Consider the following 57,671-nt stretch of genomic DNA (forward strand, 5'->3'; position numbering starts at 1 on the left):
TGGCGAAACGCTCGGGGTGCTTGAGGTCCTGCACACGCAGGGCACGGCGGGCGATCTTGTCTTCGTACGAGGGGCCGATGCCTTTGCCCGTGGTGCCGATCTTCTGCGCACCGCCTTGTTCGCGGGCCGCTTCACGGGCCACGTCCAGTGCCTGGTGGAAAGGCAGGATCAGCGGGCAGGCTTCCGACACGCGCAGGCGCTCACGCACTTGCACGCCGGCCTTTTCCAGGCCTTCGATTTCTTCAAACAGCTTGCCGACCGACAGCACCACACCGTTGCCGATGTAGCACTTCACGCCGGGGCGCATGATGCCGCTGGGAATGAGGTGCAGCGCTGTCTTCTTGCCGTTGATCACCAGGGTGTGACCGGCGTTGTGACCGCCTTGGAAGCGGACCACGCCTTGGGCACTTTCGGTCAGCCAATCGACCAGCTTGCCCTTGCCTTCGTCACCCCACTGGGTGCCGACTACGACGACGTTGCGACCTTTGCTTGCTTTCATGTCTAAATCCGTTGAAATGGAAAAATGCCTCAGAAGGCTTGTACGACCCATTGCCCGGCACGCAGCACAAGCTCCCGATCGCAGTGGAATTCATCAACCTCGCTCTCGTGCCCAGGCAGCACGCAGACCACGGTTTCCCCTTGGGCGCGCAGTGCGGCAATCGCCTGCGCCAAACTGGCATCGCTGGCCCCCCAGGGCGCACGCACCGCCGCCTTGAGCGGCCGCGCAGGCACCACCGCCACCAGCTGCTTGATGTCCAGCGAGAAGCCGGCGGCAGGCCGGTTGCGGCCGTACACGGCACCCACTTCGTCGTAGCGGCCACCACGCACCAGCGCATCGCTGGCGCCCGGGGCATACACCGCATAGCGGGTGCCGCTGTAGTAGGCGTAGCCGCGCAGGTCGGCCAGGTCCACGGTCACCTTCACATCGGAAGGCAGCTGGGCGGCAAACCACTTCAGGTGGGCGATCACATGCTGGGCACCGGGCACGCGGGCCAGTGCCTTTTCGGCCTCGTCCAGCACCTGCACGTCACCGTACAGCTGCAGCAGGGCTTGCAGGCCCTCACGCGAAGCCTGGGGGAAATTCCGGGTCAGCTCAGCCAGGCCGGTGGCGTCCTTGGCGGCCAGCGCCGAGTGCACGCGCTGCAGCACGCTGGTGTCGACCATCACGCCCGCCAGCAGGCTGCGCACGATGCGCACATCGGCCAGGTCCACGCTGTAGTTGCTGACCTGGGCGCCCTTCAGGCAGGCCAGGGCCAGCTGCAGCGCTTCCAGATCGGCTTCCGGGCCGGCATGGCCGTAGATTTCAGCGCCGAACTGCAGCGGCTCGCGGGTGGCGCGGGGACGGTCCGGCGTGGTGTGCAGCACCGGGCCGCAGTAGCACAGGCGCGCGACGCCGTCGCGGTTGAGCAGGTGGGCATCGATGCGCGCGACCTGCTGCGTCATGTCGGCACGCAAGCCCAGCGTGCGACCGGACAGCTGGTCCACCAGTGTGAAGGTTTGGAGATGGAGCGCTTCGCCAGAACCCGTCAGCAGAGACTCCAGGTACTCCAGCAACGGTGGCATGACCAGCTCGTACCCGTAGCTGCGGGCGGTATCGAGCAGTCCTCGACGCAATTCCTCGATGTGCCGTGCCTCGGAAGGCAAAACATCGGCGATGTGATCCGGCAGGACCCAAGCAGACATGGAAAAAGGGAGAGGCTGTTAAAAACGTGATTCTACCGGCTATCACTGCGCGCACCCAAAACCGGCCGCCGCAAGGCCCAGCCCGTACGCACGTTATTGCAACAACAGCAGCAGCAGCAGGCCAACTGCGATACCCAGCAGACCGATGAAACGCAGCTGGCCTTCACGCAGGGCCAGCATCTGGGAGAACGCCCGACGCCAGGCGCCAGGAAAAAGAAAAGGGCCTAAGCCCTCGATGACCAGCACCAGCGCCAGCGCCATGCCCAGGTGGTTCCAGAACTCCATGGGATGGCGTGGCGGTGGCTGGCGGAATGTCAGCGTGCGGAGCTGCCGCCGCTGCTGCGCATGGCCTTGAAGAAGTCGGTGGACGATGGATCGACCACCACCACATCGCTCTTCTTGTTGAAGCTGGCCTTGTAGGCTTCCAGGCTGCGATAGAACTGTGCGAACTGCGGATCGCGGCCAAAGGCCTCGCCGTAGACGCGCGCGGCTTCGGCATCGCCCTGGCCCTTGATGATCTGGGCGTCGCGGTAGGCATTGGCGATGGTGATGTCGCGCTGGCGGTCGGCCTCGGCACGGATCTTTTCGCCTTCGGCCCCACCGGTGGAGCGCAGCTCGTTGGCCACGCGCTTGCGCTCGGCCTCCATGCGGCGGTAGACCGATTCGGTGATGGTTTCGGCGTAATCCACGCGGGTGATGCGCACGTCCACAATGTCCACGCCCCAGGGCTTGGCACCGCTGACGGACTCCGCCACTTCACGCTTCACATCGGCCATCAGCGCTTCGCGCTTGGAAGACAGCAACTCGCGCACGGTGCGGCGGTTGATTTCTTCCTGGAAGGCATTGCGCACCACACGGTTGAGCTGCATGGCACCAGCGGATTCATCCAGACCCACGTTGCGGATGTACTCCGAGGGGTTGGAGATGCGCCAGCGCACATACCAGTCGATCACCACGCGCTGCTTTTCGGCCGTCAGCACGGGCTCGGTGTCCGTGCTGTCGAGCGTCAGCAGACGCTTGTCGATGTAGCGCACGTTCTGGAACGGAGGCGGCATCTTCCAGTTGAGACCAGGCTCGGTGATCACTTCCTTGATCTGACCCAGGGCGTAGACCACGCCGAACTGGCGCTGGTCCACGACAAAGAGCATGGAACTGAGCAACGCCACGACGACGAGCAAAGAGGAAACAAAAAATCCAACGCGGTTCACGTATTACTCCTCTTAGCGGGAATCTCGCTCGCGCGAGCGATTGGCATCGCGGGCACGGGGATCGATGGTATGGACCTGGGGCACGGCGGCCGGCGCTGCGGCGGCGGTGCCGGAAGCAGCTTCGGTGCCGGCCGCGGCATTCGACTGCTGCGAAACGCTCTGCATGATCTTGTCCAGCGGCAGGTACAGCAGGTTGGAGCCCTGGCGGGAATCCACCATGACCTTGGTCACGTTGCTGTAGACCTGCTGCATGGTCTCGGTGTAGAGGCGGTCACGCGTGACCTGCGGCTCTTTCTTGTACTCCGCCAGCAGCGAGCTGAAGCGCTGTGCATCACCTTGTGCCTGGGCGGTCAGGCGGGCCTTGTAGGCTTCCGCTTCTTCCTTCAGGCGCGAGGCGGTACCACCGGCACGCGGAATCACGTCGTTGGCATAGGCCTGGGCTTCGTTCTTGGCGCGCTCGCGCTCCTGACCGGCCTTGAGCACGTCGTCGAACGAGGCCTGCACCTGCTCGGGCGGGCGCACGCCGCCCTGCTGCAGATTGATGCCCACCACTTCCACGCCCACCTTGTAGCGGTCCAGGATGGTCTGCATCAGCTCGCGCACCCGCGGGGCGATCTGGTCGCGCTCTTCCGCCAGCGCGGAGTCCATGCGCATCTTGCCCACCACTTCGCGCACCGCGGTTTCGGCGGCCTGCACCACGGCTTCTGCCGGGTTCTTGCTCTCGAACAGCCAGGCACGCGCGTCACTCAGGCGGTATTGCACGGCGAACTTGATTTCGACGATGTTCTCGTCTTCGGTCAGCATGGCCGACTCGCGCAGGCCCGTGCTCTTGATGATGTTGTCACGCCCCACATCGGCCGAGCGGATCTGCGACACATACACCAGCTCGTGGTTCTGCACCGGGTACGGCAGGCGCCAGTTGAAGCCGGCACCCACGGTGGAGTGGTATTTGCCGAACTGGGTGATGACGGCCTGCTGGCCTTCCTGGACGATGAAGAAACCCGTTCCCAGCCAGATCAGCACGGCCACGCCGGCGATCAGGCCCACGCCCATGCCGGCATTGCGCATGTCCGGCGGGGTGCCGCCGCTGCGGCCGCCGGTGTTGCCACCCGATGGCGGTTTGCCACCGAACAGGCCCGAGAGCTTGCGGTTGAAGTCTTTCCAGATCTCGTCCAGATCCGGTGGCTGCGAGCCATTGGAACCGTCGCGACCCCGTGGCGGTTGTGGAGGCGGTGTGGGACGGTCCTGCTCCGGACGCGGGTTGTTGGCGTCTTCGGGACGGTCATCCCCTCCACGCCCCCAGCGGGGATCGTTCAGATTGAACATGCCCCGCAGTCGTTCCGGCAACACCGCCCAACGTGGGGCGCGATTCAAGAAATTCATGCGAAAAGTCTCAATTTTTGAAAAAGACACAGTTGCGCAACATTGTGCCCAATCCTGTCAGCCAGCCGTTTACAAATTGGCGTCGTCATCTGGGGTCATATCTGCAGCCCCTTCCTGGCGTGCCAGCAGAATATCTGCCAGCAACTGGCGCAACGCAGGCAAGCCCTCGCCCGATCGGGCACTGACAAACACCCGCGGCACGGCCACCCCGTCCACCTCGTAGCTGTCCTGCAACACCGCCGGACGCTGCCCGGGTTCCAGGGCATCCAGCTTGTTGAACACCAGCACCTGGGGAATGTCCTGGGCACCGATTTCCGCCAACACCTTGTGCACTTGATCCATTTGCTCCGGAAAGGTTGCATTGGATGCGTCGACCACGTGCAGCAGCAGATCGGCGTCCACGGCTTCCTGCAGCGTGGCCTGGAAGGCGTCCACCAGACCGTGCGGCAGGTCGCGGATAAAGCCCACGGTATCAGACAGCGAGACCGAAGCCCCCGCTTCTGTCAGATACAACTGGCGTGTGGTGGTGTCCAGCGTGGCAAACAGCTGATCGGCCGCATAGGCGCGGGCCTTGACCAGAGCATTGAACAACGTGGATTTGCCGGCATTGGTGTAGCCCACCAGCGAGATGTTGAATACATCCCGGCGCTCCCGCTGACGCCGCTGCGTGGCACGCTGCTTCTTGACCTTCTGCAGACGTTCCTTGGTGCGCTTGATGGCGTCGGCAATCATGCGGCGGTCCAGCTCGATCTGCTTTTCACCAGGGCCGCCACGGCCGCCGATACCGCCGGCCTGGCGTTCCAAGTGGGTCCAGCGTCGCACCAGGCGGGTGGCGACGTACTGCAGACGCGCCAGCTCGACCTGCAGCTTGCCTTCGTGGCTGCGGGCGCGTTGGGCAAAGATTTCGAGGATCAGCAGCGTGCGGTCGTTGACCGGCATTTCCAGCGCACGCTCGAGATTGCGCTGCTGCGCAGGACTGAGCGCCTGGTCGAACAGGACCTCTTTGGCGCCGTGCATCTGGGCCAGCATGCGGATCTCGTCCGCCTTGCCGCTGCCGACAAACAGTGCCGCGTCGGGCACTTTGCGTTTGCAGGTGATGCGCGCAACAGGGTTCAGGCCGGCAGTCTGTGCCAGCAAACCCAACTCTTCCAGCTCTTGGTCGAAATGGGGCAGACCGAAGTCCACACCCACCAGCACCACTGGGGCAGATGCCGTGGCAGAGCGCGAAGTATCAGTCATGGACACTCCGCAGCACCGACATCACACCCCCACCCTGTGGCTGGCACAGGGAGGGAAACATGAAAAACCTAATCAAGCGGCAGGGGCTTCGCTGGTATCGGCCGTCGAGAAATTCACGGCGCGGCCGGGGACGATGGTGGAGATGGCGTGCTTGTAAACCATCTGGGTGACCGTGTTGCGCAGCAGCACCACGTACTGGTCGAACGATTCGATCTGACCTTGCAGCTTGATGCCGTTGACCAGGTAAATCGACACCGGCACGTGTTCACGGCGCAGTGCGTTCAGGAAAGGATCTTGCAGAAGTTGGCCTTTGTTGCTCACGATATTCTCCGTGTTCGGAAATGTTGTTGTAAACGTACACCTTAACACAGCCCTGGTATTCCAGCCTTGCGCATGGCTGGGACCGGGCTGTGGACTGACGATTCCGGCCTCAATCCGAGTAAGGATTGTGGGAGGTCTTCATCTCGATGCGCAAGGGGGTTCCAACCAGATTGAACTCCTTGCGGAACCGCCCTTCCAGAAAGCGCTTGTACGCCTCCGTCACATGCTCCAGCGAATTGCCGTGGATCACGATCAGCGGCGGATTCATGCCGCCCTGGTGCGCGTAGCGCATCTTGGGCCGGTAGGAACCCACCTTCTTGGGGGTCTGGTACTGGATCGCTTCGAGCAACAGGCGCGTGAGCACCGGCGTCGGCATCTTGCAGGTGGCCGACTTGTGTGCCTGCACCAGCGACGCCCACAGCGGGCCCAGGCCCTGGCGCTTCTGTGCCGAGATGAAGTGCAGCGGCGCAAACTTCAGGAACGACAGACGCGTTTCGATCGAACGCTCCAGCATCTGGCGCTGGTAGTCATCCACCGCATCCCATTTGTTGACCGCCACCACCACGGCGCGGCCGCTCTCCAGCACATAGCCGGCGATGTGGGCGTCCTGGTCGGTCACGCCCTGTGTGGCGTCGATCAGCAGCAGCACCACGTTGGCGCCTTCGATGGCCTGCAGTGTCTTGACCACCGAGAACTTCTCGATGGCCTCGAACACCTTGCCCTTGCGGCGCAGGCCGGCGGTATCGATCAGCTCGAACTTCTGGCCATTGCGCTCGAACGGCACCGAGATGGCGTCGCGCGTGGTGCCCGGCATGTCGAACGCCACCAGGCGCTCTTCACCCAGCCAGGCATTGATCAGCGTGGACTTGCCCACATTGGGGCGGCCGGCCACGGCCAGACGGATGGGGGCTTTCTCCACATCGTCCAGCGTTTCCTCTTCGGGCTCGGGCAGGTTCAGCTGGCCCAGCGCCTGTTCCACCAGGCTGCGCACACCCTGGCCGTGGGCGGCCGACACGGCCACCACATCGCCCAGACCCAATTCATAGAATTCGGTCAGCTGTGCACCTTCGCGCATGCCTTCGGCCTTGTTGGCCACCAGCAGCGCGGGCTTGCCCAGGCGGCGCAGGTAATTGCCGATTTCATGGTCCTGGGCCGACAGGCCGGCGCGGGCGTCCACGATGAACAGCACCACATCGGCTTCTGCCACGGCCTGGCGGGTCTGCTTGGCCATCTCCTTGAAGATGCCCTTGGATGCATCGGGCTCGAAACCACCGGTGTCGATCACGATGTATTCGTGCTTTCCCTGCTTGCCCTGGCCGTAGTGGCGGTCACGCGTCAGGCCGGCGAAGTCGGCCACGATCGCATCCCGCGACTTGGTCATGCGGTTAAACAAGGTCGATTTGCCCACATTGGGCCGCCCTACGAGGGCAATTACTGGCTTCATTCCGAAGAAAATCTCATTCCGGCCGGAAGCCGTACACGCCACCATTGCGTGTCACGACCACCAGCGTATCGGCGGCAACCACGGGTGCAGCTGCCATGCCGGATCCATCTGTCTGCAGGCGGTTCAGGTGCGAACCATCCTGCTTGGAGAGCACGTGCACCAGGCCCGCATCGTCACCCATGATGACGGAGCGGCCCAGCAGCAACGGCGCCGTCAGGCGGCGGTGCTGGAAGCGTTCCACCGACCACAGCTTCTTGCCGTCGGCCCGGTCCCACGCCTGCACCACACCATTGCTTTCGGTGCCTGCCAGCAATTCTGCATCGCCGCCAACACCCACAGAGCCTCTGGCAGTTTGTGTCCACAGCACCTGGCCACGGGCAGCGTCCACGCAACCCACGCTGGCCTGGAAGGCGCGTGCGCACACCACATTGCCTTGCGTGAACGTGGGACCGACCAGATCCACCAGGCGCTCCACGTCGTTGGTGCCGCGCGGGCTGGCCAGCGGGGCCTCCCACAGCACGGCGCCGTTGTCGGGCTGCAGCGCCACCAGGCGACCGGCCATGCCCGTCACCAGGGTGTTGCCCACCGCCTGCAGCACGCCGGGCTGGCGCAGCACCAGCGGCTCGCCGGTGCGCGGCTGCGACCACAGGGCCTGGCCGGTGCGGGCGTCATAGGCTGCAATGGTGCGGTCTGCCGTCACCAGGAACACGCGGGCACCGGCCACCAGCGGCGCGGTGTAGGCACCGGCTTCCAGGCGCTTGCTCCACGCCTGCTTGCCGTCGATGATGCCGATCAGTTCATTGGACTTGGTCACCACGGCCGTGGTCACGCCGTCGCTGCCCACGCCGCTGGACAAGGGCTTGCCCACCGTGGTGCGCCACAGATCCTGGCCGTTGCGGGCATTGAGCGCCACCACCGTGCCGTCAGCAGCCGACACATAGACGGCGTCGCCCAGCACATGGGTGCTCAGGCTCACGTCCTTGATGGCGCCCACGCGGGCCGTCCAGGCCTGGCGAATGTCCAGCTTGACCACATTCGGGCCCAGATCCTGCGGCTTGGGCTTGCTGGTCCCGAACCAGGCACATCCGCCCAAGGCGGTCACAAGTGCGGCGCTGGCTGCCCAGCGGCCGACGGTCATCCATGTTGCTGCGCCCTCTGCGCGATGTGCCCGAATCTTCACTTTGCAGTCTCCGTGCCGCCAGAGGCAGCCATGGTTTGGGGTTGTACGCCCAGTGCGTTGAGCTTGAATTCCACCAGGCGGCGGTATTCGTTCTGTGGATCCAGCGCCTTATAGGCACGTTCGTAGGCCTGCACGGCCTCTTCGGCCTTGCCCTGCAGCTGCAGCAGATCGCCCTGGCGGTCGGCCTGCACGCCGGCGAATTCCGCCGGGAAGCTGCCGGACAGCACCTTGCTGGCGCCGTCCAGGTCTTTTTGCTGCATCAGCACTGCCGCCAGGCGCAGGCGGGCGACGGCCTTGTGACCGTCGTCTCCGGCCTTCTCGCTGACCCAGGTCAGCGTGGCCTTGGCCTCATCGAGCTTGCCGGCATCGGCCTGGGCCTTGGCGGCAGCCAGTGCGGCCAGTCCGGCTTGCTGGGTGCTGGCGTATTTTTCCTGGATGTCCTTGAGGCTCTGGGCCACGCGGCCGTCGTCCTTGGATTCGATGGCCACCTGCACGGCATCGGCCAGGGCCGCCGCCTGCACGGACTGGCGCTGCTGCCAGTACTGCCAGCCATTCCAGGCGGCGAAACCGCCGAAAGCCACGACCAGCACACCGGTGATGGGCGTGCCCCAACGGCTCCAGAAATGCTTGAGCTGGTCGATCTGTTCTTGTTCTTCGAGGTCGAGATGCGTTGCCATAGCGTGTGTCTGCAATCAGGTTAAGCGATCGATTGTAGGGTGGCAGCCCATTGGGCCACTTCGGCCAGGGCTTGCAGCTGCTGGCGGCCTTCGCCGTCACGCAGGGATTTGACGGTGACCTGGCCCTGGGCCAGTTCATCGCCGCCGAAGATCAGCGCATGGCGCGCGCCCGAGGCATCGGCCTTCTTGAACTGCGACTTCATCGAGCCCATGCCTTCGGCACCGGCGGTGTGCATCTGTGCACGCACACCGGCTTCGCGCAGCTGCTGCAGGGTGCGCAGCACCACGGGCATGGCGGCCGCGTCGGGCACGATGGCGTACACATCCAGCTGCGGTGCAGGGATGTCGGTGCCCAGTTCCTTGACCAGTTCCAGGACGCGCTCCACACCCAGCGCCCAGCCCACGGCGGGTGCCGGCTTGCCACCCACCTGCTCGATCAGGTAGTCGTAGCGGCCACCGGCGCAGATGGTGCCTTGCGAACCCAGCAGATCGGTCACGAACTCGAACACGCTGAGGTTGTAGTAGTCCAGGCCGCGCACCAGGCGGGGGTTGACCGTCCAGGGCACGCCATTGGCGTCCAGAATGGCCTTCAGGCCGTCGAAGTGGGCCAGCGAAGCTTCACCCAGGTAGTCCAGCAGCTTGGGCGCTGCGTTGACCATTTCCTGCATGGCCGGGTTCTTGGTGTCCAGCACGCGCAGCGGGTTGCTGTACATGCGGCGCTTGGCCTCTTCGTCCATGACCTCGGTGTGCTGCTCCAGGTAGGCAATCAACGCCTCGCGGTGGGCCTTGCGTTCTTCGGGCTGGCCCAGGCTGTTGATTTCCAGGCGCCACTGCGTCAGGCCCAGGCGCTTCCACAGCGACACGGCCAGCAGGATCAGTTCGGCATCTACATCGGGGCCGGCGAAGCCCAGGGCCTCGGCACCGATCTGGTGGAACTGGCGGTAGCGGCCACGCTGGGGGCGTTCGTGGCGAAACATGGGGCCGATGTACCACATGCGCTTGCCGCCGTCGTACAGCAGATTGTTTTCGATGGTGGCACGCACCAGACTGGCCGTGCCTTCGGGGCGCAGGGTCAGGCGTTCGCCGTTGAGCTTGTCTTCAAAGGAATACATCTCCTTTTCGACAATGTCCGTGACCTCACCGATGCCGCGCACAAACAGCTGCGTGTGCTCGACGATGGGGGTGCGCACATTGCGATAGGCAAAGCGCCCCATCAGATCGCGCACCTGCGCTTCCAGCCATTCCCAGCGTTCGGATTCGCCGGGAAGGATGTCGTTCATGCCTTTGACGGCGCTCAGTTTTTCGGTCTTTGCCACTTCAACGATCTCTTCAACAATTCGGATGTGTGCTCACAATTTCAGGAGCAACTTCTGCACTGACAACATGAATTTCAGGCTGAAACAAACCTGAAATTCATGTTGCACAAGCACAGGCAGCTATGGTTTTCTCAGGCGATTGTGCCAGCACGCTCAGCCGGGCTGGCCGTAGCGGCGCTCCACATAGGATTGCACCAGGGCCTGGAACTCCTGGGCGATGTGCTCGCCGCGCAGTGTCAAGGCCTTTTCACCATCGATGAACACGGGTGCTGCAGGCGCTTCGCCATTGCCCGGCAGGCTGATGCCGATGTCGGCATGCTTGCTCTCGCCCGGACCGTTGACGATGCAGCCCATCACGGCGACTTTCATCGCCTCCACGCCGGGGTACTTGGCGCGCCAGACGGGCATTTCGCCGCGCAGGAAGTCGTCGATCTGTTTGGCCAGTTCCTGGAACGTGGTGCTGGTGGTGCGGCCGCAGCCCGGGCAGGCCGTGACGCTGGGCACGAACACGCGCAGGCCCAGGGCCTGCAGGATCTCGGACGCCACCACCACCTCCTGCGTGCGCGCTTCGCCCGGCTGGGGCGTGAGCGAGACGCGGATGGTGTCGCCAATGCCTTCCTGCAGCAGCACCGACAGCGCTGCCGTGGATGCCACCGTGCCCTTGGTGGCCATGCCGGCTTCGGTCAGGCCCAGGTGCAGCGCATAGTCGCAGCGGCGTGCCAGTTCGCGGTAGACCGAGATCAGGTCCTGCACACCGCTGACCTTGCAGGACAGGATGATGTTGTCGGGGTTCAGGCCGATGTTGCGGGCCAGCTCGGCGGAGCTGATGGCCGAGGTGATCAGCGCCTCGTACATGACCTGGCGCGTTTCCCAGGGCCGGGCACGCCGGGAGTTCTGGTCCATCAGCTCGGCCATGATTTCCTGGTCCATCGAGCCCCAGTTCACGCCGATGCGCACCGCCTTGTCATACTTGGCGGCGATCTCGATCATCTGGCCGAACTGCTTGTCCTTTTTGTCGCCCTTGCCCACGTTGCCGGGGTTGATGCGGTACTTGGACAGCGCCTCGGCGCAGGCCGGATAGTCGGTCAGCAGACGGTGGCCGTTGTAGTGGAAGTCGCCCACCAGCGGCACATACTCGCCCATGCGGTCGAGCTGCTCGCGGATGTAGGGCACGGCCGCCGCCGCCTCCGGCGTGTTGACGGTGATGCGCACCATCTCCGAGCCGGCCTGGGCCAGCTGGCGCACCTGGATGGCCGTTTCCACGGCCTCCACGGTGTCGGTGTTGGTCATGGACTGCACGCGCACGGGCGCATCGCCCCCCACGGTGACCACGTTGTTGCGCCACACCACACGGGCCTGGCGCGATTTGCGCGGCAGCGGGCTGGCAATCGCGATCGGACTGCCGCCTGTCTGCTGCAAATTTTGCGAGTCTTGCACTTCTTACTTCACCTCAAATCGGGCGACGTTCTCGCGGGCCACAGCCCCCAGATCGAACGCTGCCCCACCCACCTGCACCTCGGCCGCATCGGCGCGGCCAATCACCACCGACAGCGGCTTGGGTGCCTGGGTTTCAAAAAATTCGCCCGCATTCAGGGTCTTCTGCTCCAGCACCTTGCCGCCGCCACGCACCTGGATCCAGGTCGCTGCACGGGCCTGGATGCGCAAGGTGGCATTGCCTGTGGCTGCGGCCACGGGCACCGCAGGGGCCACAGCAGCAGCCTCCGCAGGCGCTGCCACCGCCGGGGCCACGGCAGCCGGTGCCGCAGACGCGGCGGGCACTGCCGGGGCTTCCGCCACTGCAGCGGGCGCCGGGACGGCTGCCACCGCAGGCACGGCCGCTTCGGCGGCGGCCGGAGCCACCGGTTCCTGGGCGGCCACGGGTTCTGCCGCCGGGGCTTCCGGCGGCGCCACATCCACGGTATGCGCAGACTGTGACGTGCCCATGGCACGCTCGGAGCGCTCCTGCACCGAAGCCACCACCGCATCGCGCAGATCCTGCTTCTGGGCAAAGTACCACACCCCGCCGCCGGCACCCGCCAGCAGGGCCAAGGCCAGCCACTTCCAGGCGCCGCCCGGGTTGGGCGTGTCGTGCACGGAGCGCACGGCCTTGTCACGGAAAGGCTCGTTGATGCCCGGACCGGGCGCGGTGAACTTCTGTGTGGCGGCCGACTTGGGCAGCAAGGCCATGACCGGTGCCGCATCCACCTGCAAGGCCTTGCAGATGCTCAGCGCCACCGAGCGGGTGAACACCGCATCCGGCAGGGCCTGCCAGTCATCGGCTTCCAGCGCCTGCAGCTTGGCCACGGGCACCTTGAGCACATCGGCCAAGGAGGAAACATGCATGCCCGCCGCTTCACGGGCCTGGCGCAGCAGACTGCCTGCAGTCTGTTGTGCGGGTGGCGATTCGAGTTGTTCTGTCACTTCTGCTTCCTGGAGCTCAGCCATGGAAAGCCCCTTGCTCATAACGTTGCCATTCTGTGGAATCCGCTGACCGGCGCGGCAGCGGGCGAACCCGCTGTCGCGCGGCCGAGGTCGCATCCAATGCCCGCTCCACGCGGCTCCCCTCCCTCAGGGACTTGGCATTGGCGTACCCGCCATTGTTCAAACGACAGAAGGGAAAGCGCGCACGCCCTCCCCTTTGCCGCTCGAACAGCAAATCTGCCAGATGGTAGGCGATCACGCGATTGCCTGCATCTATCTCGTAAGCTTTTTCATAGGCCCCACCCGCAGCCACCGGAGCTTCGGACCGGCGCTGGCCGCTGCGCTCCCCGGGTGCCCCGGCCTGCCCACTGCCGTGCGCAGTGCGGTAAAGGGCGTGTTGCAACCCGGTCTGGTGCGACGGGACTGCTTGCAAGTCATATGCCATGCCGGTGCGGACATGGCAGGCTGCAATGTGCGGGACGCGGACCAAAGAGGTGCCGGCGCATCGCGCCACCGCAAATGCCCAAGTTGCTGCGCCGCTGGGGCTCATCGCCCTGCGCTGGCAACCTGTCTTGGCATTCCCGGAATGAAAGCACATCTGGAGGTCCCTTGTCGAATGGTGGTCTTGCCGCTCGCTCTGTGTGCTCTAACCTGCCGTCGGCTTGAGCATGATGGTGCGCTGCTTGGCCATGCGTTCTGCGGCGCGGGTGCGGTCTTTCACATCCCCCGCCAATTGTCCACATGCCGCGTCGATGTCGTCACCGCGCGTCTTGCGCACCGTGGTCACAATCCCGGCGTCGCTGAGTGCCTTGGCAAAGGCCGTCACCCGTTCATTGCTCGAGCGTAACAGGCCGGAGGCCGGGAACGGGTTGAACGGGATCAGGTTCAGCTTGCACCAGGGCCGGCCATTGCCATAGCTGCGGATCAGTTCCACCAGTTGCTTGGCATGCTCCGGCTGGTCGTTGACCCCGTCGAGCATGCAGTACTCGAAGGTGATGAAGTCGCGCGGGGCAAATTCCAGGTAGCGCTGGCAGGCCTGCAGCAGCTCGTCCAGCGGGTACTTCTTGTTCAGCGGCACCAGGTTGTCGCGCAGCGGGTCATTGGGCGCATGCAGCGACACGGCCAGCGCCACGGCGCAATCCTGGGACAGACGGTCCATCATCGGCACCACGCCGGAGGTGGACACGGTGACGCGGCGGCGCGACAGGCCGTAGCCATGGTCGTCCAGCATGGTACGCAGGGCGGGCACCAGCGCGCTGTAGTTCTGCAGCGGCTCACCCATGCCCATCATCACCACATTGGTGATCACGCGCTCATCGGTCTTCAGGTGGGCGCGCAGGAAATGCTCGGCAAACCACAGCTGGGCCAGGATTTCGCCCGTGCTCAGGTTGCGGCTGAAGCCCTGGTGGCCCGTGGAGCAGAAACGGCAGCCCACGGCGCAACCGGCCTGCGAGGACACACACAGCGTGCCACGGTCGTCTTCGGGAATGAATACGGATTCGACGGCATTGCCGTCACCCACATCGAACAGCCACTTGATGGTGCCGTCCTGGGATTCGTGCTGGGTGATCACCGGCAGTGGGCGGATTTCCGCCTCATGCTGCAGCTTTTCACGCAGCGACTTGGCCAGATCCGTCATCTGGCTGAAGTCCTTCGCACCACGCTGGTGGATCCAGCGGAACAACTGCGTGGCACGGAAACGCTTTTCCCCCAGTTGCTCGCAATAAGCAACCAGCCCCTGGAGGTCGAAATCAAGAAGATTGGTGGTCATATCTGCATGCCCAGACCACGGCATGGGCGGCACTCCCATGCAGGGGGTGCCGCCTTAGCAGCAGCCTCGGCCAGCATGGGAGTCATGGAATTAACGTGCGTAGACGTTCATGCCAGGGAAGAAGAAGGACACTTCGACAGCTGCGGTTTCAGCAGCGTCGGAGCCGTGCACGGCGTTGGCGTCGATGCTGTCAGCGAAGTCAGCGCGGATGGTGCCGGCTTCAGCCTTCTTGGGGTCGGTGGCGCCCATCAGTTCGCGGTTCTTCAGGATGGCGTTTTCGCCTTCCAGCACTTGGATCATCACGGGGCCGGAGATCATGAAGTCCACCAGGTCCTTGAAGAAAGGACGTGCGGCGTGCACAGCGTAGAACTGCTCGGCATCAGCGCGCGACAGGTGCACCAGCTTGGCAGCGGCGATCTTCAGGCCAGCGCCTTCGAAACGCGAGTAGATCTGGCCGATCACGTTCTTGGCAACTGCGTCGGGCTTGATGATGGAGAGGGTGCGTTCGATAGCCATTTGATTTTCCTAATCAGGTTTTAGTTCGTTTTTTGCCACACCGGCAAAACCCTTGATTCTACCGGGGTGGCACAAAGCCCTGGCAAGCAGGACCTATCCGCTCAGCGGCTACCGCCACGGCGGCCGCCGCCAGAGCCCTTCTTCTGCGTGGCACGGTAACGCTCCAGGCTGTCGCGGCCGATATAGCCAGCGGACGTCTTCAGTGGATCCGGCTGTGCGCTGCGCTTGGCACGGGCCGCACTGCTGCGGGCGGCGCCTTCGTCACCGAACAGCGCGCCGGAGCGTGCCGGACGGTCGCGTTCCGGCCCGCCGCCATCCTGGAAGCGGCGTGGCGCCTGCGGACGCGCGGCACCCGGGCCGCTGCGGCGGCCTGCGCCACGGTCGGCGCTGGGACGGCGCAGGCCGGCACCTTCGCGCGGCGCAGCCTTGGGGATGGCGGCACCGGCGGCCTGCATCAGGGCCTGGATGTCCTTGTCGTCCAGCTCCAGCCAGGCACCGCGCTTGAGCCCCTTGGGCAGCATCATGGCGCCGTAGCGGATACGGATCAGGCGGCTGACGGCATGGCCCACCGCCTCGAACATGCGGCGCACTTCGCGGTTGCGGCCTTCCGAAATGGTGACGCGGTACCAGCAGTTGGCGCCTTCGCCGCCGCCGTCCTCGATGGAGCCGAAGCTGGCTTCGCCGTCTTCGAGCTGCACGCCGTCGAGCAGGCGCTGCTTTTCTTCCTTGCTCAAGGCGCCCAGCACGCGCACCGCGTACTCACGCTCCAGACCGAAGCGCGGGTGCATCAGGTTGTTGGCCAGGGCGCCGGAATTGGTCAGCAGCAGCAGGCCTTCGGTGTTCAGGTCCAGACGGCCGACGGACTGCCACTTGCCGGTGTGCAGCTTGGGCAGCTTGCGGAACACCGTGGGGCGGTTTTGCGGGTCGTCGTGGGTCACCACTTCGCCCACGGGCTTGTGGTAGGCGATCACGCGGGCAGGCGGCGGTTCGATGCGGAAGTGGATCGGCTTGCCGTTGACCTTGATCTGGTCCCCGAACTGGACGCGCTGGCCCACGTGGGCCGGCTCGTTGTTGACCGAGATGCGGCCTTCCAGGATGAGCTTTTCCATCTCCAGGCGCGAACCCATGCCGGCCTGGGCCAGCACCTTGTGCAGCTTGGGCGATTCGGCCTGCGGTTGCAGCACGCGCTTGGCCGGCGCCAGGTCTTCGCGTGCTTCGTCGGCATCCAGGGCGCCCGACACCACGTCTTCGAAGGCATAGCCTTGCGCTTCGAGGGCGGTTTCCGGGGTTTCAGCGGCATCCACGGCTTCATTCACCTCGGCGGCGTCCACCACCTGGGGGGCTCGCGGTGTGGCCGCGCGCGGTTTGCGGGCGCCGGCAGCAGGTTTGGCGGCGCCACGGGGCGCCCGGTCTTTGGGGTTCATACGATCCATTCCCTGCGCCACCCGGGCGCAGTCTAGTGTCATTGCATGTGGCGAAGCCGGCGGGCTTTGCGCACTTAAAAGCGGTTCTTCCAGATCCAGCTCTGGTTTCCACCATCGTCTTCTGGCTGCTCTGGCTGCTCTGGCTGCTCTGGCTGCTCTGGCTGCTCTGGCTGCTCTGGCTGCTCTGGCTGCTCTGGCTGCTCTGGCTGCTCTGGCTGCTCTGGCTGCTCTGGCTGCTGGCTGGCTGCTCTGGCTGCTCTGGCTGCTCTGGCTGCTCTGGCTGCTCTGGCTGCTCTGGCTGCTCTGGCTGCTCTGGCTGCTCTGGCTGCTCTGGCTGCTCTGGCTGCTCTGGCTGCTCTGGCTGCTCTGGCTGCTCCGGCTGCTCCGGCTGCTCCGGCTGCTCCGGCTGCTCCGGCTGCTCCGGCTGCTCCGGCTGCTCCGGCTGCTCCGGCTGCTCCGGCTGCTCCGGCTGCTCCGGCTGCTCCGGCTGCTCCGGCTGCTCCGGCTGCTCCGGCTGCTCCGGCTGCTCCGGCTGCTCCGGCTGCTCCGGCTGCTCCGGCTGCTCCGGCTGCTCCGGCTGCTCCGGCTGCTCTACGGCAGCATCCTGCGTTTCGGGCGCTGCCGGCAGGTTTTCGCCATCGGCACCGTCGAGCTGGGCAAACAGATTGGCCTGCACCTCGGACGACTCCAGCATCGGCAACTGGTCCAGCGCCTGCAGGCCCAGATCGTCCAGGAACTGGCGCGTGGTGGCAAACAGTGCAGGACGGCCCACGGTTTCGCGGTGGCCGATCTCCTCGATCCAGCCCCGGTCTTCCAGCTGCTTGATGATCAGGCTGTTGACCGTCACGCCGCGGATGTCCTCGATGTCACCGCGCGTCACAGGCTGACGGTAGGCGATGATGGCCAGGGTTTCCAGCGTGGCGCGGGAGTAGCGGGGAGGCTTTTCCGGGTGCAGACGGTCCAGGTAGACGCGCATTTCCGGCTTGCTTTGAAAGCGCCAGCCCGAAGCCACCTGCACCAGCTCCACACCGCGCTGTGTCCAGTCGCGTTGCAAAGCCAGGAGCAAATCCTTCAGCGTGTCGGTACCCAAAGTGCCATCGAACAGAGCGCGCAGCTCTTTGAGCGTCACCGGCTGGTGCGCGCAGATCAAGGCAGTTTCGAGGACCCGTTTCGCATCTACCGTATTCATGAGCGGAGATTCCGGGGGAAGTCAGAGTGCGCCTTCACAGGCGTGCCATACAGCGTACGCAGGCAGGCAGCCCGCGCAGTGTCAATGGGGGGGATTGTAGCGCAGCCCCAAAAAGTCGATGGCCGCCATGAAATCGGCCGGCGGCGTGCTGCGCACCAGCACCTCCTGGCCGGTGATGGGGTGCACAAAGCCCAGGCGGTAGGCATGCAGCGCCTGGCGCTCCATCCCCGCCAGGGGCGTGCCGCCGTACAGGGCGTCGGCCAGCAGGGGGTGGCCCAGCCAGGCCATGTGCACACGGATCTGGTGGGTGCGCCCGGTGTGGAGCTTGCAATGCACCAGGCAGGCCTGCTCGGCCGAGTCCACCCCGGTGATGTCGGTCTGCGCCGGCTTGCCCGCCTGGCTGCCCAGGTCGACCACGGCCATGCGCAGGCGGTTGCGCGGGTCGCGGCCGATGGCCTGCCGGACTTCGCGCATGCCGCCGCGCCAGGCGCCGTGCGCCAGCGCCACGTACTGGCGCGAGACATCGCGGCGCGCGATCATGGCCACCAGCGCGTCCATTACATGGCGGCTCTTGGCCACCACCATCAGGCCGCTGGTGTCCTTGTCCAGGCGGTGCACGATGCCGGCACGCGGTACCTGGGCCGCGCCCGCATGCCAGGCCAGCAGACCGTTGAGCAAGGTACCGCTCCAGTTGCCGGGTGCCGGGTGCACCACCAGGCCGGCCGGCTTGTTGACGATCAACAGGTGCTCGTCCTCATAGGCCACATCCAGCGCCATGGTTTCCGCACGGAACGACTGGCTTTGCGCCGTCGGTCGCATTTCCACCTGCAGGCGGTCGCCCCAGCGGACCTTGGCGGAGGCCTTGGTGACGACCGCGCCCTGCACCTGCACGGCCCCCTGGGCCAGCAGCTGCTGCAGGTAGCTGCGCGAGAACTCGGGCACCAGCTCTGCCAGCACCTTGTCCAGCCGCAGGCCATGCAAGGCGGTGGGCACCTCCACGGCGCGCAGCTCCGCCTGCTCCTGGACCTGCGCCCAGTCGTCCGCTTCCACGCTGTCAATGGCCTCTGTTGACTCCGTCACACCCGCATCCTTGTCTGTGTTGTCTGTGTTGTCTGTTGTTGCATAAAAAAAAGCCAGCGCCGGCAGACACGCTGGCACTGGCTGCGGCGGATCGCCCGGGCGATCAGCGTGCGGGCAGATAGCGCGAGGGATCGACCGGCTTGCCCTGGCGGCGCACTTCAAAGTGCAGCTTCACGCGGTCGGCGTCGGTGCTGCCCATTTCGGCGATCTTCTGACCTTTCTTCACATTCTGGTCTTCCTTGACCAGCAGTTTCTGGTTGTGGGCGTAGGCCGTCAGATAGGTGTCGTTGTGCTTCAGGATGATCAGGTTGCCGTAGCCACGCAGACCGGCGCCGGCATAGACCACGCGGCCGTCCGCAGCGGCAGCGACCGGATCGCCGGCCTTGCCAGCGATGTCCAGCCCCTTGTTGCGGGATTCGTCAAAGCCTGCCAGCACGGCGCCGGAAGCCGGCCAGATGAAGCCCTGGCTGGTGTCGGCAGCGGGTGCCGGCGTCTTGGCCGGAGCAGGCTCCGCCGGTGCGGGCGTGCTGGTGGCCGGTGCAGAGCCGGCATCGCTGCCACCCACCACCACCGGCGCCACGGCGCGGCCGCCCGAGCTGCTGGAAGCCGGTGCGGAAGCCACCGACACATTGGGCGGCACCACGCGCACCACCTGACCGACTTCGATCAGGTTGGCATTTTCCAGATTGCTCCAGCGGGCAATGTCCTTCCAGCTCTGGCCGTGTTCCAGACCGATGCGGATCAGGGTGTCACCGGGCTTGACGGTGTAGTAGCCGGGCTTGCCGGCGTTCTCGGCACCCGGCAGGGTGGACGGATCAACCGCAGGCGCCGAAGTCGAAGAAGCGGGACGCGAGGCGCCGCGGTCTTCCACGGGAGCCTTGTTCACTTGTGCGCAACCCGCCAGGATCCCCCCGGCCACAACCAACGCACTCCAAGTGCCAAGACTTCGCGTAAACAACATATGCAATTCCCTTTCAGGCAATCCCCGATTTTAGAGGGACAAAATTCACTGCTTCCAGAACTGTTTCATTGAAACCGTAAGGAGTTTTGTCAATCACCAGCAGGATCTGCTGGCCATTGCTCTGGACCATGGGGGCCACCAGGCGCCCGCCCACGGCCAATTGGTCGCACCAGGCGGCCGGCACCGCGTCGCCGCCTGCGGCCGCAATGATGCCCGCATACGGGGCACCTTGCGCATAGCCCACCATGCCGTCCCCAAAAATCAGGTGCACATTGGTGAGTCGCAAAGGACGCAAATTGTTCCGCGCCTTTTCGTGCAGGCCGCGCAGGCGCTCGATGGAGTAGACCTCCCGGGCCACGCGCCCCAGCACCGCAGCCTGGTAGCCGCAGCCGGTGCCGATCTCCAGCACCCGGCCCAGGCCGCCGCGCGCGCCTTCCGCACCCAGCAGCAGCTCGATCATGCGGGCCACCACGCTGGGCTTGGAGATGGTCTGCGCCAGGCCGATGGGCAGGCTGGTGTCTTCATAGGCCTGGTTGACCAGGGCGGTGTCGACAAACAGGTGCCGCTCCACGCTGCCCATGGCCTGCAGCACCGCTGCCGAGCTGATGCCGGAAGCCGCCAGGCGCTGCACCATGCGGCTGCGCACGGCCGCCGAATCCAGGCCCACGCCCCGGGGCGCCGGCATGGGCGCAGCGCTGCGCGGTGCGGCATTGCCGGCCGGGCGGACCACCGGGCGCACGGCATTCTGCGCGCTGGGCGGGCCCAGGCGGGCAGGAAAGCTGGGCCGCTTGGGCTGGTTCATGCATCCTCCTTGCGGGGCTCCACGGCCTCCAAACGTGCGGCAGTCTGTGCCCAATACACCAGGTGATCGTGGTCCGTGAGGTCCACTTTCAGCGGCGTCATGGCCACATGCCCATGGGCTGTGGCATGGAAATCGGTGCCCTCGGATTCGTCCAGCGCCGCACCGGCGCTGCCAATCCAGTACATGGTCTCGCCACGCGGGCTGACCTGGGTGATGACCGGCTCGGCCGAATGCCGGCGTCCCAGCCGGCAGACCTTGACGGCGCCCAGCTGCTGCGCCGGCAGGTTGGGAATGTTCACATTCAGCAGCCAGGGCTTGGTGCCCAGCAGCTTCTGCTGCGCCAGCTGCGCCACCATGTCGCGGGCCTTGCCGGCAGCGGCATCCAGTTCCACCCAGTCGCGCTCCACCTGGGAGAACGCGATGGACGGCACGCCGAACAGATAGCCTTCCATGGCGGCGCCCACGGTGCCGGAATACACCGTGTCGTCGCCCATGTTGGCGCCGTTGTTGATGCCGGACACCACCAGATCCGGCTTGTAGCCCAGCAGGCCGGTCAGCGCGATGTGCACGCAATCGGCCGGGGTGCCATTCACATAGCGAAAGCCGTTCGGCGCTTCGCGCACGTACAGCGGTGAATGCAGGGTCAGCGCATTGGATTTGGCGCTGTTGTTGTGCTCTGGCGCCACCACCTCCACATCGGCGATGGTCTTGAGTGCGTTGTACAAGGCGACGATGCCCGGCGCTTGATAGCCGTCATCGTTGGAAATAAGAATCTTCATGCTGTGCAAACGGGTTGCCCGGATTGTAGGGTGCTCACTCTTGCCCCCAAATACTTGCGGCGTTGTGCGGACATGCGACACCGTTTGCGCACGATGTCCCGGCCTGGTGCTGTGTTCTGTCACACTTTTGCCCGTCCCCCTCCTCTTTCCTCCCAAAGGTCTACCCCCGTGGCTGAACGCTCTGTCCCAGATATCGCCCGTGAAGCTTTCCGTCTGCTGGCCACCCGCAAGCTCCCGCCCACGCCCGAAAACTACCAGACCGTCTACGAGGAAGTGGCCGGCCAGCTGCCCCGCCCGCCCTTCCCCAGCAAGGCGCTGCGCCAGATATTCAGCGTGCTGCCCGCGCAAAGCGCGGTGCAGCAGCGCATCGCCCTGCATTTCAACCAGGCCATCAACGACCAGAACTGGCACGGCATCCAGCAGGCCATTCTGGCCTATGCGCACATGGACGACGTGCTGGCTGCCCACCAGTCCATGGGCACCGTACCGCCGGCCCCGGCCCCACAGATGCTGGAATTGCTGCCGCCCGAGTTGGCCGAGCAGTTGGCCCGTGTGTTGGAGCACATTCTGCCCATGCTGTCCGAGGATGAGGACCGGCGCATGCACGAGCTGACCGACCAACTGGTGCATTTCCTGCGCATTTCGCCGCCTGCGCTGCAGGATCTGCTGCACATGCTGCAGAACTACGCCTACCGCCTGTCCTTTGCCACCGAAGACCAGGCCCAGCGCCGCCGCGCCATCCAGGGCCTGCTGCGCACCATGGTCACGCACACGGCCGAACTGAACCAGCAGGACAGCACCTTGCAGACCCTCAGTACCACGCTGCTGCAGGCGCTGGAGCAGCCCTGGACGCTGCCCCACCTGGACCAGCTGCAGCAGCAGCTCCAGACCCTGCTGCTGCGCCAGCTGGACCTGCACAGCCGGGCCGGCGAGGCCCAGGCCCACATCAAGGACCTGCTGGGCGAATCCCTGCAGCGCCTGGCTGCGCTGTCGCGCAGCAATACCGTGCAGACCCGCCAGATCGAGGAATGTGCCGGCCAGCTGGAGCAGGCCCAGGGCCTGGCCGACATGGCGCCGGTGCTGGAGCAGCTGGTGGCCGCCACGCGCTCGATCGCCACCGAGAACAAGATCGCCCACGCGGCCCTGCAGGATCTGCAGGAGCGCAGCACCCAGGAGCAGCAGTCCATCGAGGCCCTGCAAAAAGCGCTGGACACGGCCGAGGAACTGGCCCGCCACGACCCGCTGACCCGTGCGCTGAACGCCAAGGGCCTGGAAGAAGGGCTGGACCGCGAGATGGCCCGCGCCACCCGCTACCGCACACCCCTGAGCCTGGCATCGATGACGCTGGAAGGCCTGCACGCCCTGGGGCTGGAGCATGGCCCGGCCCTGGTGGAGCAGGCCCAGTGCCACCTCGCCATGGTGGCGCGCTCGGTGCTGCGGCCCCAGGATCTGCTGGCCCGCGACCAGGCCAACCACTTCTTTGTGGTGCTCTCCGGCGCCCATGCCGACGATGCCCTGCAGGCCCTGATCCGCCTGCAGCAGGAGCTGGAACGCCGCCCGCTGCTGAGCGAGGATGAAAAAATCAGCTTGCGCATCAGCGCCGGTGTGGTGCAGGCTTGGCCTTCGGAACCGCGCCTGGACCTGATGAACCGTGCCGATCAGAGCCTGCAGCATGCCCAGATGACGGGATCGGGCGGGCGCCTGGCACGCGGCTGATCCGGTCCTGTCCTGCACCGCGGGGCAGGCCCGCGCGGTCACACTCCCACCTGTTGCACAGCCACATCAACAAGGAGAACCGCATGCCCATGCCCCGACGCGCCGCCCCCTGGGCGCTGACAGCCGCCACCGCCGCTGCAGCCGCCCTGCTGTCCGCCTGCTCCAGCCCTTCCCTGCACTACGCCACGCCCACGCTGGAGCCCGAAGGCAGCTCCGGCTGGACCGACAAGCCCGGCTGGGCCACCGAAAAGTTTGCCGTGGCCGCCGCCAACCCGCTGGCCACCGATGCCGGCTACCAGGTGCTCAAGGCCGGCGGCAGTGCCGTCGATGCAGCAATTGCCGTGCAGCTGGTGCTGGGCCTGGTCGAGCCGCAGTCCAGCGGCATCGGCGGCGGCGCCTTTCTGCTGCACGCCGCCGGCACCAAGGTCGAAGCCTATGACGGCCGCGAAACCGCCCCCGCAGCGGCTACCGAAACCCTGTTCCTCAAGCCCGACGGCACACCCATGGCGTTTCACGACGCCGTGGTGGGCGGGCGCTCCGTGGGCACGCCTGGCGCCATCCGCATGCTGGAGCTGGCGCACCAGGAGCACGGCAAGCTGCCCTGGGCCAGCCTGTTCACGCCGGCCATCCAGCTGGCGGACCAGGGTTTCAAGGTGAGCCCGCGCCTGCACACCATGCTGTCGAACGAGAAGTTCCTGAGCGCCGACCCCGAAGCCCGCGCCTATTTCTACGGCGCCGACGGCAAGCCCCTGCCCGTGGGCCATGTGCTGCGCAACCCGGCCTATGCCCAGGTGCTGCGCGCCCTGGCCCGCGATGGCAGCAAGGCCCTGCACGAAGGCGAAGTGGCCCAGGCCATCGTGCAGAAGGTGCGCAGCCATGCCACCAATCCCGGCCTGCTGAGCACCCAGGATCTGGCCGGCTACCGGCCCCGCAAGCGGGAAGCCCTGTGCCATGACTGGAACATTCCGCCCACCCCCGCCAGCGCCACCGCGCGCAGCTACCGGGTATGCGGCTTTCCGCCCCCGGGTTCCGGCGGCATTGCCGTGGGGCAGATCCTGGGCATCCTGGCGCAGACGCCCGCCGCAGCCATGCCGCTGGATGCCCAGGGCCTGCCCACGGCCAACTGGCTGCACTTCTATACCGAGGCCGCGCGCCTGGCCTTTGCCGACCGGGGCCTGTACGTGGCCGACCCGGACTTTGTGCAGGCACCCGGCGGCAACTGGCAGAACCTGCTGGACAGCCAGTACCTGGCCGAACGTGCCCGCCTGATCGGGGCGCAGAGCATGAAGGTGGCCCAGCCCGGCAACCCGGTCTCGGTGCGCAGCAGCTACGCGCCCATGGCGCACCAGATCGAGTACGGCACCAGCCACATCAGCATCGTCGACGCCCAGGGCAATGCCCTGGCCATGACCACCACCATCGAAGACCAGTTCGGCAGCCGCCAGATGGTCAAGGGCTTTTTGCTGAACAACGAGCTGACCGACTTCAGCATGGCCCCGCGCACGGCCGACGGTCTGCCGATTGCCAACCGGGTGCAGCCCGGCAAGCGCCCACGCTCGTCCATGGCGCCCACGCTGGTGTTCGACAAGGCCACCGGCCAGCTGCTGATGAGCGCCGGCAGCCCCGGCGGGGCGCAGATCATCCACTACACGGCCAAGACGCTGTGGGGCGTGTTCGGCTGGGGGCTGACGCCGCAGCAGGCCATCAACCTGCCCAATTTCAGCAGCCTCAACGGCCCCAGCCTGCTGGAGGAAAAACGCTTCCCCGAAGCCACGGTCAACGCCCTGCGCCAGCGCGGCGCCGAGGTGAAGGAGCAGCAGCTGACCAGCGGCCTGCAGGCCATCACCCGGGGCGAAGCCCATGGCAAGACCTTCTGGTTCGGCGGCGCCGACCCGCGCCGCGAAGGGGTGGTGATGGGCGACTGAGCCAGCCCTTCACCGGCCTTCCTCCGCCCTGTGGGCGCCCACACCGGGTGCACCACAGGGCTGGCAGCCCAATCCCGGGGCATCTGCTAGTGTTGTAGTGTTGTAGTGTTGTAACGTTGCATCCATCCACTTTCACTGACCGCCCCTTGAACGTGCCATGCGCCTTGCACCGATATTCGCCCTCCTGAGCCTGGTGCTGAGCCTGGCAGGCTGCAGCCTGCCCTCGCTGGAAGGCCGTACCGACAGCCAGGCCGTGGCGGCCGATACCACCGGCCAGTCCCGCCTGGGCCTGGCCGTGCAGCAGCTGCGCAGCAGCGGCCACGATGCGGCACTCACCGGCATCTATGCGCTGGCCGACCCGCGCGAAGCCTTTGCCGCGCGCGCCCTGCTGGCCCGGGCCGCAGACCAGACCCTGGATGTGCAGTACTACATCTGGCGCGGCGACAAGACCGGCCAGTTGCTGCTGCGCGAGCTGCTCACCGCCGCCGACCGCGGCGTGCGCGTGCGCCTGCTGCTGGACGACGGCGGCACGGCAGGGCTGGACGCCGAGCTGGCCGCGCTGGACAGCCACCCGCTGATCGAGGTGCGCCTGTTCAACCCCTTTGTGCTGCGCACCGGCAAATACCTGGGCTATCTGACGCATTTCCCGCGCACCAACCGGCGCATGCACAACAAGTCCTTCACCGCCGACAACCAGGCCACCATCATCGGCGGGCGCAATGTGGGCAACGAGTACTTCGGCGCCACCGACGGCGTGCTGTTCTCCGACCTGGATGTGCTGGCCATTGGCCCGGCCGTGCCCGAGGTGTCGAACGACTTCGACTGCTACTGGAACAGTGCCTCGGCCTACCCCATCGCCTTGCTGGTGCGCCCGGATGCCGACACCACGCCCGACGCGCTGCGCCAGCAGTACCAGGTGCTGGCCGCCTCCGCCGCCTCCGAGGACTTTGCCCGTGCGGTGGAGATGACGCCCTTCATCCAGCAGCTGCTGCAGGCCCAGCTGCCACTGGAATGGGCGCCGGTGCACCTGGTCAGCGACGACCCGGCCAAGGTGCTGGGCACGGCCGCGCAGGAGGGCCTGATGCTGCCCCAGTTGCTGCAGCGCACCGGCATGCCCACCCAACGGCTGGATCTGGTCTCACCCTACTTCGTGCCCACCCGCTCCGGTACCGAGGCCCTGGCCCAGCTCCAGCGCAGCGGCGTGCAGGTGCGGGTGCTGACCAATGCGCTGGAAGCCACGGACGTGGCGGTGGTGCATTCCGGCTACGCCAAATACCGCAAACCGCTGCTGCAGGCGGGCATCGAGCTGTTCGAGATGCGCAGCAACAACCCCCAGCCGGTGGAGCTGGAAGACCAGTTCAAGCTGGGCTCGCTGGGCAGCTCGGGCACCAGCCTGCATGCCAAGACCTTTGCCATCGATGGGCAGAAGGCCTTTGTCGGCTCCTTCAACTTCGACCCGCGTTCGGCCATGCTGAACACCGAGCTGGGCTTTGTGATCGACAGCCCGGTGCTGGCCCGCCAGATCAGCGACACCTTCGACACCCAGGTGCCGCTGCGCGCCTACCGGGTCGGCCTGGATGGCCAGGGCCAGCTGCAGTGGCAGGCCCAGAACAACGACGGCGGGGTGGACACCTACACCCAGGAGCCCTACTCCAGCTGGTGGCTGCGCCTGCTGCTGCGGGTGCTGGGCTGGCTGCCGATCGAGTGGCTGCTGTAGTCAGTCCCCCACAGCAGAACAAACGCCCCGCAGGCGCAGCAGCGGCCCGGTCTGCCAGCGCACCCGGCGTCAGGCCGCCGGGCGCTGCCAGGCATAGGGTTCCAGCTCGGGGTTCAGCGGCGTGTGGGCCAGGTTGTTGGCAAAGTTGGACAGGGTGGCCAGGCTGATGCCCAGCACCACTTCCAGCGCCTGCTGGTCGCTGAAACCGGCAGCACGCAGGGCCTGCAGCTCGGCATCGGGCACGTCGCCGCGTGTGGCGATCACGCTGCGGGCAAAGCGGGCCAGGGCTTCCAGCCGGGCGTCGGGCAGGGTCTGGCCGGCGCGCAGTGCTTCCACCACGGCCGGGTCCAGCTTGCCTTTGCCCAGCGCGGCCGGGGTGTGCGCCGCCACACAGAAATGGCAGCCATGGGTGGTGCCGGCCACCAGTTGCACCACCTCGCGCTCGCCCGGGCTCAGGCTGGTGCGCATGTTCAGGCCGGAGACCGTCATATAGGTTTCCAGCGCCGCCGGCGCCTGGGCCAGCATGCCGACAAAGTGCGGCAGAAAACCCATGGCCTTCTGCGATTTCTCCAGCAGCGGGCGGACGGACTCGGGGGCAGACTCGACAGTCAGGATGGGCAGACGCGCCATGGCAGATCTCCGGGAGGGGGTGACAAAGGCACCAGCCTAGCGCCAAACCGCGCAGGCCGCAGCCCCCTGCGCCGCTGCGGCACGTTTATCCATAGATATGGGATCGCGGTGCCGTGCAGCACCCTGTGTGGCACTGCACCCGCCCCTGCCTGACCCCGCAGCTGTCCCACGCCGGCACAGGGCTGAGCCGGGCGCCGCAAGCGCTGAACCGCCCGCCCGGCGACAATCCCCCTTCTTTCGTTTGCGGATTGCCTGCCTCCACCATGTCTTTTGCCTCCCTGGGCCTTGCCCCGTCCCTGGTCCACGCAGCCCAACGCCACGGCCTGCTGGCTCCGACCGCCATCCAGACCCAGGCCCTGCCGGCCATCCTGGACGGCCAGGACCTGCGCGCCTGTGCGCCCACCGGGTCGGGCAAGACGGCGGCCTATGTGCTGCCGCTGCTGCAGCGCTGGATGCTGGCCGACGCGCCCGCCGGCCCGCGCAGCACGCAGACCCTGGTGCTGGTGCCCACGCGCGAGCTGGCCAGCCAGGTGGCCGAACTGGTCTACCACCTGGGCGAAGCCATGGGCCAGCGCCCCAAGGTGGCCGTGCTGACCGGCGGCGTGTCGATCAACCCGCAGCTGATGGCGCTGCGCGGCGGCGTGGACTGGGTGATTGCCACGCCCGGCCGCCTTCTGGATGTGGTGGAGCACAGCCGCCTGCAACTGAACCGCATCCACACCCTGGTGCTGGACGAGGCCGACCGCCTGATGGACCTGGGCTTTGCCGAGGAACTGGACCGCGTGCTGGCCCTGCTGCCCGCCACCGGCCAACGCCAGACCTTGTTGCTGTCCGCCACCTTCCCGCCTGCGGTGGAAGCCATTGCGGCCCGCCTGCTGCAGGACGCGGCCGCCCGCGTGGAAATTGCCTCCACCCACCAGCAGGACGCCACCATCGTGCAGCGTGCCCTGCACGTGGACGCCGCCCGCCGCACGCCGCTGCTGCGCGATCTGCTGCAGGAATTCCAGTGGCCGCGCGCGCTGGTGTTTGTGGCCAGCCGCTACAGCGCCGAGCATGTGGCGTTCAAGCTCAAGGCCCACGGCATTGCGGCCCGCGCCTTCCACGGCGAACTGAGCCAGGGTGCGCGCCAGGCGGCGCTGGCCGATTTCAAGTCCGGCCTGCTGCAGGTGCTGGTCACCACCGACCTGGCCGCGCGCGGCATCCATGTGGATGCGCTGCCCGTGGTCATCAACTACGACCTGCCGCGCTCGCCCACCGACTACACCCACCGCATCGGCCGCACCGGCCGTGCAGGCCTGAGCGGCCTGGCCATCAGCCTGGTCAGCCCCGCCACCGCTGCCCACTGGCAGCTGATTGCCAAGCGCAACGCACTGGAAGTGGCACTGGAAGACCTGCCCGCCTACCCGGTGACCGAACAGCCCCCGGCCCGTGCTGCGCACGAGGACGGCGACAACGGCGGCGTCAAAGGCAAGCGCATGAGCAAGAAGGACAAGCTGCGCGCAGCAGCGGCGGCGGCAGCTGCTGCTGGCGGCGGCACCACACCGCGCTGATGGCGCTGCACCGGCAGCCGCCGATGCGGGTGCGAGTGCCGGCGGCCTGCCCGCATGGCCCAGTGCGCTGCAAGGCCATGCCTGCGCTTTGATAATTTCGGTGTTGATAGCACGCCGCGCTTGTGCAGCGTGCGCTGCCACCGCTTTTGATCCACGGCATGCCCCGCCAGAACACCCGTCCCACCGATTTTCCGCCCGCAGTGCAGCAGCAGATTGCGCGGCTTGCCGAATGCATCGTGGCCGCACGCAAGGCCCTGGGCGAGACCCAGGCGCAGTGGGCCGCCCGGCTGGGCATTTCCCAGCCCACCATGGCACGGCTGGAACGTGGTGATGCCTCGGTGTCGGCCGCCACTTATATCCTCTGCCTGAGCCAGCTCAACCCCCAGCTGGACCTGACCGTGCTGCTGCCCCGCAGCACCGCACCGGCAGCGCCTGCCCACCCTTCAGCGGCCTCAGCGAAAACCGCGGCCACGGTTGCTGCGCCTGCCACGCCCTCTGCAGCCACCGGGGTGGACGACTTTGTGTCGCTGCTGGCCTCCTGGGCGCCGGCCAGCGTCTAGCCACAGCACAGCACAGCACAGCCAGCACGGCATCGCTCAGCGTCGCGGGATCACCGTGCCGCCATCCGCGCGGGCGGGCGGGCTCATTCGCGCATCTTGCGGTCTTCGCCCTTGGCTTCCTGCATGGCTTCGGGCTCCAGCTCCTCGGCCGAGCGGTTCAGGTGGATGAACACGCCCCACCCTGCCAGCAGGGCGCCCACCGCCACGATCAGGGCGGATGAATACAGCAGGCTGGCCGGGTCTTCCTGGGCCTTGAACGTGGCCACCAGGCCCTCGATGGCCAGTGCCACCACCAGCACCACCAGAAAGCGGGACAGAAACCGGCGCACCCGCGTGGGGCCGCTGATGTGGGCATCGCGCACCACTTCCTCTTCCACCACGGTCTGGGCGATCTGCAGCGCCACCACGCCCGAAGCCAGAATGCCCAGGGCCTGCACCATGTGCAGCGTGGCATCGGCATCCAGCCCTCCGGACCACACGCTCCATGCGGTGCGAGCGGCGATCCAGACCAGGGTCAGCGCTGCCAGCGCAAACAGCAGGGCAATGACGGCATGCACGGCCGTGAACAGACTGTGGACCAGTTTCATGGGCGACACTCCTCGGACTGTCGGCCATGCTTTCACAGGCGGCGCGGCGGGCGCGTAGGACAGCACCCGGATAGCCGCCCTGGCGTCAGGCTCCGGCGCGCAGGCCCTGGCCCATTGCCAGCACCGCCGCGATATTGCGCGCCGCGCTGCGCACATTGTGTTCGGCCTCGGCCAGCGCATCCTCGATGGTGCAGATGCGGCTGAGCACGCTGAAGATAGCGTCGATGCCGTGGTCGTGCACCACATGGGCATTGGTGCCCAGGCCGCCGGCAATGCCGACCACCGGCTTGCCGAACTGCTTGGCCACCGTGGCCACGCCGAACGGTGTCTTGCCAAAGATGGTCTGCTGGTCGATACGGCCTTCGCCGGTGACCACCAGGTCGGCGTCCTTGACCGCGGCCTCCAGGCCCACGGCCTTGGCAATGATTTCGCAGCCCGGGCGCAGCTGGCCTTTCAGAAAGGCCAGCATGGCCGCGCCCATGCCACCGGCGGCACCGGCGCCGGCCACGGCGTCCACGTCCGCCCCCACGTCACGCAGGATGATGCGGGCGAAGTGCTGCAGATTGGCGTCCAGCTGCTGCACCACCTCGGGCGTGGCGCCTTTTTGCGGGCCGAAGATGGCGGAGGCGCCGCGCGGGCCGGTCAGCGGGTTGTCCACGTCGCAGGCGACTTCGATGGTGCATTCGGCCAGGCGCACATCCAGGCCGGAGGCATCGATGCGGTCCAGCTGCGCCAGCGGCGCACCGCCACGGCCCAGCTGCAGGCCCTGGGCGTCCAGCAGCTGCACGCCCAGGGCCTGCAGCATGCCGGCGCCGCCGTCGTTGGTGGCGCTGCCGCCAATGCCCAGAATCAGGTGGCGCGCACCGGCGTCCAGCGCGGCGGTGATCAGCTCGCCCGTGCCGTAGCTGGTGGTCACGCGCGGGTCGCGCCGGGCCGGCGGCACCAGCGCCAGGCCGCTGGCGGCGGCCATCTCGATCATGGCGGTGCGGCCGTCGCCCGTCAGGCCGTAGAAGCCGGTGACCCGCTCGCCCAGCGGAGCGGTGACTTCCACCTCGATGTGGCGGCCCTGCGTGGCCTCGACCATGGCCTGCACCGTGCCCTCGCCGCCATCGGCCATCGGCACCTTGACGTACTGGGCATCGGGGAAAATTTCCTGGAAGCCCCGTTCGATCTGCGTGGCCACTTCCAGGGCGGACAGGCTTTCCTTGTACGAATCGGGGGCAATGACGATTTTCATGGTCTGGGCTTTCGCAAACGGCTGCGGCTTCGAACCGCTTGCACTGCCAGCCCGCACAGGGTGCGCGGTGACAGCCAGGATCGAAGCCGCAGGCCACGGGTCATGCGCCGGCGGCGCACGACAATGTTCGCGATTGTAGGGGGCGCTTTACAGCATGAAGGCGCTGGCTGCCCAGATGCAGGCAAAGGTCACCACGCCCATCACGAAGGTGGATGAGGAGAACACGCGCAGCGACTGCTGCATCTCGATGTTGGAGAACTTGGTCACCACCCAGAAGTAGGAGTCGTTGGCGTGGGAGGCGATCATCGAGCCCGCGCCAATCGCCAGCACCGCGAACACGCGGCCCATTTCCGAATCCAGGCCGAAGGTCTGCAGGCTGGGGCTGATGATGGCAGCGGTGGTCAGTGCGGCCACGGTGGAAGAACCCTGGGCCGTCTTGAGCAGCGCCGCAATGATGAAGGGCACCAGCAGGCCGACCGAGGCCCCGCCCAGCACTCCACCCAGCGCATTGCCCACGCCGGTTTCCTTGATGATGGCGCCGAACATGCCGCCGGCGGCGGTGATGATCAGGATCGGGCCGGCCTTGACGATGGCTTCTTCCAGCACCTTGGTGAAGTCGCCCTTCTGGCCGCCATGGCGGCTGAGCAGCCAGACGCCGCACAGCATGCCCACCAGCAAAGCCATCACCGGGTTGCCCAGGAAGTGGAACACGGTGGCTCCGCCATCCTTCATGCCCAGGGTGGTCAGCAGGGTGGAAATGGAGATCAGCACCAGCGGCAGCACCACGGGCACCAGCGCATGCGAAAACTTGGGCAGATTGTCCTGCGACAGGTCGTCGGCACCGTCCTCAATCTCGGCGGGGGCGTAGTTCTGGCCCTTGTCCATCAGGCCGGCCCAGTAGTAGGAAGCCAGCAGACCGGGAATGGCAAACAGCACCGACGCCAGCACCAGCATGCCCAGATTGGCATTCAGCGCGGTGGCTGCCGCCAGCGCGCCGGGGTGGGTGGGCACCAGGCAGTGCACCACGAACAGCGACGAGCCCATGATGGCGGCGATCAGCGGCATCGAGGTCCTGGAGCTGGCGCTGACGCTGCGCGCAATGCCGCTCAGGATGATGTAGCCGGTGTCGCAGAAGATGGTCAGGCCGGGGATGAAGCCGGTCCAGGCCATGGCGGCCTTGGCGTTGCCCTTGCCCGCCAGCTTCAGGATGTGGCTGGCAATGCTCAGCGCGCCGCCGCTCTTTTGCATGCACACCGCAATCGCCGCACCAAAGATGATGATGAAGGAGATGCCGCCCAGCGTGTTGCCGAAGCTGCTCTTGAGGGTGTCGATCACCTTGCCCAGTGGCATGCCGGAGCCCAGCGCCAGCGCCAGCGATACGGCGAACAGCGATCCGAAGACGCTGAACTTCACCTTGGATGTGAGGTAGATGATGGCCACAATACTGAGGACCACCAGAACGGATGAGAGTGCGATGCTGCTCATGGTTGGTGCGGGCAAGAAAGGGGGAAAGGGGCGGAACGCTGCACTGGCAAGCCGGCGGTCCGGGAGAGGGGCGGCGTACGGCCCCGCTGACGACCTTGCCACGCCGGACCCACAAAGCTGTCCAGGCGACAAAGATGGGCGGGATTATAAAAGTCCGCTCCCTCGGCAAGAGGTCGCCTCCCAATACCCTGCGCCCCCAGACCACCGCCGGATGAACAGCCTCCATCGGCAAGAGCAACCCCACCCTCCCTGGAGGCAGCATGGGTGGTTCGCACCAGCGTGTGCAACGGCTATCCCCATCGCAAAGGACGACGCTGCCAGCACGGCAGCGAGGGTCTTTATCCCCCGAACCGCTCCCGGTACACCACGGGCGTGATGCCCAGGCGGCGCACAAACAGGTGGCGCAGCGCCTGCTCGGACCCCAGACCCACCTTGGCCGCTACGGTCTTCAGCGGCAGCGCGCCCAGGTTTTCCAGCAACTGCTTGGCGCGCTCCAGCCGGGCGTTTTCCACAAAGCTGCTGGGGCTGCAGCCGGTTTCCTGCTGGAACACGCGGCGGAAGTTGCGTTCGCTCATGGCCGCCTTGTCGGCCAGCAGCGCCAGCGGCATGGGCTGGTCCAGATGCGCCAGCACCCATTGCTGGGCCGCCTGCACACCGCTGTGCTGCGTGGCCTGCGCCGCCAGCGACACGCTGAACTGCGACTGCCCGCCCGGGCGCTTGAGGTACATGACCAGATCGCGCGCCACATCCAGCGCCAGTGCGTGGCCGAAGTCCTGCTCCACCACGGCCAGCGCCAGATCGATGCCGGCCGTGACCCCGGCCGAGGTCCAGTAGCTGCCGTCCCGCACATAGATGGCATCGGCATCCACGGCAATGTGCGGATAGCGCTGGGCCAGCAGCCCCGCCACGCTCCAGTGCGTGGCCGCGCGCCGGCCATTCAGTACGCCCGCCGCAGCCAGGAAAAAGCTGCCGCTGCACAGCGCAATCATGCGCCCGACCTGGGGTGCCACGCGCGCCACCCAGTCCACCAGTTCCGGCGAGGCTGCCAGCACCTGTTCGATATGGCGCGAGCCCACCAGCAGCACCGTGCAGCCCGTGCCATCGGCCTCCACCTGGGCCAGGGTGTGCGTGGCCTGCAGGCCCATCAACGTGTCGGAAGGCACCGGCCCTGCCTGCGCCGCCACCACGCGCACGGCATAGCCATCGGGCAGGCCCTTCTGGCGCAGGTGCACATTGGCGTAGTCGAACACCGACATCGGTCCTATGGCCTCCAGGGCCTTGAAGCCGGGGTAGACAACCAGATCGACGCGGTGGGCGCCTGCGTGGCGGTGTTCCATATCCAAAACAAGAGCAGTCTGTGCAAGTACAACAAGTGCTGCAAGCCGTTCATCACAGCCCTGCAGCGCGCTGCGACCGACTATACGCAAGCGGCGCCCCGGGCGGTTGGGGCCCGGCGGGCAGCCACCGTGGCCAGCGGGGCTTCTGGCGGGCCTGGCCTGTCCGGCCTACCCCGCCGAATCCGCCGAATCTGGATCCCGCGAACCAAGGGCTACAGCAGGTCCGACTTGCGGCACAGGGGCGCCTCGGTCAGCGGCACCATGACGTCGCTCACCTTGGCCGGGGCCTGCTGCGTCAAACGGGTGACGACCGACAGGCATTTGTTCTGGCTGTTGATGAAGCTGGCCTCGTAGTCCGTGTTCGCCTGCAAGGTGACCGTCTTGTTGACACTGCACTGGTAGCGCTTGCCCCCCGAGATATGGCCGTTGCTGAGATAGACCAGGGTCAGCGGCTGGTTGGCGGGGACATAGAACTCGGCCACGACCGTGGGAATTTCCTTGGGCACCACGTGCAGCGGCGCATCCGGCATTCCCAGGGAGCGGTCGTTCTGGTCTGCGAAGCCTTTGAGACTGGCCACCATCACCCCTGCGTCGGGCAAACGCCAGTCCACACAGCTGCTGCGGGGCACGGCGCGCACCATGCCGTCGGACACCACGCGCACGCGGGCACGCTCGCCGCCATCAGGCTCTTTGTACGTGGTGGAAAAGGATTTGACGGTCTGGATATTGCCGCAGCCAGCCAACAGCACGGCTCCCACGGCAACTGCCGAAGCTTGCAGAAAACGCATATATACAGTTGGGGTGATGGAAGAAAAACGGACCTTCATTCTGCGGCACCCGCACCAGCCCTCCCAGACCAGCGCCAGCACCCGCCATGGCCCAGGCCGTGCTGCGCGTGGTCATTCGGTTGGCTGCGGGCGACGGTGGCCTTGGCGGCCTTGGTGCGATGGCGGCTGTGGGCGCTGCAGCCCCCCATAACCACGCCACCGGGCCAGCACCGGCCATGGGTGAAATCCAACTATGGATATGCGCAAAACACGCTTAATTCCAAATGCTTATCAAGATAAATTTCTTCATAAGCATTTCAAATTAAGGATCTCCCCATGCCCCGCTTTTCCGTGACCCGTGTTGCCGCAGCCGCCTTGTTGGGCCTGTCCGCGCTGTCGTCGTTTGCCCAGTCCGTTCCTTCCGAGGTGCGGTTGGCCTGGGCCGGCGGCCCGCGCGTGTGGATTCTGGGCAAGATCGACGGTTCGTTCGACAAGGCCTTCGGCACCAAGACCAAGTGGGTGCAGTTCGCCTCGGGTGCCGATGTGCTGAGCCTGTTTGCGGCCAAGGAAATCGACATTGCCCGCTTTGGCTCCAGCCCGGCTGCGGCCGGCATTGCGCGCAAGCTGCCGATCGAGGTGATCGGCACGCCCGAAATCATTGCCACCGCAGAGCGCCTGATTGCCCGCGACGGCATCACCGACCTCAAGGGCCTGGAAGGCAAGACCGTGGCCTACCCTGCCAACTCCACCGCGCAGTACGCGTTCGAGCAGGCCGTGAAGCTGGCCAAGGTGGACCGCAGCAAGATCAAGGCGCTGTCGCTCAAGCCCGCCGAGATTGTGGCCGCCTGGAAGCGCGGCGACATCGACGCCGCCTATGTCTGGGGCCCCTTCACCCAGCAGCTGGAAGCCAGCGGCGGCAAGCAGATCTATGTCACCAAGGACCTGCAGAAGCACCAGGTGCTGGTGTTCAACAACTTCGTGGTGCGCAAGGAATTTGCCGAGAAGCACCCCGAGCTGGTGACCAAGTTCCTGCGCGTGGTGCAGGACAAGGTGGACCAGTACAAGAAGGACGAGGAAGGTTCGGTGCAGGCCATTGCCAAGCACCTGGACATTCCCGCCGACAGCGTGCGCAGCACCCTGGGCGGGCTGGAATACCCTTCGCTGCAGGAGCAGTTGACCCCGGCCTTCATCGGGGATGAAAAGACCAAGTCCAACTCGCTGATCACCAAGGCCTACAAGGACTCGGCCGAATTCCTGGCTGGCATTGGCGAGCTGCGCAAGCAGGAGGTGCCGGTCAGCTACGGCCCCTACATCAACACCACCTATCTGCAGCGCGCTGCGGCCGCCAAGTAAGCAGGCTGCGCCATGTCCCTGTCTTCGCAAACGCCACTGCCGCTGTACCTGCCGCCCACGGCGGCGCAGGCCCCATCGCCACAGCCCGCACGCGCGCGCTGGATTCCCTCTGCGGGCCGGCTGGCGGCGGTCAGCATCACCAGCGTGCTGGCCGTGCTGCTGCTGTGGCAAGCCAGCGGCAGCCTGGGCTGGGTGGATGCGCTGATGCTGCCGCCCCCCACCGATCTGTGGCACACCCTGGTGGAACTGACCCAGGAAGGCTACCGCCAGACGCCGCTGTGGCAGCACCTGCTGACCAGCACGCTGCGCGCGCTGGTGGCCTTTGTCGTGGCCATTCTGGTTGGCGTGCCGCTGGGCCTGTCCATGGGCCTGTCGGCCACACTGTCCGCCACGCTCAACCCCTTTGTGCAATTTTTGCGGCCCCTGCCCAAGATTGCGCTGGTACCGCTGGTCATCGTCTGGTTCGGCATTGGGGAAGGCGCCAAGTTCTTTCTGATCTTCATTGCCACGGTGCTGAGCATCGTCGTGGGTGCCGCTGCGGCGGTGGCCCATATCAGCCAGGCGCGGCTGCGCGCAGCGCAGACGCTGGGGGCCAGCCGCCGCCAGCTGTTCAGCCATGTGGTGCTGCCGCACGCCCTGCCCGAGCTGTTCACCACCGTGCGCCTGGCCATCGGCATTGGCTGGACCTCGCTGATCGCCGCTGAAATGGTGGCGGCCAATTCCGGCCTAGGCTGGATGGTCATCAATGCCGGCAGCTATCTGCGCACCGACGTGGTGATGCTGGGCATTCTGCTGCTGGGCCTGATCGGCTATCTGTTTGACGTGGGCCTGGTGCTGCTGCAGCGCCATTACGCCCCCTGGGCCGGGAAAGACGCATGAGCGCGCACCTGCACACCACCACGCGGTCATCCGGTGGTCACCACGACCGCGACCATGGTCATAGTCAGAGCCACAGCCGCATCCAGATCCAGGGCGTGCACAAGCACTTTGCCCAGCCGGGCAAGGGGGACAGCCAGCAGGTGCTCAGCGATGTCTCGCTGGAGCTGCAGCATGGCGAATTCGTCTGCCTGCTGGGCGCATCGGGCTGCGGCAAGTCCACGCTGCTGAATCTGGTGGCCGGCTTCGAGCAACCCGACGGCGGGCGCCTGCTGTGCGACGGCCGCCCCATCACCGGCCCCGGGCCGGAGCGCGGCATGGTGTTCCAGCAGCCCACGCTGTTCCCCTGGCTTACCGTGCGCCAGAACGTGGACTTCGGCCCGCGCATGGCCGGCCAGCGCGCCGCAGACTATGCAGCCCGCGCCGACGAGTTTCTGCGCCTGGTCGGCCTGGCCGACTTTGCCGATCACCACCCCTGGCAGCTGTCCGGCGGCATGCGCCAGCGCGCCGCCCTGGCCCGCGCCTGGCTGCCCGAACCAGAAATCCTGCTGATGGACGAACCCTTCGGCGCGCTGGACGCCCAGACCCGGCTGGCCATGCAGGAGCTGCTGACCGGCATCTGGCAACAGAAGCGCACCACCATCCTCTTTGTGACCCACGATGTGGACGAGGCACTGTTCCTGGCCGACCGGGTGGTGATTCTGTCCTCGCGCCCCGGGCGGATTCGCCAGGAGCTGCAGGTCCCGTTCGAGCGGCCGCGCAGCTTTGAGGACCTGGTGGCCGACCCGCGCTTTGGCGCCCTGAAACGCGACATCCTGCATGTGCTGCGTGAAGAAGCGGCCAAGTCGCTGCAGAGCGTGGCCGCATGAGCGCGCCGCGCCTGGTGGGCGTGCTGGGCGGCATGGGGCCGCTGGCCACGCTGGACTTTCTGCAGCGCCTGCTGGACATCAGCGGAGCGCAGCGCGACCAGGAGCATGTGCCCACCGTGACCTGGAATGTGCCGCAGATTCCGGACCGGCAACGGGCCCTGGCCGGTGGCGGCGAGGACCCGCTGCCCGCCATGCTGCAAGGCATTGCCCGGCTGAATGCCGCTGGCGCCACCTGCATTGCCATTCCCTGCAACACGGCCCACGCCTGGTATGGCCCCTTGAGCGCCCACAGTGCCGCGCCCATCCTGCACATTGTCGACGCCACGGTGCAGGCACTACAGGCGGCGCCACAGCCATCGCAGCCATCCCCGGCCCGCATCGGTGTGATCGCCACGCGGGGCGCGCTGAGCCAGCGCCTGTACCAGTCGCGGCTGGAAGCGGCTGGCCTGGACTACCTGACGCCCACCGAGCAGGAGCTGGACACACTGTTCACCCCGGGCTGCTACGCCATCAAGGCCAACGACATTGCCACGGGCGGCCAGCTACTGGCGCAGACTGCCGAGGCGCTGCTGGCACGCGGCGCCACGCAACTGGTCATGGCCTGCACCGAGGTGCCCATCGGCCTGCGCCACGCCGCGCCCGAACTGCTGGCGCTGAGCGTGGACCCGGCCACCGCACTGGCCCAGGCCTGCCTGCGCCACTGGCGGCAGGGTTGAACCAAGGGCAGGCCGCAGCACACCACCACTGGCGCCACCACTGACACCACCACCGCAGCATCCGCTGCAACCGCCATGGCGGCAACCACGGCGCCAGAGGCAACAGCGGCGCCCATGCCGATGGCAGCCACAGCGGCCATCACCGCCACATCACCGCCATATGCGGACATAAAGCCTGCGCCACCGGCCATACAGCCCGCCGGGGGCTGGGCTTTGCCTGCGAATGCCCTACAGTCGGGGCTTCGCCAGTGCACTGCGCCCGGCGCCCGGCGATCCCCCTGCTGTACAGGCGGTGCCGCGCCCGCCCTGTGGCACTGCCCTGCTCCCCCTTCTGGAAAGACCTGTCCCATGAAATCCCGCGCCGCTGTTGCCTTCAAAGCCGGAGAACCCCTGCAAATCGTCGAGATCGACGTGGCCCCGCCCCAGAAGGGTGAAGTGCTGGTCAAGATCACCCACACCGGTGTCTGCCACACCGATGCCTTCACCCTGAGCGGTGACGACCCCGAAGGCATCTTCCCCGCCGTGCTGGGCCATGAAGGCGCCGGCATTGTGGTGGAAGTGGGCGAAGGCGTGACCAGCGTGAAGCCTGGCGACCACGTGATCCCGCTGTACACCGCCGAGTGCGGCGAATGCCTGTTCTGCAAGAGCGGCAAGACCAACCTGTGCGTGGCCGTGCGCGCCACCCAGGGCAAGGGCGTGATGCCCGACGGCACCACCCGCTTCAGCTACAACGGCGAACCCATCTACCACTACATGGGTTGCTCCACCTTCAGCGAATACACCGTGGTGGCCGCCGTATCGCTGGCCAAGATCAGCCCCGACGCCAACCCCGAGCAGGTCTGCCTGCTGGGCTGCGGCGTGACCACCGGCCTGGGCGCCGTCAAGAACACCGCCAAGGTGCAGGAAGGCGACACCGTGGCCGTGTTCGGCCTGGGCGGTATCGGTCTGGCGGTGATCCAGGGTGCCAAGCTGGCCAAGGCCGGCCGCATCATTGCCGTGGACACCAACCCCGGCAAGTTCGATCTGGCCAAGACCTTTGGCGCCACCGACTGCATCAACCCCAAGGACTTCGACAAGCCCATCCAGCAAGTGATTGTGGAGATGACCGGCTGGGGCGTGGACCACAGCTTCGAATGCATCGGCAACACCCAGGTCATGCGTGCCGCGCTGGAATGCGCCCACCGCGGCTGGGGCCAGTCCGTGATCATCGGCGTGGCGGGTGCGGGCCAGGAAATCTCCACCCGCCCCTTCCAGCTGGTGACCGGCCGCAAGTGGCTGGGCACGGCCTTCGGCGGCGTGAAGGGCCGCAGCGAACTGCCCGGCATGGTGGAAGACGCCATGGCCGGCAAGATCCAGCTGGAGCCGTTTGTCACCCACACCATGGGTCTGGCCAAGATCAACGAAGCGTTTGACCTGATGCACGAAGGCAAGTCGATCCGCTCGGTGGTCAACTACGCGGAATAAGGCCGTACATAGCTACGTTGCCATGCAGCCCCGGTGCGCCCGCCATGCTTCCATCTGGAGTGCATGCACTGGTGCACCCGGCTGCGGCCTTCGCCTGTGGCAGGGTCTGCGGGGCGCAGACAGCCGGGGCGCATGCTGTGGACGACGTGGATGGCATAGCTTGAGCGCGCCAACATACACAACCCGCAGCACTGCCCGCGCAAACCGCACAACACGGTAGCGTGCCCCGGCTCTGACCCCATCCGGCCCACCGTCTGCACGCAGACGCCACGCATCCCACACGCCACTGCAGCGCCCCAGCGCTTGCGCGGCTACCGTTCAAGGAGTCACCCATGGAACTCAAATCCGCCCACGCCTGCTTTGGCGGCGCGCAGCGCTACTACCAGCACGATTCGCGTGAGATCGGCCTGCCGATGAAGTTCTCGGTCTACCTGCCGCCCAAGGCCGTGGCGGGCGAGAAAGTGCCTGCCGTGCTGTATCTGGCCGGCCTGACCTGCACCGAAGAAACCTTCATGACCAAGGCCGGCGCCCAGCGCCTGGCGGCCGAGCTGAACATCGCCCTGATTGCCCCCGACACCAGCCCGCGCGGCGCCAACGTGCCGGGCGAATCCGACAGCTGGGACTTTGGCGTGGGTGCCGGTTTCTACCTGGACGCCCAGCAGGCCCCGTGGGAACAGAACTGGCGCATGGAAAGCTACCTCATTGAGGAACTGCTGCCGCTGCTGGCCCGCCACCTGCCGATTGACACCCAGCGCCTGGGCATCTTCGGCCACAGCATGGGCGGCCACGGCGCGCTGACCCTGGCGCTGCACCACCCCGGCGTGTTCAAAAGCCTGTCGGCCTTTGCGCCCATTGCCAACCCGGTCAACTGCCCCTGGGGCCAGAAAGCCTTTGCCGGCTACCTGGGCGCCAACCAGGCAGCCTGGGCCCAGCACGACGCCACGCGCCTGATGGAAAGCCAGGGCAAGCCGCCCTACCCGGCCGGCATCCTGATCGACCAGGGCCTGGCCGACAAATTCCTGATCGAGAAACAGCTGCTGCCCGAAGCACTGGAAGCTGCCTGCGCCCAGCTGGGCCAACCGCTCACGCTGCGCCGCCATGCAGGCTATGACCACGGCTACTACTTCATCCAGACCTTTATCGACGACCACCTGCGCCACCACGCGCAGCAGTTGCAGGCCTGAACGGACAGCACCCGTGCGGCCCATGCCGCATTGCCACCAGCCGCCTGCGGGCGGCTTTTTTGTGCCCGCACTGCCGCTGCACTGTGCCCCCCACCGCAGGCATGCTGCATGCCACGGGCAGCCTGTGACATGCCGCCAATGCGACGCCTCCACAGCCCGCCACCGCCCCGAGGCGCCAGCCGCTTTCTACAATCCACCGCAACACCACCCTCACCCTGTCAGGAGAACCGCATGCCCACCCTCAGCCCCACCCGCAAAGTTGCCGTTGTCACAGGCGCCGGTTCCGGCATCGGCAAAGCCACCGCCCTGGCCCTGGTGGGCGACGGCTGGCATGTGGCCCTGGCCGGGCGCCGCCTGGCCATGTTGGAAGAAGTGCGCCAGGCCGCGCAGGACCAATACGAAGCCGCCGACCGCGTGCTGTGCGTGCCCACCGATGTGACCGACGCCGCCGCCGTACAGCAGCTGTTTGCCCAGACCGTGGCGCAATGGGGCCGCGTGGACCTGTTGTTCAACAACGCCGGTCGCGGCAACCCACCGGGTTCGTTCCTGGACTGGTCGGCTGCCGATTGGCAGGACGTCGTCAACACCAACCTCAACGGCATGTTCTATTGCCTGCAGCAGGCCTTCCGCGTGATGCGCGACCAGTCCCCCCAGGGCGGGCGCATCATCAACAACGGCAGCATTTCCGCCCACGCGCCGCGCCCCAACTCTGCCGCCTACACCGCCACCAAGCATGCGGTGATGGGCCTGACCAAGACCGCCTCCCTGGACGGCCGCGCCTGGAACATTGCAGTGGGCCAGATCGACGTGGGCAACGCCGTCACCGAACTGGCCGAACGCATGGCCAAGGGCGTGCCCCAGGCCAACGGCACGATTGCGGTGGAGCCCATGATCGACACCCACACCGTGGCCCGCTCCGTGCTGTACATGGCCAATCTGCCGCTGGAAGCCAATGTGCTGTTTCACACGGTGATGGCGACCAAGATGCCTTTTGTGGGACGGGGGTGAGTGGGGGCAAGTGGACCGAACATTGCACAGAGGGCTGCGTTCGGCCTGAAGCTGGCGCCACCGCCTTTATGACTGTTTCAGGCTACGGATTCAACCGTTGCCAACGTCTAATGTATGAAGTCCGGCTTGGCCAAGCTGCGAAGTGAAGCGACTCCCCGCACAAGTCTTTCGCATCTCGCAGCAGCCTACGGCAGCACTGTCCGACTTGATTACCACCTAGGATGTGCCAAAGCAAAAGCGCTTGGCTCGCCGACCGTATTGCAGCAAGAGCTGTGGTTCAAAAACGAGGATCTGCAAGTTTTCCTCGGCGAACGAGCCGGCTTTCTTCACTGCATCCCGGAAGAAAAAATTGTTTGTTGTTTTGGAAAGTCTTCTGTGGAACTCGCTCAATGAAGTCGGCGCGCCTCCGGCACTCTCGATTATCCTCAGCCAAGTCTCGTAATCGCTAGCGGAAATATTTGCCAGCGCCAGCTGCAAAATGATGATGAAGTCATGTTCAACGTCATCAACCATATTGAGCGACCTCGACGTTGCCTTCATCACGCGAAAAGCGTTCGCGTACCAGAGTATCTTGCGCGGAACAGTTGCGAAATATGGAATGAACAGGGCCATGGAGTCGCGATGGAACGTCTTGAACGTCAATGAGTACACCCGCGGTTCTCTGTGCGCCGACGGCGTCAAACCGGAACTCTGCTGGCTTTCCCTTTGACCTCTGGAAGTATCAGATTCTGAGGGGATGTCGTTATCAACGGGAATGAGCCCCTCGAGCAAGGTCTTACCAGACTTGCCGTTGACCTCCTCAATCCAATAAGGTAACTGAAAAATTTTTTCGAGGTAGTCGTGCGGCGCTGCGCTGGCGACACCGCTATCGGATTTCAGCAAAGACCCATATTGCTTCAGCAGCGCCTGCGAAAGCCAGCGCACATCCACTGCGACAAATACGGTGAAAAGCGGGAAGGCAAGGAGCATGTGGACAGCTTGCAGCACCTCGATGACCTTCTCGTGTGAGCAGCGGTCTAAGTCGTCGATATATAAGACCAAGCGCTCGAATGGAAGCTCTAGTTTTTTCTTTTTCGCAGCATCTGGCTGCAGATCCAGCCTCAACGCCTCCAGAACCCTTTTGTCCTCCGGCAGAAGTCCGCTGTCATTGGCCTCAAGACGCTCAATTCGGGAAAGCAGTGCTGCCGCTTCCTCAGGCAGGAACGCTGAGGTTGCTTGGTCGCTCTGCATCCCGCGAGAAAGTTCTTCGAAGTCCCGGCGCACTGAAGCGATGAGACCGAGATGCTTTGCATAATGCCCATCCGTCGCACGCGCCTGAAGGAACTTGCGGAGCCTGCCGCTGCCAGTCGCGCCGTGAAAGTCTTCGACTGCTTTAGCCAAGTTGCCTGCGGATGCTGCGAGGTCTTGTTTTGCTGCAACGATGTCAGCTTCGGCCCTGCTCAAAGCAGTTTGCGCTTCTTCTACTGCGTCGTCATGCTCCTTCATGGCCAACGCAACTACCTCGTCGACCTTGGCCTTCACTACTCGCATATTCCTCAGGACAGGACCCGCCAGATCATGGAGCCTCCGGACCCCGATGCTCAGTGCAATCAAGCAAGTTGCTGCTGACGTGAGCAGACTGGTGACGTGCGATACGTCAAAATCTTGCATCAGTTCCTTAAGGCACCAAGCGAGCAGCGGCGCCGCCGGAATGCATGCGAAAGCCAGTGCTGCGCCGATCTTGCTTCCCAATTTCGTGCTGACGCTGTTGAAGACAATCCGGCTTTCCCCTGCAAGAGTGTTGGTTGCTTCTAGGCTGGCCTGGATTTGACTCTTGGCAACCTCCAAATTAGTAATGCCGAGGGAGTTGGCCGCTTCCTGAAGCTGTGTGCGCAACTCGCTGTCGTCAGCAAGTACGCGATGCGCGATGTCTAGGTAGGTTGCGGGTCGCCCGACTACCTTTGCCGCTTCAACTAACCGTGCCTGCTCAGCCGCCGCTAGCTTGTCGGCAAACTCTTTCTGAGTCCTACGTTGGTCGGCAAGACGCTCTGCCGACTCAACAGTCAGCAGCCTGGTTGTGCCCAAGTTCTCCAGCAGAGCAGCTTTGCGGCGTTCGTCGTCGGTCTTTCGGCCCCCGTCCACGTCGACCACAGATCCCAACTGGGTAAACAAGTGGTCCACTAGACTAGCCCAAAGGTTTGTTTCGCTGTAGTGCCAAGCGTTGAAACGAACCTGTACGATCCGGCTGTGGAAGCTTCCCGATGCCCCCTCAGGAGCTTTCGTGTAGTAATCGCCCTTGGCAAGTTCAGCAACGTGGTCGTGGACGAGCCGCATGAAGAATGACTTGCCGGAGCCCCAGCTTCCGAAAACCGCAATCGCGAGCGGGGGCCGCACGTCCTTGGAGGCGACAACGCGGGCGAAAGCCTTTGCGTCCTCGCTGAATCCAAGGCGGTCGACAGCTTTTCCGTCCCATGCATCGTCGTTCATGGGAGACGCGATTAGCGTCTCGCTCATCCGGCGTTTAGCTTCTTGGAGCTTAGCGTCGTCTTCTATCTCTCCAACCTTGACCGGCTGCTGAAAGAGTTCAGGTGCGTTTGATTCATTAAGTTCTTCCTCACGACCTGCAGAACGCTGGTTCAACGATGGGTCTGGTGTGGACAAGGGTGCAGCCTTCACGGACGCGAAAGGCGCCGACGTGTAAGACTCCATCGACACCTGCGAGGGGGCTCGGCGATTCGATGCGCGCTTCAGCGGAGGCGACTTGGTTCGCGCAGCGGTTGAGCCTTCAGTGGGCATTTGAGGTGGCGGCGCCGCACGGTCAGGTTTCGCAGGACTGACGCGTAGTGGTGTGCCGAGACCACTCAAGACTCGATTCGCGATGACATCGGCGAGCTCAATGGTGCTGTCGTCAGAGTCCGACTTCTGCTCTGGCGTGCCGTCAGGCGGCACTTTTCCGACAGGGCTGGGTGGTGCTTCCATCTTCTTCTCTCTTTTTGGTTCGGATTAGGTAGCCCTCGACTCACTCACCTCATACACCTTCAAATTCCGCTCTCCAATCCCTAGCCCTTCCCAGCTGGCCCGCCATGCCTGAATATGCGCCGATGCAAAATGCGCATCCAGCGCGGCCTGTTCGATCCAGCGCTCTTTCACATGGATCAAGCCGGGCACAAATAGGTCTTCGGCGTAGACATATTCCAGGCAGCCGGCTTCGGCACGGGAGGCTTGCACCATGGCTCCCATTACGGGTTTGGCGCGTTCCAGGTTTTCGGGCGGCAGGCGCACGGTGCCCACGATCAACAGCATTAAAATGCTCTCCAAATAATGGGAATTCCGACAAAATACCTCATGACAATTCATCGAAAGATAGAATAAGCAACTTCAGTTCATAGTCGACTATACAAGATAATTTTACAAATAGCATACTCTGCAATCAAACAATTCGCACTATCTCTTGATAGGAAATTTCGCATATATATACGAAAATCGCAAACCTAAGGCAACCCATAAACCCGCAACTCGACTATCTACACATTGATTAAACTTTTTTCCAAACCGCAGTTCTAAACAACTACGTCTCAACGTCGCCTCAAGTCAAATAGCGCTAATTCAGCACCGTCTCACAATTCCTTAATCAAATTGGTCAAAGACTTATATACATCCAATGGCTCAATTTTAGAGGATTCTAGATACTAAGACGACTGAACAATTTTATTTTAGAAATTACCACATGAAGACCAAATTACCAACTCGCCTGATGATAACTTTTACGAAATAGATTAGTAAGAAAATCAACAATCGAATAGATTGTAATTCATACCAAGTTCATTTATAACTTTTTCAAATTCTTTATTTTTTTTAAAAAAATCTACCGATGGATAATCCATAAACTGAATGACAAGCATCATTAATCTAAGCTGAGGAAAAGATGTGAAATTTATTAAAGTAGAGTAATACAAATTTCTGTCATCCGAAGAAAAGCCATTTTTTTCACTCAGTCGATCAGAAACAAGTTTCACACTCAAAAAGAATCCTCTGAAAATATCATAAATACGATCATCATCATCCATTAAATCAATAACACGCCTAACACCTTGAACACCTCCTCCAATATTTAAAACCCTGTCAACCTCATTTTCCACCTTATTAATAAAACTACTAGCTTCAGAGATCCCGGCATCTCCAAATAAAATTGTGCCACCATTAAGTTTTTCAAATTCTTTTCTTTGAATTTCTATCAGATTAAAGAATAGATTTTCGAAAGATTTTAATTTCTCAGTTTTTCTTGAATTATCTATCTCATTCTTCAGCGAAATATTAGACTCATTCTGAATATTTAACGATTTTATTAGAAGAACTATTGAAATAAAACTCAAAATAGGATTTAATGTTCCTCCAAGATAATCTCCAAGCTGCCCCCACACCTCTGGAAGCGGCGACAATTTAAAATCCAGAATAATATAAAAATTTATTACATACAATCCAAGAATTATTAATATAAAAAAGATAGCGAATTTAATTAGCCAATTACTCATTATACTTTCTAAGTATATATTTAATAATTTTACCGCCCGGCAACTCTACAGGTAAAGCTGATACCTTCATATATTCCCAGTACTGTGGAAGAATGCCGTTATTTTTATTTAAATTTTCTGAAAAAATCTTTTTTTCATGAAACTCCATTTCTTTATATTTACCAGCAAAACCAAAAGAAACTGTTTCGTCATGGTCAAGTAGCTGCAGTCTACCGTTACCCGTATGAATGTTAAATCTAGTTATGCCTACAGTTAGATCAATTACATTCTTCCCGTAAATTGGTTTAATTGATTTCGCAGTTTCTTCGTCAAAATATGCAATTGGAATTTGAGACTCTCTACTTTTTCTATGTCTCAAAACAACATTATGATCAAATTTCATCGAAATCTGATGTATATTCTCTAATGCCGTAGTTCGCAATTGCTCAATAATTTCTTCTGATTTATAGCCCAAATTTTCCAAAACTTTATCCGCCTTGCTAGACAGATCCCCACCGTCCAAATAAACTGACTCCTTAAGAAAATATGATATCAACTCAATGAATGGAGCCGCTCCAATTTTTTTATATTTTTTAAGCAACTCGTCATCATAGACATCAATACTAAATATTTGCCCATAAGAACCTTTGAAATTTCTTTTTAAACTAGTCCTTATCTTGTCTTTATGACTCATCCTCTTGGGCACCTCACCAGTCAAAATTGACTCAGAGATACAGCGAACCCCATCAGACAATCCTTGCAACGTATCCAGACCCGCTTTCATGTCCACATAGTCTTCTGGAGTTGTTATCAGCACATCTAAATTAATCGTCATATATCTTTCAATTTATTTTACGCAAAATATTTCTTTCTACGTGCATATTAATTATGCATTCTAAGATTATCAGAAATTTAATATTGAAAATAATTTCTGACACTTTAATATCCAGAGAGTAGCTGCCACTCCTGAATATGTCTGGTAATCTAGCATTTTTTCACCTGAATCGACCATATAAAAAAGTCTTCAGCGTAGACATATTCCAGGCAGCCAGCTTCGGCGCGCGAGGTTTGCACCATGGCACCCATTACGGGTTTGGCGCGTTCCAGGTTTTCGGGCGGCAGGCGCACGGTGCCCACGATCAACAGCATGACAATCTCCAGAGGGGTGACCATTGCGGCCCACGCAGCGTGGTACCTGGCGGTCACTATTTAGCGCCGTCCATCCTAGACCAGCATGCGTAACACAAGCTTACAACTGGCTGTGTATCTGGTGCATGCATTGCAAAGCTATGAATATCTAGCTTGCTCGTCCTGCGCATGGGCAGGGCTGCTTATGCCCAACGGCTATGCCATGTGCCGTTTCTGGTAAGCGTGTGCTGCAACAGAAACACTGGCATATGCATCCATAAAAGGCTCAGGAAAACACGCATACGGTTTTCCCTAGAACGCAGTTACTGCTGCAGCGCCGCAATCTGCGCCAGGCCTTGCAGGTGTTGACGGCTGCACGCAAAAGCTGATGCGTCCCTGTTTGGTGCGGGCGGCCTGCATGGGCTGCGCTGTCCAAAAAATGACAGCAGCGCTAATGCTGCCCACAGAGCATGGGGCCATCGGTGGATTGCCTCTCCCTCCCCCCATTTTTGCTGCGCATCCACTGCGATTCCGGCCTGGTTCCGCAAAACACAGGCCCTGGTTTTATTCACCTCTGGAGTCTTGCCATGCGCCGTTTGCACACTGTATTGAGCACTGCCTTGTTCCCCGGTTTTTCCCGCGCCGCGCGCTGGCGGCGTTGCTGCGCACCGGTGGCAGTGGCTGCACTGCTTTCGGCCGGCCCGGCCTGGGCCAATATGGAGGGGTACCCGGCCAAGGAAATCAATTTCGTCATCAACTTTGGGGCTGGCGGCAATACCGATGTGACGGCGCGCACCATTGGCAAGGCGATGGAGGAGGTGTTGAAAAAGCCGGTGATTCCCGTGAACAAGGGCGGCGCCCAGGGCACGCTGGGCGTGGGTTATCTGGCCAAGCAAAAGCCTGACGGCTACACGCTGGGCCTGGCCAGCTATACCAGCATGACCTTGTCGCCGCAGATCATGAAGCTGGATTACAAGCTGGATGATTTTGAGTACATCGCCGGGGTGGCGCGCTACCGCTATGGCATGGTGGTGCGGGCCGATTCGCCATACAGGAATATTGCCGACCTGGTTGCGGCTTCCAAAACCGGCAAGGGGGTGTTCTATTCATCCCCCGCGTTTCCCAACAGCACGCCGTTCATGGAGCTGGCCAAGCAGACCGGCGGCAAGTTTGAAGAGATCACCTACAAGTCCGGCCCGGAAACCATTGGCGCGGTGCTGGGCGGGCAGGTGGATGCCAGCGTGCTGAACCCGTCGGATGTGCTGCCGCATATCCAGGCTGGCAAGCTGCGCATGATTGCCAGCGCCAGCCCCATGCGCTGGGTGGAGCTGCCGGAGGTGCCCACCATCCAGGAGCAGGGGCACAACATCACGGCCGATTCGTGGATGGGCATGGCCTTTCCCAAGGGCACGCCCAAGGCGCTGCGCGACCGGATGGAGCAGTCGGTGCTGGCCATCATGAAGACACCGGCCATTGCCGAAGCTTTTGCCCGCATTGGCATTGACCCGGTGGCGCTGAGCGGGGCCGAGTACCGGCAGAAGCTGGTGGAGGCGATTCCGCAGATGCGGGAGGCGGCCAAATCGGCCAACCTGCCCATCGTCAATCCGAACTACCCGAACTGATTCACCCGACGCGCAGTCCGAACGGGCGACCCGGTCTGACGGCCAAGGCGAAGGGCCGGAAACGGGCGGCGGGGCCCCACACCCAGCGCCCTGGGTACCTGAGGTGTTGGAGGTGTGAGCGGCACACCACCACTGCCCTACCCCGCCAGCAGCCCGGTTCAAACCCCAGGGCTCGGGCACACGCAGCGGATGCCGGGTGCCGATTGCCATCTGGCAGCCTTCAGGCCGGGGTCTTGCCTGCGCGCATGGCAGCGGCGATCTGGGCCAGCACGGCGGGCAGTTCGGCCACGCTGCGCACCACGTAGTGGGCACCGGCGGCCTTGAGCTTGGCTTCGGCCACGGCCACGCGGGCGTCCACTTCGTCCTTCGGGGCCTGGGCGTATTCCTGCACGCTGTAGCCCACTTCATTGCCGGACAGGCTCAGGCCCACGGTCCACATGCCGGCGCGCAGGCCTTCGTCGATGCCGGGCACGGTGTCGTCCACCTTCACGCAGGCGCGCACATCGCCAATGCCCAGGGCCAGCACATTGGCCAGCGCCATGAAGGGGCCGGGGCGGCCGCCGGCAGGCAGTTCGTCACCGGCAACCACATGGTCGGGTGCGATGCCGGCGGCGGCAGCCTGGGGAAGCAACTGGTTCAGCACCTCACGCGGGTAGCCCGAGCAGGAGCCCACTTTCAGGCCGTGGGCGCGCAGCCAGGGCAGCAGCTCTACCGCGCCTTCGATCGGCGCCGAAAACTCGCCCACCTTGGCAATCTGCATGGGCATGAAACGGGCGTAGATAGCGTCCACATCGTCATTGCCGGGTGCTCGGCCGAAGACGGTCTGCCACTGGGCGGCGATGCTGGCATCCTGCAGCAGCTGGTGGATGTGGTCCCACTTGCTCAGACCCATGGGGCCGCGCGCCTGTGCCAAGGTGATGGTGATGCCGAAGGTGGCAAAGGCTTCCACAAAGATCTGCGTGGGGGCCAGGGACCCAAAGTCGACCAGGGTGCCGGCCCAGTCAAAGATGACGGCCTGCAGCGGCGCCAAGTCTGCGGCGGAGCCGGTTGCTGCCGCGGCGCAGCTTGCGTTGAAGGTGGCGGACGAGGTCGAAGTGGTGGCCTGCGTTGTGGCGGATGTGGTGGCGTTCATGGCGAAGCTCCTGAAAAACAAAGAGGAAGGCAAACAGGGAGGAGGCTGCGCGGCCGCCTGCCGGGTCCACATGCACGGTGGTGCGGTCAGGGCAGTACGCGGCCAGCGGCAAGGTGGAGGTGGGGGACATGGCGGTCAGCGCAGCGCGGAAAAGGTCTGGGTCAGAGGGATAGGGTCAGGCCAGCGGACGGATGAAGTTGCGCCCGCGCGGGCCACTGGCGGCTTTCTGCACCATGGCCTTCCAGGCTGCGGGTGCCACGCCGTAGTGGGCAGGGTCGGTGGGCACGCCCAGCTGGTGCAGAAAGGCACGCAGCCGCTCACCTGCCAGCGCCGGGGTCATGGCGTCAAAGATGGACAGCAGCGCGGCATCGGCCACCGGGTCTGCGCCCAGGGCCATGTCCAGCACCAGCGGCAGGCTGAACGAGCAGGCAATGCCGTGCGGCACGCCGTGCTGCAAGGTGATGTCGTAGGACAGGGAATGCGCCAGCGCCGTCTTGGTGTTGGAAAACGCCAGCCCAGCCAGCAGCGCGGCCTGCGCCATGTCGGCACGCAGTTGCGGATTGCCCAGGTCTTGCATCAACGCCGGCAAGGTGGCCAGGGTGCAGCGGGCCGATTGCACAGCCAGCGCCATGGATACTGGGTTACGGTGCACGTTCCAGATGGATTCCAGGGCGTGTGACAGCGCATCCAGCCCCGCCGCCAGGGTGGCGCCTGCGGGCAGGCTGGCCATCAGCTCGGCGTCGATGAGGGCGGCTTCCGGCCAGGTGCAGTGCTGGTGCAGCGAATGCTTGCGGCTGCCAGCCTGGTCCCAGATGGTGGCCCAGGGTGTGACTTCGCTGCCGGTGCCGGCCGTGGTGGGGATGGCAATCAGCGCCTTGTGGGCGGCAGAGGCAGGCAGCTGACCGCCCTGCTCCAGCACGGCCAGCAGTTCGGCAAAGCGGCCGCCGGGCGTGGCGCAGAGCAGCGCCTTGGCGGAGTCGATGGCGCTGCCGCCGCCGAGCGCCACGATGACCGGCACATCGGCATGTTCGCGCTGCACCTGTTCGTACAGCGGGGCCAGCCAGTGCACATCGGGGTTGGGCTGGATGCTGTCGATCACGCCGCGCAGCTGGGCGCCGATGAGGCTGCGCACGCGCTGCACCAGGCCCAGGCTGTCAGCCTCCGGGAAGGTGACCAGCAGGCAGCTGCGACCCGCCAGCAGCGCGGGCAGCTGGTTGAGGCTGCCATTGCCGGCGGTGACACGCACGGGGTTGTGATAAGTCCACACGGGATAAGACCTTTGCAAAATTCAGGGTGAGACCGGCCTGCCGCACTGGCGGGCCAGTGCAGACAGAGGGGGTTGAAAGGGTGTTGGGTAGGGGTTCGGGGTGGTGGGGGTGACGGCGTTGCCGAGCTATGGCCCACCACGTGCGGTGTGCGCGGTGTGTGCCGTGGCCGTGCAAGCTGTGCAGGCCAGGTGGCACCACCGCACCGCGTCAGTGGCGGGGACCTTGCTGGATGCGGTTGCGCAGCCAGTTGGAGACCATGTCGGCGGCAATCACCATCACCGTGATGACGATGATGCAGGTGGCGGTTTCCTGGTAGCGGAACAGCTTGAGGCTGCTGACCAGTTCGAAGCCCAGGCCGCCCGCGCCCACCATGCCCAGCACGGTGGCCGAGCGCAGGTTCACTTCAAAGCGGTACAGCACCACGGCAATCCAGGCCGTGATGACCTGGGGCACCACGCCAAAGGCAATCACCTGCAGCTGGCTGGCACCGGCGCTGCGCAGGGCCTGCAGCGGGCCGTCGTCAATCTCTTCAATCGCCTCGGCAAAGAACTTGGCCAGCATGCCCATGCCGTGCAGCGCCAGGGCCAGCACGCCGGGGAACGGGCCCAGGCCCACGGCCGAGACAAACACCAGGGCCAGAATCAGTTCGTTGATGCTGCGCACCACGTTCAAAAACTGGCGGGTGGTGCGGCGCAGCCAGTGCCAGCCGTGCAGATTGCTGGCGGCCACAAAGGACAGCGGCAGCGCCAGGACCACGCTGAGCAAAGTGCCCCAGATGGCGATCTGGATGGTCTCCAGCGCCGGCGCCCACAGGCGCGGCAGGATGTCCAGATCCGGCGGCACGGAGCGCGCCAGAAAATCGCCGATCTGCGGCATGCCGTTGGCCAGTTCGCCCCAGCTCATCTGCGCGCCGCCGGCGCTCCAGTGCAGCACCCAGCCTATGGCCAGTGCCAGTGCGGCGTAGCCCAGCCAGCCGCTGGTGGTTTCCGGGCGGCCGGCCGTCCACTGCCAGCTGTCGCGTGGTGTCTTCAAGGTCGGGCTGTGCATCACATTGCTCCTGCGCTGGTGGCCAGTTGCGCGCTGCCGGCATGCCACGGGCCTGTGGGCGCATGCACGCTGTGGCTGGGGCTGGTGGCGGCATCCGCCGCTTGCGTATCGGTGCTGTAGATGGCGTTGAGTGCTGCGTCATCCAGCTGCGCCGGGGCGCCGTCAAACACCATGCGGCCCTGGGACAGGCCGACGATGCGGTCGCCAAACTCCTTGGCGTAGTCCACCTGGTGCAGATTGCAGACCACGGCAATGCCCATTTCACGGGTGGCGTCGCGCAGGTACTGCAGCACGCGGCGTGCGGTCTTGGGGTCCAGGCTGGCCACGGGTTCGTCGGCCAGAATCACCTGCGGCTGCTGGGCCAGGGCGCGGGCAATGCCCACGCGCTGCATCTGGCCGCCGGACAGCGCTTCGGTGCGTTCCAGCGCCTTGTGGGCCAGGCCCACGCGTTCCAGGCACTGGTCTGCCAGGGCAATGTCGCTGTGCTTGAAGAACTGCAGTACCGATGCCAAGGTGCCCACCTGGCCCAGGCGGCCGGTCAGCACGTTCTTGCGCACCGACAGGCGATGCACCAGGTTGTGGTGCTGGAAAACCATGGCCACATGGCGGGCCAGTTCGCGCCGGGAATGGGTCTGCATCAGGTCGATGCCGCCGACCTGCAGGGTGCCGCTGTCCGGCTGGTTCAGGCCGTTCATGCAGCGCAGCAGGGTGGATTTGCCGGCGCCCGAAAGGCCCAGCATGACCACGAATTCGCCGGCTTTCACATCCATGTCGATGCCGTGCAGCACATGGTTGCTGCCGTAGCTTTTGCGCAGGTTGCGGATGGTGATCATTTCATTTTCCCCAGGTCCAGATTCAGGGCCTTGGCGGTGGTGCGCACTACGTCATAGGCCTGGTCGTTGGTGGACGAGAAACCGTTCAGCTCGCCCCGGTCGCCCCAGGGCAGGCCTTTGATCTCGGCCATGGCGGCGGCCACTTTCTGCTTGGTGGCGGCGTCCAGGTTCTTGCGCCAGGCCATGGGCGATTCGGGGATGGCCTGCGAGCGCCACACCACCTGGAAGTCTTCGGCCTTGACCAGGCCCTTGGTGACGGCGTTGGAGAAGATGGGATCGGCCACGGCCGCGGCATCGACCTTGCCATTGGCCACGGCCATGATGCTGGCGTCGTGCGAGCCCGAGAAGATCACGCGGGAGAAGTACTTGTCGGTATCGACGCCCTCGCCTTTCAGGCCGGCCTTGGGGAACAGGTGGCCGGATGCGGAGCTGGGGTCCACAAAGGCAAAGGTCTTGCCCTGCAGCTGGGGCACGCTGGTCAGGCCCTTGTCCTTCTTGGTGATGATGATGCTGTGGTACGAGCTTTGGCCGGTCTTCTTGGTCACCGGAATCGCAAAGGCTTCGGCGTTTGCCATCTGGCTGGCCAGCACATAGGAGAACGGGCCGAAGTAGGCCACATCGATCTTGCCGGAGCGCATGGCTTCGATCACGCCGTTGTAGTCATTGGCCACAAAGGGTTTGACCTTCATGCCCGTCTTGGCGGCCAGCTGGTCCATCACCTGCTGGCTGGCGCGCATCATGGCCAGCGCGTCTTCGGAAGGGATCAGGCCCACACGCAGTTCGGTGGACTGGGCCATGGCGCTGCCGCCCATGCCGGCGGCGGCCAGGGCCAGGGTTGCGGTGGCGCATTGCAGCCAGGCTTTACGGGTCATCAACATGGGGGGAATCCTTTGCATCTCAGCATTCGCACTTGCGGGATGCCGTGCGATGGATGGAATGCTAGGGACGACATATGACTGTCATGTGAAGGTTTCAGAATCGGTTTGCACAGTTTCCATAGGTCACACCTTGAGATGATTCTTCTCCCCTGCTGCCGCCGGAGTGCGGCCCCATGAGCAACGCCCGCTACCGCACTTTTGTGGCCGTGGCCCACCACGGCAGCCTGAGCGCCGCCGCACGCGCGCTGGGCGTGAGCCAGCCCACGGTCTCCACCCAGATTGCCGCGCTGGAGCGGCAAAGCCAGGTGGAGCTGTTCCACCGCCAGGGCTACCGCATGGCGCTGACCACGGCCGGCAGCAAGCTGCTGTCGCTGGCGCAGCGCCTGCTGGCGCTGGAGTCGGAAGCCGCGTTCTTTCTGCGCGATTCAGGCAAGCTGCACCAGGGTGAGCTGAAGCTGGGCGCGGTTGGCCCTTTCCATGTGATCGAGATGGTGGCGGCCTACCGCGCGCGCTACCCCGGCATGCAGCTGTCGATCCGCATGGGCAATTCACAGCAGGTGCTGCACGACCTGGCGCACTACAGCACCGATGTGGCGGTGCTGGCCGGTCTGTACGAACGCCCCGAGCTGCTGGCGCGCGAATATGCGCGCCACGCCATCATTCTGTTTGCCCATGTGGACCACCCGCTGGCGCGGCACGACGAGGTGGACATCACCGCCCTGCACGGCCAGCCGCTGCTGCTGCGCGAACCCGGCTCCACCACCCGTGCGGCCATGGAGCAGGCCTTGCGCGCCGCCGGGGTGCAGCCCCGGCTGGGCCTGGAAATCGGCAGCCGCGAAGCCATCCGCGAGGCGGTGGCGCGCGGCCTGGGCATTGGCGCGGTGTCGGAGGCGGAGTTCATTCCCGATACGCGCTTCACGCCCATCCGCATTGCGGGCGCCCCGGCCTGTACCACCACCTATCTGTACTGCATGCAGGAGCGCAGCGACAGCGTGCTGGTACGGTCGTTCTGGGATGCGGTGTAAGCCGTGGGCCGGCTGCGGCGCCCAGGGTGCGCATGGTGTGCGTGGTGTTCGTGGTGCGGGTGAGGCCAGCCGTGCGCTGCGTACGGTATGCCGCGTACAACGCGACGTAGACGTCTGACGTGCCGCGCATTCAATCGGTGAACGAGGGGAGCTGGGTGCCCAGCTGGGGCAACTGGGGCGCCTGCCAGCGGTAGTCCGCATGCAGCACGTTGTGCTGCACCTGCTGGCCATGCCACTGCACCCCCAGCAGGTCCGCCAGCGTCCAGGCCGCCCAGTCCGCACGGAATGGCCGCTGGGCCCAGTCCGTCGGCATGGGCGCCGCCGCGTGTGACTGCCAGACGATGGCCGGGATGCGGTAGCCCGCCGCCGTGCCGGGGCTGTGGCCCACATGGTTGCCCACATGGCCGACTTCCTGTCCATGGTCGGACAGGTACATCCAGCCCGTATAGGCCTGTGGCCGGTCCGCTTCGCGCGACAGGCGCAGCAGCTCGGACACCACCGAGTCGTGGTAGAGCACGGCCGCGTCGTAGTTCTGGCGCAGCTCCCGCACCCAGACCGGGCGGCCCTGCCGGGCCATGGCCGCATCGACCGCGTCATCGGCAGCATCAAAGGGGTTGTGCCCTTTGGGAAAGCGCAGGCTGTAGTGCGGGTGCGCGCCCTGCATGTGGACCACGATGAACTTGCGCTGATCCGGCGCCTGCAGGGCGGTGTGGAATTCGTCCAGCATCTCGCCGTCCAGCGACATGCTGGAGCGCCCGGGTTCGCGGTTGATCATCTGCAGCACATCGGCGTGGCGGGCATGCTGCTGTTCGATGGCGACATCGTCGTGGTTGCTGATCCACCAGACCTTGTAGCCGGCCACCCGCGCCAGGGCCAGCAGGTGCTGGGCGTCGTCGGCCTCGGGCATGCCGAAGGAAAACAGGTTGCCGATTGCGGGCAAGGTGGCGGCATCCACCGACCAGGCGTTGCGCAGCACCTGCATCTGCGCGCCCAGCTGCCGCTGGTGCTGCTGCAGGCCGGGCGTGGTCTTGCGCCCATAGCCGTAGAGCGAGAAATTGTCGCGGTTGATGCTGTCCGTCAGCACCAGCACCACCGTGGAAGGCCCTTCACGCAGCACCACGGGCGCAGCGGCCTGAGCGCGCTCCAGCGCCTGGTTGCGCACCGCGTCCAGGTTGGCCCAGCCCTTGCGCAGTTTCTCCGTGCTTTCCACCCAGTGGGGCCAGAACAGCACCGGGTGCAGGCGGCGCCACGGCTTGTTGGCATAGGCCGCTGCTGACAACAGCAGCAGGATGCCGATCAGCACCAGCACCGCGCAGTCCATCAGCGAGCGCTTTCGGCCCGGGCCGGGCGCAGGCACCGCCTCCAGCCTGCCGGACACCTGCCAGATCCAGGCGGCCACGGCCGCCAGCACCAGGCCGAACAGCGCCAAGCCACGCCAGGACTGGGCCGCGTATTCCAGGCTTTCGCGCAGATTGGTATTGGCCATGGCACTGAGCACCAGCGTGGAATCCGGTGCGGCCTGGTAGCTGCTGAGCAGGTAGGTGCGTGCCGCGCCATCCAGCACGAACACCAGGATGCCCAAGGTGACCAGCCAACGCCGGACCATGATGCCCACAGGTGTGCGCAAGGGCATGCGCAACCACAGCAGCAGGGGCAGCAGCAAGGTCAGCAGCTGCGCGACACGCCGCCCCTCATAGCCCAGCACGATGAAACACAGACCGGGTGCGCCCAGTGCGGCCACGGTCAGCCAGCGTGCACGCCAACCAGAGCGGGGGGCGGCAGGGGGTGCAGCAGGGGGTGTGGTGCGGGATTCAGCGTCGGGGGATAGATCGGCCATCTCAGCGAAGAACTGCTTGGAGGTGCTTGGACCTGC

Annotated in this window: 51 protein-coding genes and 1 pseudogene (1 of these 52 running past the window's edge); 14 read left to right on the forward strand and 38 right to left on the reverse strand. The window is 64.5% G+C overall.

The annotated features are described in order from the left end of the window. The 21 genes and pseudogenes from CT3_RS15325 to surE form a co-directional block, all read right to left on the reverse strand. Nucleotides 1-499, reverse strand: partial view of an adenylosuccinate synthase gene (locus CT3_RS15325; protein ID WP_066533925.1) — the beginning only. Its footprint begins 878 nt before the window's first position; 499 of the gene's 1,377 nt are visible here — the first part of the coding sequence; the start codon lies at nt 497-499; its stop codon lies off the left edge, out of view. A 29-nt stretch (nt 500-528) separates the two neighbouring features. Continuing rightward, entirely contained in the window at nt 529-1,683 is a 1,155-nt protein-coding gene (locus tag CT3_RS15330) for an ATP phosphoribosyltransferase regulatory subunit (RefSeq protein ID WP_066533926.1), read from the reverse strand. 93 nt (nt 1,684-1,776) lie between these two features. Beyond that, on the reverse strand, nt 1,777-1,968 hold the full coding sequence (locus CT3_RS15335) for a DUF2065 domain-containing protein (RefSeq protein WP_066533927.1): 192 nt from the start codon (nt 1,966-1,968) through the stop codon (nt 1,777-1,779). 29 nt (nt 1,969-1,997) lie between these two features. Further along, the gene (gene hflC, locus CT3_RS15340) at nt 1,998-2,891 is read right to left on the reverse strand and encodes a protease modulator HflC (RefSeq protein ID WP_066533928.1); all 894 of its coding nucleotides are present in this window, start codon (nt 2,889-2,891) and stop codon (nt 1,998-2,000) included. Nucleotides 2,892-2,903: 12 nt separating this feature from the next. After that, a complete protein-coding gene (gene hflK, locus CT3_RS15345; RefSeq protein WP_066533930.1) occupies nt 2,904-4,274 on the reverse strand; it encodes an FtsH protease activity modulator HflK in 1,371 nt (456 codons plus the stop codon). A 69-nt stretch (nt 4,275-4,343) separates the two neighbouring features. Beyond that, nucleotides 4,344-5,513 (reverse strand): GTPase HflX, encoded by a 1,170-nt coding sequence (hflX, locus tag CT3_RS15350; protein ID WP_066533932.1) that lies wholly within the window; start codon nt 5,511-5,513, stop codon nt 4,344-4,346. Nucleotides 5,514-5,585: 72 nt separating this feature from the next. Continuing rightward, on the reverse strand, nt 5,586-5,834 hold the full coding sequence (gene hfq / locus CT3_RS15355) for an RNA chaperone Hfq (RefSeq protein WP_066533936.1): 249 nt from the start codon (nt 5,832-5,834) through the stop codon (nt 5,586-5,588). A 109-nt stretch (nt 5,835-5,943) separates the two neighbouring features. Then, a complete protein-coding gene (der, locus tag CT3_RS15360; RefSeq protein WP_066533937.1) occupies nt 5,944-7,278 on the reverse strand; it encodes a ribosome biogenesis GTPase Der in 1,335 nt (444 codons plus the stop codon). 13 nt (nt 7,279-7,291) lie between these two features. After that, nucleotides 7,292-8,416, reverse strand: coding sequence for an outer membrane protein assembly factor BamB (gene bamB / locus CT3_RS15365; protein WP_066533945.1), 1,125 nt, complete (start codon nt 8,414-8,416; stop codon nt 7,292-7,294). A gap of 38 nt (nt 8,417-8,454) precedes the next feature. Further along, nucleotides 8,455-9,135 (reverse strand): YfgM family protein, encoded by a 681-nt coding sequence (locus CT3_RS15370; protein WP_066533949.1) that lies wholly within the window; start codon nt 9,133-9,135, stop codon nt 8,455-8,457. Between the two features lie 20 nt (nt 9,136-9,155). Further along, nucleotides 9,156-10,451 carry a histidine--tRNA ligase gene (gene hisS, locus CT3_RS15375; protein ID WP_066533950.1) on the reverse strand — a complete coding sequence of 432 codons (1,296 nt, stop codon included), beginning with the start codon at nt 10,449-10,451 and terminating at the stop codon, nt 9,156-9,158. A gap of 153 nt (nt 10,452-10,604) precedes the next feature. After that, nucleotides 10,605-11,888, reverse strand: a complete 1,284-nt coding sequence (gene ispG, locus CT3_RS15380; protein WP_066533952.1) for a flavodoxin-dependent (E)-4-hydroxy-3-methylbut-2-enyl-diphosphate synthase — start codon at nt 11,886-11,888, stop codon at nt 10,605-10,607. Nucleotides 11,889-11,891: 3 nt separating this feature from the next. Then, nucleotides 11,892-12,872, reverse strand: a complete 981-nt coding sequence (locus CT3_RS15385) for a helix-turn-helix domain-containing protein (protein WP_227657912.1) — start codon at nt 12,870-12,872, stop codon at nt 11,892-11,894. Between the two features lie 646 nt (nt 12,873-13,518). Beyond that, on the reverse strand, nt 13,519-14,643 hold the full coding sequence (rlmN, locus tag CT3_RS15390) for a dual-specificity RNA methyltransferase RlmN (RefSeq protein WP_066533956.1): 1,125 nt from the start codon (nt 14,641-14,643) through the stop codon (nt 13,519-13,521). Between the two features lie 90 nt (nt 14,644-14,733). After that, nucleotides 14,734-15,159: a nucleoside-diphosphate kinase gene (gene ndk, locus CT3_RS15395; protein ID WP_066533958.1), complete on the reverse strand. Its 426-nt coding sequence runs from the start codon at nt 15,157-15,159 to the stop codon at nt 14,734-14,736. A 101-nt stretch (nt 15,160-15,260) separates the two neighbouring features. Further along, the gene (locus CT3_RS15400) at nt 15,261-16,625 is read right to left on the reverse strand and encodes a pseudouridine synthase (protein WP_083520291.1); all 1,365 of its coding nucleotides are present in this window, start codon (nt 16,623-16,625) and stop codon (nt 15,261-15,263) included. A gap of 591 nt (nt 16,626-17,216) precedes the next feature. Further along, a pseudogene (gene scpB, locus CT3_RS15410) lies at nt 17,217-17,772 on the reverse strand (SMC-Scp complex subunit ScpB); the annotation flags it as partial. A gap of 81 nt (nt 17,773-17,853) precedes the next feature. Continuing rightward, complete coding sequence (locus CT3_RS15415; RefSeq protein ID WP_066534062.1) at nt 17,854-18,852, reverse strand: RluA family pseudouridine synthase; 999 nt, start codon at nt 18,850-18,852, stop codon at nt 17,854-17,856. A 103-nt stretch (nt 18,853-18,955) separates the two neighbouring features. Next, on the reverse strand, nt 18,956-19,813 hold the full coding sequence (locus CT3_RS15420; protein WP_066534066.1) for a peptidoglycan DD-metalloendopeptidase family protein: 858 nt from the start codon (nt 19,811-19,813) through the stop codon (nt 18,956-18,958). Between the two features lie 13 nt (nt 19,814-19,826). Then, nucleotides 19,827-20,615, reverse strand: a complete 789-nt coding sequence (locus CT3_RS15425) for a protein-L-isoaspartate(D-aspartate) O-methyltransferase (RefSeq protein ID WP_066534067.1) — start codon at nt 20,613-20,615, stop codon at nt 19,827-19,829. After that, a complete protein-coding gene (gene surE / locus CT3_RS15430; protein WP_066534068.1) occupies nt 20,612-21,394 on the reverse strand; it encodes a 5'/3'-nucleotidase SurE in 783 nt (260 codons plus the stop codon). The genes CT3_RS15425 and surE overlap by 4 nt, the downstream gene beginning before the upstream one ends. A gap of 168 nt (nt 21,395-21,562) precedes the next feature. On the opposite strand from surE, the gene CT3_RS15435 reads away from it, so the two are divergent. The 3 genes from CT3_RS15435 (at nt 21,563) to CT3_RS15445 (ending at nt 26,752) form a co-directional block, all read left to right on the forward strand. Continuing rightward, a complete protein-coding gene (locus CT3_RS15435) occupies nt 21,563-23,110 on the forward strand; it encodes a sensor domain-containing diguanylate cyclase (RefSeq protein WP_066534072.1) in 1,548 nt (515 codons plus the stop codon). 83 nt (nt 23,111-23,193) lie between these two features. Continuing rightward, complete coding sequence (locus CT3_RS15440) at nt 23,194-25,035, forward strand: gamma-glutamyltransferase family protein (RefSeq protein ID WP_083520315.1); 1,842 nt, start codon at nt 23,194-23,196, stop codon at nt 25,033-25,035. A 157-nt stretch (nt 25,036-25,192) separates the two neighbouring features. Beyond that, a complete protein-coding gene (locus CT3_RS15445) occupies nt 25,193-26,752 on the forward strand; it encodes a phospholipase D family protein (protein WP_066534074.1) in 1,560 nt (519 codons plus the stop codon). 69 nt (nt 26,753-26,821) lie between these two features. On the opposite strand, the gene CT3_RS15450 is transcribed toward CT3_RS15445, so the two are convergent. Next, nucleotides 26,822-27,382 (reverse strand): carboxymuconolactone decarboxylase family protein, encoded by a 561-nt coding sequence (locus CT3_RS15450; RefSeq protein ID WP_066534076.1) that lies wholly within the window; start codon nt 27,380-27,382, stop codon nt 26,822-26,824. A gap of 263 nt (nt 27,383-27,645) precedes the next feature. Between CT3_RS15450 and CT3_RS15455 the strand changes: the two genes are divergently transcribed. Both CT3_RS15455 and CT3_RS15460 read left to right on the forward strand, forming a co-directional pair. After that, nucleotides 27,646-28,932 (forward strand): DEAD/DEAH box helicase, encoded by a 1,287-nt coding sequence (locus CT3_RS15455; protein WP_066534167.1) that lies wholly within the window; start codon nt 27,646-27,648, stop codon nt 28,930-28,932. Between the two features lie 158 nt (nt 28,933-29,090). Then, nucleotides 29,091-29,492, forward strand: a complete 402-nt coding sequence (locus CT3_RS15460) for a helix-turn-helix domain-containing protein (RefSeq protein WP_083520303.1) — start codon at nt 29,091-29,093, stop codon at nt 29,490-29,492. A gap of 83 nt (nt 29,493-29,575) precedes the next feature. On the opposite strand, the gene CT3_RS15465 is transcribed toward CT3_RS15460, so the two are convergent. From CT3_RS15465 to CT3_RS15485, 5 genes are all read right to left on the reverse strand, one after another. Beyond that, the gene (locus tag CT3_RS15465) at nt 29,576-30,079 is read right to left on the reverse strand and encodes a hypothetical protein (RefSeq protein WP_066534079.1); all 504 of its coding nucleotides are present in this window, start codon (nt 30,077-30,079) and stop codon (nt 29,576-29,578) included. 85 nt (nt 30,080-30,164) lie between these two features. Further along, nucleotides 30,165-31,316: a glycerate kinase gene (locus tag CT3_RS15470; protein WP_066534080.1), complete on the reverse strand. Its 1,152-nt coding sequence runs from the start codon at nt 31,314-31,316 to the stop codon at nt 30,165-30,167. Nucleotides 31,317-31,463: 147 nt separating this feature from the next. Continuing rightward, nucleotides 31,464-32,801 carry a GntP family permease gene (locus CT3_RS15475; protein ID WP_066534083.1) on the reverse strand — a complete coding sequence of 446 codons (1,338 nt, stop codon included), beginning with the start codon at nt 32,799-32,801 and terminating at the stop codon, nt 31,464-31,466. 338 nt (nt 32,802-33,139) lie between these two features. After that, nucleotides 33,140-34,138 carry a GlxA family transcriptional regulator gene (locus CT3_RS15480; protein ID WP_066534086.1) on the reverse strand — a complete coding sequence of 333 codons (999 nt, stop codon included), beginning with the start codon at nt 34,136-34,138 and terminating at the stop codon, nt 33,140-33,142. Between the two features lie 212 nt (nt 34,139-34,350). Beyond that, nucleotides 34,351-34,926 carry a hypothetical protein gene (locus CT3_RS15485; RefSeq protein ID WP_066534088.1) on the reverse strand — a complete coding sequence of 192 codons (576 nt, stop codon included), beginning with the start codon at nt 34,924-34,926 and terminating at the stop codon, nt 34,351-34,353. Between the two features lie 315 nt (nt 34,927-35,241). Between CT3_RS15485 and CT3_RS15490 the strand changes: the two genes are divergently transcribed. From CT3_RS15490 to CT3_RS15520, 7 genes are all read left to right on the forward strand, one after another. Beyond that, nucleotides 35,242-36,258 carry a taurine ABC transporter substrate-binding protein gene (locus CT3_RS15490; protein ID WP_066534091.1) on the forward strand — a complete coding sequence of 339 codons (1,017 nt, stop codon included), beginning with the start codon at nt 35,242-35,244 and terminating at the stop codon, nt 36,256-36,258. A 12-nt stretch (nt 36,259-36,270) separates the two neighbouring features. Then, entirely contained in the window at nt 36,271-37,137 is an 867-nt protein-coding gene (locus tag CT3_RS15495; protein ID WP_083520304.1) for an ABC transporter permease, read from the forward strand. Further along, on the forward strand, nt 37,134-38,003 hold the full coding sequence (locus CT3_RS15500; protein ID WP_083520305.1) for an ABC transporter ATP-binding protein: 870 nt from the start codon (nt 37,134-37,136) through the stop codon (nt 38,001-38,003). Before CT3_RS15495 ends, CT3_RS15500 begins: the two co-directional genes overlap by 4 nt. After that, a complete protein-coding gene (cuyB, locus tag CT3_RS15505; protein ID WP_066534094.1) occupies nt 38,000-38,719 on the forward strand; it encodes a cysteate racemase in 720 nt (239 codons plus the stop codon). The genes CT3_RS15500 and cuyB overlap by 4 nt, the downstream gene beginning before the upstream one ends. A 348-nt stretch (nt 38,720-39,067) precedes the next feature. Next, nucleotides 39,068-40,183, forward strand: coding sequence for an S-(hydroxymethyl)glutathione dehydrogenase/class III alcohol dehydrogenase (locus CT3_RS15510; protein ID WP_066534098.1), 1,116 nt, complete (start codon nt 39,068-39,070; stop codon nt 40,181-40,183). A 332-nt stretch (nt 40,184-40,515) separates the two neighbouring features. Further along, nucleotides 40,516-41,367, forward strand: coding sequence for an S-formylglutathione hydrolase (gene fghA, locus CT3_RS15515; protein WP_066534100.1), 852 nt, complete (start codon nt 40,516-40,518; stop codon nt 41,365-41,367). A 231-nt stretch (nt 41,368-41,598) separates the two neighbouring features. Then, nucleotides 41,599-42,375, forward strand: a complete 777-nt coding sequence (locus CT3_RS15520; RefSeq protein WP_066534102.1) for an SDR family oxidoreductase — start codon at nt 41,599-41,601, stop codon at nt 42,373-42,375. Nucleotides 42,376-42,591: 216 nt separating this feature from the next. Here the strand turns inward: CT3_RS15520 and CT3_RS15525 are convergent, their stop codons facing one another. From CT3_RS15525 to CT3_RS15545, 5 genes are all read right to left on the reverse strand, one after another. Next, nucleotides 42,592-45,333, reverse strand: coding sequence for a P-loop NTPase fold protein (locus CT3_RS15525; protein ID WP_083520306.1), 2,742 nt, complete (start codon nt 45,331-45,333; stop codon nt 42,592-42,594). Nucleotides 45,334-45,357: 24 nt separating this feature from the next. Continuing rightward, the gene (locus CT3_RS15530; RefSeq protein ID WP_066534104.1) at nt 45,358-45,657 is read right to left on the reverse strand and encodes a putative quinol monooxygenase; all 300 of its coding nucleotides are present in this window, start codon (nt 45,655-45,657) and stop codon (nt 45,358-45,360) included. A 485-nt stretch (nt 45,658-46,142) separates the two neighbouring features. Continuing rightward, nucleotides 46,143-46,886 carry a hypothetical protein gene (locus CT3_RS15535; protein WP_127446255.1) on the reverse strand — a complete coding sequence of 248 codons (744 nt, stop codon included), beginning with the start codon at nt 46,884-46,886 and terminating at the stop codon, nt 46,143-46,145. Further along, nucleotides 46,879-47,700: a hypothetical protein gene (locus tag CT3_RS15540; RefSeq protein ID WP_083520307.1), complete on the reverse strand. Its 822-nt coding sequence runs from the start codon at nt 47,698-47,700 to the stop codon at nt 46,879-46,881. Before CT3_RS15540 ends, CT3_RS15535 begins: the two co-directional genes overlap by 8 nt. A gap of 149 nt (nt 47,701-47,849) precedes the next feature. After that, nucleotides 47,850-48,014, reverse strand: coding sequence for a putative quinol monooxygenase (locus CT3_RS15545; protein ID WP_227657914.1), 165 nt, complete (start codon nt 48,012-48,014; stop codon nt 47,850-47,852). A gap of 566 nt (nt 48,015-48,580) precedes the next feature. Between CT3_RS15545 and CT3_RS15550 the strand changes: the two genes are divergently transcribed. Next, entirely contained in the window at nt 48,581-49,615 is a 1,035-nt protein-coding gene (locus CT3_RS15550; RefSeq protein WP_083520308.1) for a Bug family tripartite tricarboxylate transporter substrate binding protein, read from the forward strand. A 220-nt stretch (nt 49,616-49,835) separates the two neighbouring features. Here the strand turns inward: CT3_RS15550 and phnX are convergent, their stop codons facing one another. The 5 genes from phnX to phnD all read right to left on the reverse strand — a co-directional run bounded on the left by phnX (nt 49,836) and on the right by phnD (nt 54,773). After that, entirely contained in the window at nt 49,836-50,747 is a 912-nt protein-coding gene (gene phnX, locus CT3_RS15555) for a phosphonoacetaldehyde hydrolase (RefSeq protein ID WP_083520309.1), read from the reverse strand. 175 nt (nt 50,748-50,922) lie between these two features. Further along, a complete protein-coding gene (gene psrA, locus CT3_RS15560) occupies nt 50,923-52,014 on the reverse strand; it encodes an iron-containing alcohol dehydrogenase PsrA (protein WP_066534109.1) in 1,092 nt (363 codons plus the stop codon). A gap of 208 nt (nt 52,015-52,222) precedes the next feature. Next, a complete protein-coding gene (gene phnE / locus CT3_RS15565) occupies nt 52,223-53,062 on the reverse strand; it encodes a phosphonate ABC transporter, permease protein PhnE (RefSeq protein WP_066534111.1) in 840 nt (279 codons plus the stop codon). Beyond that, nucleotides 53,062-53,895 carry a phosphonate ABC transporter ATP-binding protein gene (phnC, locus tag CT3_RS15570; RefSeq protein ID WP_066534113.1) on the reverse strand — a complete coding sequence of 278 codons (834 nt, stop codon included), beginning with the start codon at nt 53,893-53,895 and terminating at the stop codon, nt 53,062-53,064. Before phnC ends, phnE begins: the two co-directional genes overlap by 1 nt. Continuing rightward, nucleotides 53,892-54,773 carry a phosphonate ABC transporter substrate-binding protein gene (gene phnD / locus CT3_RS15575; RefSeq protein ID WP_066534115.1) on the reverse strand — a complete coding sequence of 294 codons (882 nt, stop codon included), beginning with the start codon at nt 54,771-54,773 and terminating at the stop codon, nt 53,892-53,894. Before phnD ends, phnC begins: the two co-directional genes overlap by 4 nt. Before the next feature lie 173 nt (nt 54,774-54,946). Between phnD and CT3_RS15580 the strand changes: the two genes are divergently transcribed. Continuing rightward, a complete protein-coding gene (locus tag CT3_RS15580) occupies nt 54,947-55,798 on the forward strand; it encodes a LysR substrate-binding domain-containing protein (RefSeq protein ID WP_066534117.1) in 852 nt (283 codons plus the stop codon). A gap of 130 nt (nt 55,799-55,928) precedes the next feature. On the opposite strand, the gene CT3_RS15585 is transcribed toward CT3_RS15580, so the two are convergent. Then, nucleotides 55,929-57,635: a phosphoethanolamine transferase gene (locus CT3_RS15585; protein WP_083520310.1), complete on the reverse strand. Its 1,707-nt coding sequence runs from the start codon at nt 57,633-57,635 to the stop codon at nt 55,929-55,931. Nucleotides 57,636-57,671: the final 36 nt, after the last annotated feature.

Source organism: Comamonas terrigena NBRC 13299, from assembly GCF_006740045.1.
GTDB classification, from domain to species: domain Bacteria; phylum Pseudomonadota; class Gammaproteobacteria; order Burkholderiales; family Burkholderiaceae_C; genus Comamonas; species Comamonas terrigena.

Coding starts and splice junctions, on each gene's coding strand:
- CT3_RS15330 (WP_066533926.1), bottom strand. CDS start 1,683: ATGTCTGCTTGGGTCCTGCCGGATCACATCGCCGATGTTTTGCCTTCC.
- CT3_RS15335 (WP_066533927.1), bottom strand. CDS start 1,968: ATGGAGTTCTGGAACCACCTGGGCATGGCGCTGGCGCTGGTGCTGGTC.
- hflK (WP_066533930.1), bottom strand. CDS start 4,274: ATGAATTTCTTGAATCGCGCCCCACGTTGGGCGGTGTTGCCGGAACGA.
- hflX (WP_066533932.1), bottom strand. CDS start 5,513: ATGACTGATACTTCGCGCTCTGCCACGGCATCTGCCCCAGTGGTGCTG.
- der (WP_066533937.1), bottom strand. CDS start 7,278: ATGAAGCCAGTAATTGCCCTCGTAGGGCGGCCCAATGTGGGCAAATCG.
- bamB (WP_066533945.1), bottom strand. CDS start 8,416: ATGACCGTCGGCCGCTGGGCAGCCAGCGCCGCACTTGTGACCGCCTTG.
- CT3_RS15370 (WP_066533949.1), bottom strand. CDS start 9,135: ATGGCAACGCATCTCGACCTCGAAGAACAAGAACAGATCGACCAGCTC.
- rlmN (WP_066533956.1), bottom strand. CDS start 14,643: ATGACCACCAATCTTCTTGATTTCGACCTCCAGGGGCTGGTTGCTTAT.
- ndk (WP_066533958.1), bottom strand. CDS start 15,159: ATGGCTATCGAACGCACCCTCTCCATCATCAAGCCCGACGCAGTTGCC.
- CT3_RS15400 (WP_083520291.1), bottom strand. CDS start 16,625: ATGACACTAGACTGCGCCCGGGTGGCGCAGGGAATGGATCGTATGAAC.
- CT3_RS15420 (WP_066534066.1), bottom strand. CDS start 19,813: ATGTTGTTTACGCGAAGTCTTGGCACTTGGAGTGCGTTGGTTGTGGCC.
- CT3_RS15425 (WP_066534067.1), bottom strand. CDS start 20,615: ATGAACCAGCCCAAGCGGCCCAGCTTTCCTGCCCGCCTGGGCCCGCCC.
- surE (WP_066534068.1), bottom strand. CDS start 21,394: ATGAAGATTCTTATTTCCAACGATGACGGCTATCAAGCGCCGGGCATC.
- CT3_RS15440 (WP_083520315.1), top strand. CDS start 23,194: ATGCCCATGCCCCGACGCGCCGCCCCCTGGGCGCTGACAGCCGCCACC.
- CT3_RS15445 (WP_066534074.1), top strand. CDS start 25,193: ATGCGCCTTGCACCGATATTCGCCCTCCTGAGCCTGGTGCTGAGCCTG.
- CT3_RS15450 (WP_066534076.1), bottom strand. CDS start 27,382: ATGGCGCGTCTGCCCATCCTGACTGTCGAGTCTGCCCCCGAGTCCGTC.
- CT3_RS15455 (WP_066534167.1), top strand. CDS start 27,646: ATGTCTTTTGCCTCCCTGGGCCTTGCCCCGTCCCTGGTCCACGCAGCC.
- CT3_RS15460 (WP_083520303.1), top strand. CDS start 29,091: ATGCCCCGCCAGAACACCCGTCCCACCGATTTTCCGCCCGCAGTGCAG.
- CT3_RS15465 (WP_066534079.1), bottom strand. CDS start 30,079: ATGAAACTGGTCCACAGTCTGTTCACGGCCGTGCATGCCGTCATTGCC.
- CT3_RS15470 (WP_066534080.1), bottom strand. CDS start 31,316: ATGAAAATCGTCATTGCCCCCGATTCGTACAAGGAAAGCCTGTCCGCC.
- CT3_RS15475 (WP_066534083.1), bottom strand. CDS start 32,801: ATGAGCAGCATCGCACTCTCATCCGTTCTGGTGGTCCTCAGTATTGTG.
- CT3_RS15480 (WP_066534086.1), bottom strand. CDS start 34,138: ATGGAACACCGCCACGCAGGCGCCCACCGCGTCGATCTGGTTGTCTAC.
- CT3_RS15485 (WP_066534088.1), bottom strand. CDS start 34,926: ATGCGTTTTCTGCAAGCTTCGGCAGTTGCCGTGGGAGCCGTGCTGTTG.
- CT3_RS15490 (WP_066534091.1), top strand. CDS start 35,242: ATGCCCCGCTTTTCCGTGACCCGTGTTGCCGCAGCCGCCTTGTTGGGC.
- CT3_RS15495 (WP_083520304.1), top strand. CDS start 36,271: ATGTCCCTGTCTTCGCAAACGCCACTGCCGCTGTACCTGCCGCCCACG.
- CT3_RS15500 (WP_083520305.1), top strand. CDS start 37,134: ATGAGCGCGCACCTGCACACCACCACGCGGTCATCCGGTGGTCACCAC.
- cuyB (WP_066534094.1), top strand. CDS start 38,000: ATGAGCGCGCCGCGCCTGGTGGGCGTGCTGGGCGGCATGGGGCCGCTG.
- CT3_RS15510 (WP_066534098.1), top strand. CDS start 39,068: ATGAAATCCCGCGCCGCTGTTGCCTTCAAAGCCGGAGAACCCCTGCAA.
- fghA (WP_066534100.1), top strand. CDS start 40,516: ATGGAACTCAAATCCGCCCACGCCTGCTTTGGCGGCGCGCAGCGCTAC.
- CT3_RS15520 (WP_066534102.1), top strand. CDS start 41,599: ATGCCCACCCTCAGCCCCACCCGCAAAGTTGCCGTTGTCACAGGCGCC.
- CT3_RS15525 (WP_083520306.1), bottom strand. CDS start 45,333: ATGGAAGCACCACCCAGCCCTGTCGGAAAAGTGCCGCCTGACGGCACG.
- CT3_RS15530 (WP_066534104.1), bottom strand. CDS start 45,657: ATGCTGTTGATCGTGGGCACCGTGCGCCTGCCGCCCGAAAACCTGGAA.
- CT3_RS15535 (WP_127446255.1), bottom strand. CDS start 46,886: ATGAGTAATTGGCTAATTAAATTCGCTATCTTTTTTATATTAATAATT.
- CT3_RS15540 (WP_083520307.1), bottom strand. CDS start 47,700: ATGACGATTAATTTAGATGTGCTGATAACAACTCCAGAAGACTATGTG.
- CT3_RS15545 (WP_227657914.1), bottom strand. CDS start 48,014: ATGCTGTTGATCGTGGGCACCGTGCGCCTGCCGCCCGAAAACCTGGAA.
- CT3_RS15550 (WP_083520308.1), top strand. CDS start 48,581: ATGCGCCGTTTGCACACTGTATTGAGCACTGCCTTGTTCCCCGGTTTT.
- phnX (WP_083520309.1), bottom strand. CDS start 50,747: ATGAACGCCACCACATCCGCCACAACGCAGGCCACCACTTCGACCTCG.
- phnE (WP_066534111.1), bottom strand. CDS start 53,062: ATGCACAGCCCGACCTTGAAGACACCACGCGACAGCTGGCAGTGGACG.
- phnC (WP_066534113.1), bottom strand. CDS start 53,895: ATGATCACCATCCGCAACCTGCGCAAAAGCTACGGCAGCAACCATGTG.
- phnD (WP_066534115.1), bottom strand. CDS start 54,773: ATGTTGATGACCCGTAAAGCCTGGCTGCAATGCGCCACCGCAACCCTG.
- CT3_RS15580 (WP_066534117.1), top strand. CDS start 54,947: ATGAGCAACGCCCGCTACCGCACTTTTGTGGCCGTGGCCCACCACGGC.
- CT3_RS15585 (WP_083520310.1), bottom strand. CDS start 57,635: ATGGCCGATCTATCCCCCGACGCTGAATCCCGCACCACACCCCCTGCT.